Genomic DNA, 46,478 nt, shown 5'->3' with positions numbered 1-46,478 from the left:
CTCGTAGCCCAAGTTCAATACCATCATAAAAAAGAAGGCTTGATTTTGTTATCACAATCAGTTCAGGGAAAAGAAAAAAGCTATCGGAAGCACAACCGATAACCTCTGAAGAATACTTAAAAATAAAAAAGAGGAGGACTGACGCATCAGACCCTCCCAGACGTGACTAACACGCCCCAATTCGATACAACAATAATACCACTAATTTCGTTTTCCGTAAATAAACTTACTTATTTATTGAATTGACAACTTCTATCGTTATACTCTATTGCAAAACTAAAATGAAGCCATGACGTGAACACAAATCTACAAAATTAGTATTTCTAGACTTTTGGATTATACCTTTTTTAACAATTCTATACTATTAAATTATAGCGAAATACTTCATTTATGAATTCCTTATCCAAATTTCCGTGAGCAAAATTATTTCTTTGTTTACCTATTCGCTCTGCAATTTCAGAGTGATTATAAGAAATATTGTTTAATTTATACAAGTAACTACCGAATTTATCCAGTATAGTCACACCGTATTCTTCAAAAGTTTGACTAATTTTTTGAGAAAGAGAGAAATAGGATACAACTGATTTTTTTAAATCTTTGTAAATTTTTTTCAGCTTTCCTGTTGAGTTTTTTATCAAACGCTCTAATTCTTTACTAGCTTCTTCTTCCAGTATTTTTCGTTGCTCGCTTTTCCATTCATCTTCTGAAAATAGTCTACTAAACTCCCATTCAAATGCAGCGGTTCTTAATACAAAACTAGCAGCATCAATTATCCGACTATCCCTAAAACTCTTACCTAGATGTCTGAGATATAGATTATTTTCAGCTATGTCATCTAATATCTTTCCCTCATAACCAGCAATATATTTTTGTTGAATATATCTTCCGTCTTTCAATGGCTTCATCTCAATCTCAATACTTTCTTCAATCACATTGAATTCCCCAACCTTTCCTTGAGTATTTGATAATCGAATATCAGTAAAACTAACATTTCTTCGATTACAAAGAAATTGGATAAATTCCTTTGCGATACGATATAACTCTCGTACAAAAGAATAATCTTGAGTTTCTTCAAAATGAAAAACCATTGACGATGATAACGCTAGAGGTGGCTTTTCTATAGATAAACTTGTTGTTCTAGTGACGCCGAAATAAACTTGAACTTCTTTTCCAAAAACGTTAAATTTCTGTTCTTCTGTCGTTGTTGAATCAAAATCATAGGTACTAATATTGATTTTTCCATCGTGTTCTTCAGGTTTATACGAAATTTCAAAGGTACGATTAATTGGATGAATATAGTTTAGCTCTAGCCCGCTAAATGATATTCGACTAATCCTAGGTCTGTCAGAATAACTAACAAAATAGGCCAAAATCGGCACTGTAATGATACCGTTATTTTCCTGAAGTTGCGTGTGTTTATTTGTTAAAAATGTAATAACTCGATTTGTTTCATTTGCCCGTCCATAAAGAAAGTCTTCTTCTACGAATTTAGGCTTCCCTGGCCAAGAAAAGTTTCCTGTTCCTAATTTAGTATAGAACCAAGAATACCTAATTTCATCCTTTTCCCCTTCATTGGGAATCAAGAATAATCTTTCTTCATCGAACGTAAAAAAATTCATACCCCATCATCTGTAAAGTTCCTGTCAACATATAAAACTAAACCTCCAAATGATTTAAAATAATTGCTACTATGTCCACAGATTCCTCAAAACTCGTTTCACTGGCATATCTGAAAGATTTTTGATAACGAGACCAAAGCTGTTTCTGATAGTCAGATCTACGTAATGTCTCTAATTGCTCTTCCCAATTTATCAAAATATCTAAACTTTCTCTTTTTTTAGCAGTATTGTGCAAAGCAGTATTCAATATGTGTACATCAATCTCATCTTTTCGAAGGTGGTACAATGTATAGAGATCATAGCGGTCACGAGGTCTAGTTGAAGCAGCTCCTCGACTTATAATGGTTTCTAATTTTTCAGCAAGAACTGTTTCTAAATTATAAGTCCAAACTTCTAGCTTATCCTCTGAGAAAATGGATTGTAATTGGTATGTAATTTCTCGTGGCGTAATATGGTCACCTGTCGTTATATCAATAAAGACAACTTCACGTAAGGTGTCAAATGTCGCATTTAGTTTAAGGGAAAAACCACCATATTCGTCATCTTGTCGAATTGGCTCTAACTTATCAATTTCAAATTGGAAACTTTCAGAAGGTCGATTGATTATTTCTTTGAAGATTGATTGAATACTTTCTTCGTTAAGAGGTTTATCTTTCAGGGTAACATCTAAATCCATTGTTGTCCGTTTATCTAAGCCAATCATCTGTCCGATAAGAAATCCACCTTTCACAATGAAAGAATCTTTATACCTGCTCTCTGAGATGAGTTTTAAGACTTGTTCAATCAGAAAATTTTGCTGAACTTGTTGAGCAGGTATTCCTTTTTCTCTTGCAATATTCTTGACTTTTGCTTTGAAACTATTAGCATTTGAAAATTTCACGACAAGACCTCCACATATGATTGTAGTTTTTCAGTTACTTTAAATAGATGTGCATAGTGATACAACTTAGTGTAATCTACAACTCCTTTTTTGAAGTAAGCTTGAAAAGCTGGGGCAATAACTTGAATATCGACATGGTAAGCTGTTCTCAAACACTCCACTAATGTTCGTTCCATATCATATACTGAGATAAACTGTCCAGCCTGTCGCTCCAGTCTAATAATACCGATTTCATGATACTTTCTAGCAACAATCGGCTTGACCCCAGCTTCTTTCATTGGCCTCGTATTTGTCCCAAAAGGAAAAGTCATCACAGGCTCAAATGGAATGGTAAGGGACAGACCATGTAACCAAAGTGCTGTTTCTAAGGAATAAATTCCTTTTGGAAAACGGTACTGTAAACTAAAATAGTCATCGATATAGGTATCTGGCAGATGATAGATACCTCTTTCAATTGATTCTACTTTCCCTTTTGAGACTAATTGATTCAGTTGTTGATAAGAAAAGTTATGCTCTTCCATTTCACGAAAAGTTATTACTCCATGATTATTTTTAATATAATTATAAACGGGTTTCTCTAACAAATCCATATCACCACCTCCAAAACAATATGCTAACACTTTATAACAATGTTAGCACATTGTTTTAAAATAATCAACGATAAACAGAACAATATGCTAACAAATCAAGTTATTGTTAGCATATCCTTTTTTAATTCGTCGTATAAGCAAAACTCAAGCTACTATCCACTCCAGATAATTTACGGAAGGTATAGTTTGGATTGCCATTGTAGTTGGTTTCGGAGAAAAGGAATGAACCATTTGGACAGAATTTGCGAATATTGGCCGTTCATCAAACAAAAGTGCGTTCATACACACCTCTTACATCATTATTCAAAAAAGAAAAGCAACCTGAATATTCTAATTACTTTAAAGATATAATATTTTAAAATCAGACTACGTTGAACCCTGTTGGAGTTTGATTTGGATATACAAAATTGGATTTAATAATCGCTCTCCTTAGTAACTAATACTCATTTAAAATCAAACGGATATTCTTTCCAACAAAAAAACCGCTACTCCGAAGAATTGCGGTTTAATCATGTTATTAAGCTACTTGAGTAGTTACTTTATTATTTAAGAGTAACTGAAGCGCCTGCTTCTTCCAATTTAGCTTTGATTTCTTCAGCTTCTGCAGTTGCAACGCCTTCTTTAACCATAGCTGGTGCACCGTCAACAAGCTCTTTAGCTTCTTTAAGACCAAGACCAGTGATTTCACGTACAACTTTGATAACGCCAACTTTTTTGTCGCCAGCAGATGTCAATTCAACGTCGAATGAGTCTTTAGCTTCTTCAGCAGCACCACCAGCTGCAGCAACAGCTACAGGAGCAGCCGCAGTTACACCAAATTCTTCTTCGATAGCTTTAACAAGGTCGTTAAGCTCAAGGATAGTAGCTTCTTTAATTTCAGCAATAATGTTTTCAATGTTCAATGCCATTGTGATTTTCCTCCAATTTAGGTTTTTAAATAGTTTGTAGCACTAAGCAGCTACGCTCTGACGCATTAAGCTGCGTCTTCTTTTTCTGCAACAGCTTTGACAGCGTATGCAACGTTGCGAACTGGCGCTTGAAGTACAGAAAGCAACATAGAAAGCATGCCTTCGCGGTTTGGCAATGTAGCAAGTGCTTCGATTTCTTCTTTTGAAGAAACTTTACCTTCTACAGCTCCACCTTTGATTTCAAGAGCATCAGCAGTTTTCGCGAAATCGTAAATTGTTTTAGCTGGAGCAACTGCATCGTTTGAGAATGCAACTGCAGATGGACCTACAAACAATTCTGCAAGACCTTCAAGACCAGCTTGCTCAGCAGCACGACGCAAGATTGAGTTTTTGATAACTTTGTACTCAACTTCTGCACCACGCAAGTTACGACGAAGAACTGTATCTTGTTCTACTGTCAAACCACGAGCGTCTACAACAACGATAGAAGTTGCAGCTTTCATTTGCTCAGCAACGGCATTTACTAATTCCGCTTTTTTAGCGATAATAGCTTCACTCATTTTTTTACCTCCGTTTTTATTTTGGGCTAGGCACAAAAAAATCGTACCTAAACCTAGACACGAAAGTACAAATACGTTTATCTCAATAATCGTTTTGTGCCTCGGTAGGATGTTTATGAGTCCAGCTCCCCTACTGTCTTAGGTCAGTTTTTTCAAACCTCAATTATCATAACACAGTATTTTCAATAATGCAAGACTTTTCTCCTATTTTTTTAATTTTTTAATTTTTTAAACATTTTTTCAAACTGATATTGCCGTTTAGTTCGTTTTAGTTGTAGAGGTCAGACTTGGAATGTGAAACACGAATTGCTGTGATTTGCTTCGCAAATCTTATCTCCAACCTTTTTACCTCGATTTTTTCATTTCTATGCTCAGGCTGAAACAGTTCACTGAACAGTTTCACTCCACTGGCCTGTTAAACCCAATCAACCACTGCACTGAGAAGTGACTTTGAACTTTTTGACCAGCCTCGTTTAAAGTTGAAAATAAGGAAACGAAGTTTCCTCGCTTGTCGAAGTAAGCTAAGATAAACTAAACATGACTATAAAAAACAACTGCCATTCCCTTGAGAATAGCAGTTTAATCTTATTTAATTTTGTCTTCTTCGTAGTCGCCATTTGGGCAGACAACTTGTTTGCTACCACCACGAACTTTTTTCTCTACGAGATAGTGGTCACATTTTGGACAGGAACGTCCGACTGGCTTGTCCCAAGAAGTAAATTCACACTCTGGGTAACGATCGCAACCATAGAAAAGACGATTGCGTTTACTCTTGCGTTCAATCACCTGACCTTTTTGGCAAACCGGACAAGTCACACCGATTTCCTTGGTGATTTGTTTGGTATTGCGACAGTCTGGGAAATTGCTACAAGCGTAGAATTTTCCAAAACGACCTAGCTTGATGACCATTTCACGACCACAAACATCACAATCAAAACCAGCTGGCTCATCCTTAATTTGGATTTTCTCCATCTGCTCTTCAGCCTTAGATAGCTCAACCTTGAACGGTTGGTAGAAACCATCAATGACCTTCTGCCACTGCTCTTTCCCGATTTCTACATCATCCAATTTCTGTTCCATATCGGCTGTAAATTTGACATTAACGATATCTGGGAAGAACTCAACAATCAGCTTGTTGACAATTTCCCCGAGTTCAGTCGGCTCAAATCGTTTGGCAGCAAGCTTAACATAATAGCGTTTCTGAATGGTTTCAATGGTTGGTGCGTAGGTTGACGGACGACCAACACCGTTTTCCTCTAGGGTCTTGATTAAAGTTGCTTCTGAATAGCGAGCAGGCGGTTGAGTAAAATGCTGTTCAGGATTTGTTGTTGTTCTAACAACCGTATCTCCATGCTCCATGTCTGGCAACATCTTATTCTTATCAGAGTCATTATAGACTGCCATGTAACCATCAAACTTCACTTGGCTACCATTGGCAGCGAAAATGACACCATTTTGCCCTAGACGAACACTCATGGTATCAAAGACTGCCGCTGCCATCTGACTAGCTACAAATCGATTCCAAATCAAAGTATAAAGACGAAGTTGGTCCTTATCCAAATACTTGGCAATAGACTCTGGTGTCAAATGAACATTTGACGGACGAATGGCCTCATGGGCATCCTGTGCTCCTGTCGCATTCTTGACCTTGCTACCATGTTTTGAATAGGTAGCACCAAAACGCTCCGTGATAAAGTCAGCAGCTTGTGCTTGTGCAACAGGGCTAATACGTGTTGAATCCGTACGCATATAGGTAATCAAACCTTGGGTACCACCTGTGCCAAGACTGACACCCTCATAAAGTTGTTGAGCAACCATCATGGTTTTACGAGTACGGAAATTGATTTTATTAGCCGCATCCATCTGCATGGTAGAAGTTGTGTAAGGCAGAGGTGCATTTCGTTTGCGTTCCTTACGCTCAACCTGTTCTACTAAGAAATCATCCCCATCAAGTCGAGCGAGAATTTCTTTAACCTGCTCATTGTTTTCAATTTTAGTTTTCTTTCCATCTATACCGTAGAATGAAGCCTGGAATTTCTTGCTCCCCTTTTTGAAGGTTGCATCAATTGTCCAATATTCTTCTGGTTTGAAATTGCTGATTTCATTTTCACGGTCGATGATGAGCTTGAGGGCAACAGACTGCACACGGCCTGCAGACAAGCCTTTTTTGACTTTCTTCCAGAGAATGGGTGAAATCGAATATCCAACGATACGGTCTAAAACACGACGAGCCTGTTGGGCATCAACCAAATCATGATTGATGGCACGTGGCTCCTTAAAGGCATTTTTGACAGCATCCTTGGTGATCTCGTTGAAAACAACACGGTTTTTATCCTTTTCGTCTAGTCCCAAAATATGAGCCAGATGCCATGAAATAGCTTCTCCTTCACGGTCCGGGTCACTCGCGAGAAAGACTTGCTTAGCATTTTTTGCTTCTTTTTTCAAAGAATTGATGAGTGGTCCTTTTCCACGGATGTTGATGTACTCAGGTGCATAGTTGTTATCAAAGTCAATAGACATACTAGATTTCTTCAAATCTCGAATATGCCCGACTGAAGCAACGACCTTATAATTTTTACCAAGATATTTTTCGATTGTTTTTGCCTTAGCAGGCGACTCTACAATAACGAGATTTTTCTTGGTTGTTGTTTTTTTCTTACTAACTGTTTTTGTAGCCATTCTTATACCTTACAAATATTTTTAACCTCACAAAGAATATACTATTTTTCAGTCAGTGTCAAGATTTTTATTTTCCTATAGGAAAACTTATTTTAAAATTGATAGTCCGAAAGGATGTCCAAGCCTGATGTAATGCACTTTGCCCCCTCTTGAATCAAATGATGGCAACCATCTGATTTTCCGTCCATAATGGAACCTGGAATAGCATAGACTTCTCTTCCTTCTTCCAAGGCACGTTCACAAGTAATCAAGCTGCCAGACCGCATCTTAGCTTCACAGACTACCAATCCTTCCACCAAACCAGCTATAATGCGATTGCGTTCTGGAAAATGGTATTTGAGTGGCTGAGCACCAGCTTCATACTCTGTCAGCACCAAATGGTGTTTTCCGATGTAGGTCTGTAATTCTCTATTTTCTTTGGGATAAATCTTATCCAAACCAGTTCCAATAACTGCAATGGTTTGGCCTCCATTTTTCAAACTGGCGATGTGGGCTGCTGTATCAATTCCTCTTGCCAAACCACTGACAATGACAAAGCGATTATTGAGTTCTTTGATAATTTTCTGGACAGACTGAATGCCATTTTTGCTGGCATTTCGTGTACCAACAATTGCCAGCTTTGATTTTTCTAGCAATTCTAAATCCCCTTGATAAAACAAAAGTACAGGTGGATTGTAAATTTGCTTCAATGCTAGTGGATAGACATCATCCAAAATCGAAAAAGAAGGAAACTTGTTAAATTCTTCTCGACAGGCTTTGATATCCAAATTCTTATAGTTTTCCATAAATAACACTGGATTTTTACATTCGGATACGACAGCGACATTTCGCAAGGTCAATTTTTTTCCGTGTTTTTCTTGATAGGCCAAAACTTTATTCACATTAAGATTGGTCAAACCTGCTTTTTTCCATTTAAACAATTCAAAATTATTCATTTTCTTCACCTCACTTATACTATTCGCAAGGGAAAGAAAAAATGGGAGTGGGAAAGAACTCGACCCCAAAAAGAGTTCGTCTTCCCACCCCCGCACAGTTGATTAGGTCAGATTTGGAGTGTGAGACACGAACAAATCTGCCAATCAACCACTGCGCTGAGATGTTGACAAGAACTCTGAGAAGTGACGCTATCCCCTTAATTTTTGAGGTATTTCTTTGATAACACGCGCAGGATTGCCAGCCAAAACGACATTATCACCAAAAGACTTAGTCACGACAGAACCAGCACCAACAACAACATTGTTGCCCAAGGTCACACCAGGTAAGATTGTCACACCACCACCAGCCCAGAAATTATCACCAATGGTAATTGGAGAGCCATATTCCAAACCAGAATTTCGTTCATCAGGATCTAGTGGATGAAGTGGCGTTAGCAACTGTACATTGGGACCAAGCATGGCATTTTTCCCAATGGTAATGGGACAAACATCCAACATGGTACAGTTAAAATTTGCATAAAAATCCTCACCAACATGAATATTGCTACCGTAGTCACAGTAGAAATTTGGCTCCATGTAAATCCGCTCACCTGTAGCTCCAAACCAATTTTTCAATTGCTCCGAACGGGCTTGACCATCTAATTCTTCGTTAAATTTTTTCATCTGTTGGCGGGCAAAGGTTCGCATCTCTCTCAATTCAGCATCTGCCGCCATATAACATTGCCCAGCTATCATCTTTTCTTTTTCTGTAGGCATATATTTACTCCCTTTTTTATTCTTACTACTAATCATAGGATTTCTCATTCTAAAAGTCAATCCTTCTTGACAAGTCCAGCTAAGATTTGGTATTGTTCTTATTAATTTAAACCAACGAAAGAGGGAATCATGCAAGAAAAACATGAACAAACTATAACTTTGACTACTGCAGAATTGCTTGGGTTGATACAAACTGAATCGGTGCAATTACTAGACGTTCGTGACCCAGAAGAATATTCAGCTGGTCATATTGATGGTGCTATTAATTGTCCCATGGATCGGATTGCCACATTTGATGGACCAGTCGACCAACACTATCTCCTCATCTGTAAGAGCGGAAAACGTAGCAAGCTGGCCAGAGAAATCCTGTCATCTAAAGGATTTAAGGCAAATGATATTGCAGGTGGCATGGATGCTTGGGACGGATTGATTGTGAAATGAGGGTATTTCGGAAAGGAAGTACCCTTTTTCTTTACTTTATTTTTTAAAAATTATATAATCTAGTTATGGATACTAGATAAAAGAAAGTAGATAATCATGAAACAAACTATTCCCTACTGGCATGAATTACCTGATTTAGATTTATATTTGGACCAAGTTCTGCTGTATGTTAATCAGACGACCACTTCATCAGAGCTATTGGAACAAAAAAGTTTGACGGCCTCTATGATAAACAACTACGTCAAACATAAACAGCTTGAAAAACCTGTTAAGAAAAAATATCAAAAACAGCAAGTTGCCCGCTTGATTGCCTTGACTATCTTAAAAAATGTCTTTTCTATTCAAGAAATCAGTCAGACCTTAAATCTTCTTCTCCACTCGAACAACTCTGAAACCTTATACAATCATTTTGTTGACTGCATGCGAAATGAGGAGAGCGATGAAACGCCTGACATCATTCGTTATGCCTGCCAGTCTGTTAAACTATATTACAAAACCCGTCAACTCACCATGGAGTTAGAAAGGAGTCACCATGAATCCTAGTTTGAAATTAAGCCTGAAATTGTCTTTTGGCGAAGAAGTCGCAAATACTGTCACCCATGCAGTCGGTGCCTTGCTTATGTTGGTCTTACTCCCCATTACTGCTATCCATTCTTTTCAAGATTATAACGTGACCGCTGTGGTCGGCATGTCCATCTTTGTCATCAGCCTATTTCTCATGTTCCTATCCTCCTCCATCTACCACTCCATGCCTTATGCTTCTACTCACAAATACATCCTAAGGATTATCGACCACAGCATGATTTACATTGCTATCGCTGGAAGTTACACACCTGTAGCACTTTCCTTGGTCGGTGGCTGGTTGGGATATCTAATTGTTGGTTTGCAATGGGGATTGACCATTTTCGGTATTCTCTACAAAATATTTGCTAAAAAAATCAATGAAAAATTCAGCCTTTTCCTCTATCTCTTTATGGGATGGTTGGTTGTCTTTATCTTGCCAGCTATTCTGCAAAAGACTGGACTTGTTTTCGGAATTTTGATGCTAGCTGGTGGTTTATCTTATACTATTGGAGCCCTCTTCTACGCCAAGAAAAAGCCTTACTTCCACATGATTTGGCATCTCTTTATCCTACTGGCTTCAGCACTTCAGTATATCGCCATTGTCTACTTTATGTTGTGACCTATGTTACGAGTTCACAGATTATTGATACTTGGCTACTTTTGAAATTTCTTGAGCAGGTGATTCATACTCATTTAAAATCAAAAATAGCTATCTACCAATAAAAGTAGATGTAGATGGTTTCGATTTTGAATTTTTTCAAAAGAAAACAACATGCTTAAAATTAATGATTCGTAACTCGAACATAAATAGAACAGTTTTGCGTATTATAAATAATTTACGCTTGCTATTTTTGAACTTAACTGAGTATCAGTATAAACAAAAAATAAAACGCATAAAACCATCGTTATAAGTGAAACGTATAGTTTTATGCGTTTTTCTACTGCTATTAGAATACCTTAGTATACAAACTGAATTCGATTCATCATAATACTAACTATTCAAAAATAATATACACTACTTTTTTTACGTCATCCAATTGTATCCAACTTGTATTTGGATTGGTATAAAACGATATAGATTGTTGACTGATTTCTTGATTCTCTTCTATTGTTGAAGGAATATAGTTCACACCTTCTAACTTTAAAAAGTTATCACTTCGTCCTTGACTTGGTAAAGGATCCCACCAAAAGAAACTCTTACCAACTGGTTCTCCAGCAATAATAAATGGAATTCGATTTCCTTGATACTTACCAATAAATTGCACACGATAGTCAGAGTTTGGAATTGCTTTCTTAATTGTTTGAGCCAAGTTGCGATCGTCTTGATACTGACGGTAATTCTGATATACCAAAAAGACTGTAATCATTGTGAAAGTAATCAAGGATAATTCTATGAAATGTTTTAGCTTTTTCTTTTTACCATAATAAATTGACGAAAAGATAATACCTACTACAAATGGAAACGTAGGAAATAAAGCACGGTATTGCAAATTTCCTACAGCAGCTAAAGTTAAGAAAGGTGAACAATAAAATGCAGATTTAAGAAAAAAACTGCTCATATCTATCTTTTTCGAAAATAATTCAAATAAAAAATAAATAGTAACAAAAACTATGATAACAATCGCCAATAGAGATACTTTACTTAAAAACAAAATATGAAGGTAATCACTATTTCCATTTTGTTGATTGAATAAGTGGTTAAGTAACCAATACACCCCCAAACTAAAACAAGGTGCTAAAAAGAGTTTCAATATAACTAACCGTGGTTTCAATGTATCCTTATTTTGTAGTAAAAAATAAGAAGTGCTAGCGATTATAAAGTCCAGAAAAGATTGGTAAACACTAATGGCGAATCCAAATATTAAAATCGGAATCAACCAAGTATACCAGTTGGTTGATGTTGAAAAATAATAAGCAGATAAAACTACCAATAAACAGGTAAAAACCACTTCTGCATTTTGTAATTGAAAATAAATCTGAAAATAAGTAATCGGCAAGGATAAGAAAGTTAGAGAAAATATAATAAGATGAACTTTTAATTTTTTACTTACAAAGTACAAAAAGAAACCCAGCCCTATTATCATTATTAGGTTATTTAAAATTGGAGAATATCCTGTTGGAAAAAAGAGTTTTTTCAAACCAACTAGACCAATCCGTCCTATTGTTTCCCAAGAAAATAACAAATAGTCATAATGAAGAATTGCATTTTCTGTATCAATCCCAACAGTTGGAAAGATAATAAAGTGCCCCAAAAATAATATTGGAAGGAGATAGGCCCAAATCAAGTCTTTAAATCGTATAAAAAATCTCATTTTTCCTCCTAATGCATTAAACTGATAATCATTCCAATCAGATAAAGGACTGACACGATGCTCAAAAATACCAAATGCGTCTTTCGACTCATGACCACATAGCCAACAAATTCCCGAATAAAGGCATTTAGGCTAAAGTAAAATTTTGTCTTTGCTCCGTAGCCGATACACTTGATTTTCAATTGTCGTGCCAATAGCAGAGCTCTGAAAACGTGATAGTAATTGGTTACAAGGGCAAATCGACTGCCAGGTTTCATCAGGGCATAGGAAAATTTCAAGTTTTCCTCGGTATTAGTTGATTGATTTTCTATCACAATATCTTCCGCAGGAATGCCCTGCTCCATAGCATAATTTGCCATAGCTTGACCTTCTGCCAGGAGTTCATCAGGACCCTGTCCGCCTGACATGATGAGCTTGCTGCCAGGATGTTTCTTGTAGATCGCTATGCCTTTTTCAATCCGCGAAGCCAAAAGCGGCGTTACCTTGTCACCAATTAAGCCCGCACCTAAGACCACCACATAATCAAGCTTGCCTGGGAAAAGATTGACCAAATTGACAAAGCTAGACGTGGTATAGAGCATGCTGATGATAATAGCATAGGACACCAAAAAACCAACGTAGAGGAACAGCATGATGAAAAAGCTGATGCCTGAAAGGGATTGAACCACAAAGGGAGCGATGAAGAGATAGTAAGTCAGGGCAACCGCCAGTCCCATGGATAGGAAATTATGGAAGCGAACCCCTTCTCTCTTCAAAATCTGAAAGCCATTCAGATAAAGTGTGAAAAGCAAGACAAATGGACCACTTAACAAGGCTAAAAAGAGCACCATAGCCATGTTTATGGCCAGCAAACGTAAGATTTCATTGTTTTCGAGAATGCCTGTTGAGATAATCCATGCCAAAGCCCAGACGAGGATGTTCAAGGCAAACAGTGAGATAAAAATCGACCGCCGCTCCCAGAAATAGACGAGAGCAAACAGACCGATAGCAGCTAAAAATAGCCAGAAAAAGACTGTCACAACTAGTTTCCTCCTGTTACCATAGACTTAATGGGCTCAAAGGTTTTGCGGTGAATGGGCGTGATACCTAGCTTGTTCAAGCCTTCCAAGTGCTCTGCCGTTCCATAGCCAGCATTCTTGGCGAAGCCGTAGCCTGAGAACTCCTTGTCATAGTCTGTCATCATCTTGTCCCGCGTCACCTTGGCCACGATAGAGGCCGCTGCGATAGACAGGCTGTTGGCATCCCCCTTGATGATAGAGGTTTGCGGTATGGAGGTATCCAACTTCATAGCATCGATGAGCAGGTGGTCAGGTTTCTGGCCTAATTTCCCCAAAGCCTCCAGCATGGCTAACTTGGTCGCCTCGTAGATGTTGACCTGATCGATGACAGCTGCATCTTTTATTCCCACACCGACTGCCACCGCTCGCTCCATGACTTCTTGGTAGATTGCTTCATGCTTGGACTTAGGGATTTTCTTGGAGTCGTTGAGGTAGCGGATTTTGCACCCTTTGGGCAAGATAACCGCCGCTGCCACCACCGGACCTGCTAGAGGCCCTCGGCCGACTTCGTCGATACCAGCGATGAACTTCGCCCCATTTTCATAAAGGGCTTTTTCGTAGAATAGCATAGCTTCTAAGCGAGCGTCTTCTGCTGCTTCTTTTTCCAGATCCTTACGGCGTTTCTTAATGGCAGCCTGGACCCCTGCTCGATCATCCTGAGCCAGTTGGTCCCAGACTGGACTGTCCAGACTGTCTACCTGAGCCAGCAGAGCAGTCACTTCCTTAATCGTTGCCATCTAAGTCACTCACCCTGTCTAATGTATAAGTACCCAAGCGACCATCCCGAACGTCCTTGACAAAGAGGTTATAAAAACGGTCATAATCATCACGGAAGCCTAGTTTTTTTGTCCAGTCCATGATGAGTTCAGGTGTTTCCTGCTCCAAATCCATGCCCTTGAACCGCTCTTGTAGACGTTCTGGGTAGTTGGCTTTGAAGTAGTCCAAACCAAAAATGGTGACTTCGTCCATAGGCAAAAGTTGGTCCTTGATAGCCCCAGTCAGAGCCAACTTGAGACCAACTTCCTGGTCCTCAAATTTAGGCCAGAGAATACCTGGTGTATCAAGGATTTCAAGATTCTTGTTAGACTTGAGCCACTGTTGACCCTTGGTCACACCTGGTTTGTTGCCGACAACAGCGATTTTTTTACCAGCCAGACGGTTCATGAGAGTGGATTTTCCAGCGTTTGGAATACCGATAATCATGGTCCGCAAGGTTTCTTTTTGAATACCTCTTTGGCGTAGGCGTTCAATCTTCTCTTTCATAAGGCTCTTGGCTGCGTCGGTCACCTTTTTCACCGTCGCTTGCTCTTTTGAGTTAATAGCAAGGGTACGGATGCCTTGACCTTCAAAGTAGCTCTGCCATTCTTTGGTACAAACAGGGTCTGCCAAATCGACCTTGTTGAGAATCATGAGCTTGGGCTTATCACCAACAATTTTGGTCAACATGGGGTTTTGGCTGGATAAGGGCAGGCGGGCATCGACCAAAATGGTCACAAAATCAACGTGCTTGATGTTTTCTTGTACCTGCCGACGAGCCTTGGACATATGGCCCGGAAACCATTGAATAATTGCCATGTAGTAAAAATCCTTTCGTAGCAAGGGTTTAAGGCCCTTGACTTATTAATTTTTCATCTAGGCACCAAATAGGCACCAAAGTTTCGGTTACCAAGATATTTCATATGCCAATACTTTACCTTTTTTCTTAATAGTCAAAAGTTCAAAATTAGGATAAACTTTTGTAAGTTCTTTTTTATCTTAGGTAGAATATTTGCCGAAATATGTCGAGGTTGATAGCTATTCGATAAATGAAGTTTCTCTCTAAATTCCTGCACTGTTAGAACAATTTTTTCAGCTTTTGAGGTTTCAATCATTTCACTCGCCATTTTCGAATGCTTACTAGTAAAAAATTGATGTGTAGAAAAATCTATATTCTCTATCAATTGTTTGTTTTTTACAGACACAGACCAAGAATTGAACCAACTTTCTTTCAATTCTCCAAACGTTTTTATTTCGGAAACAGAAAAAGAAGATTTAGTTTTTTCCTACAATGTTTTAATTTTTTCAATCAATTCCAGCTCAGCCTGTTTACGTGCTCGACTCGAATTCTTGTAATATGAAACTATTGCGGTCTTCCATTTCCCGATTAGTGGATCTTTATATTTTTCAACTACTTCATATCGAATTTTTCCTTTTGAATTAGTTTTAGTTCTATAAAACATCGTTATTCTCTATATCAAAATAGAAAATCGATACAATTATAGAATTTAACCAATTCATATTATACCATGATTTATTCTGAATTACCGCTTTTGTTTCCATTCAAGAAACTCTTGAAAACCATCTAAATTAATAAATACGATTTTATGGGAGGGGTGCAATATATAGTAACGAAACCTTTTCATTTCTCTCATTTCCTTTAACCAGCGGTTAAGAGTATAGTATTCCTCCAAATGCTATATATTTTTTTGACAATTTGGAGGGCTTCGTGTCTTATTCATACTTGAAACTCTCTTTGTAAATTTATTTCCTACCCATTTAGTAAGTGAATAATTCCATTGCTGGTTTCACTTAAAAAAAGAGCAAAATTTCATGATTTACATCTTGAAATTTTGCTCAATTTTTATTACTTAACTATTATGTTTAACAGTTGATATTCAATTCTTCAAATTTCCTACTAGCATCTTTTATATTATTGGACTAGGAATGCAGAACCAATTATTCCGTTATTGCCGCCATCAATTTTTGAGATGATAATATTTTCTAAAATATGTTTTTGTTCATGATGTAAAGATAGTCTCAAAACTGTCTTTATGTCATCGATAAAATCTGGGTTATTTTGTGCTACACTACCACCCAAAACAATGATTTTTGGATCAAGTAAACAAATCATACTATGGATTGCTTGGACCAATCCATCTCTCGCATTAGCTATAATAGCCGATGCTGTAATATCACCTTGACGCCAATTATCAAACACTGCCTTGGTTGACAAATCTTCACCATACATTTGCTTCCCTTGGCGTTCAATAGCTGGTCCAGAGCAAGAGATTTCTAGACCACTTGTTCTTCCGAAACTTCTAACTGGCATAAATCCAATTTCACCCGCAAAGCCAGAACCCCTTAGAATTGTGTTGTTTATGATATTTGTAGCTGCGATACCAGTAGAAATTGTGATATAACCAAACATATCATTGGCTTCTAGAGACAGTAATCTATACTCAGCATACGCTGCTACTTTCACATCATTGTCAATTTTTATTGGAATATTTCCAAATTCTTCTTGAAGTCGCTTAACAACAGGAAAATTCTCCCATGGAATATTATTTTGAAAAACTGCGATTCCATTTTCAACATCAACTTTTCCCGGCAAGCCAACACCAATCCCTGAAACATCCTCAATATTCAGTTGCTGACTGTTTAGTAGTTCTCGAATAGCTGTACACACGCATTGAAATAAGGTTTCTGACGACTCTTTATTGCTTGGCACCTTTAGACTATAAGCCACATGACCTGTATCATTTACCAGTCCCACAGCAACTTTTGTACCGCCAATATCTACACCTAAAGCATATTTAACTGCCATATCACCCTCCTAGTTTCTCTGCGCAATCAGAATTGTATATGGAGCTAGTTCATACTCTGTTTCTGTCAGAGCTGTATAATCTCCTCTAACCAATTGATAGTCGGAAAGATTGATATTATCTAACTGAATAGTGGCTGAATGACTAGCTGGGTTCCGAAGCGAAAGAATTTCTTTCCCTGCTTCTTCATCAATACATCTGTAACCATAAATTTCAAACGCTGACGGTTTCCCACCAATCATTTGACTGTGTTTTAGGGTCGCGTAATTGTCCTCTATCCACTTGACTGCACGAGCATTGGCTTTCCATCGCTCCTCATCAAACATTGTATAGGAATAATGGAACTCCCAGAAAGCATTCCCACGAGTAGAAATAAACATCAGATAATCTTCAAACTCTTCTACACTTGCATACATTTGATGGTCCATGTACCAGGTATGAGCCGTACTCGCATAGACAGGCTCATGGTTATAAAGGCTCCAAAGAGGCAATTGAATATCTCGTTTGGTCAAAAATTCTTCGTATTGGCAATCACGGTAGGTAATCATCCGTTGAATATCATTCCCAGCATTTTCCGTAAAGCCAACATCCTGTGAAATTTGTATCCAAAGGCTGTTGACCCATTGTAAGAACCATGGGCTAGGATTAACATAGGAAGTCAAGTTCAACCAGCAATCTCTATCTCCTCGCTCTGCCCTTAAATCTTTTAAGAGGTCAATCAAGAATTCATAGACAGGAGTCATAGTGTGCATGGCAAACTCACCACTAGGGTCTGGCTTATCTGGCTTCAGCAACCAACCATCGATTTTCCAATAGCTGATATCATATTTTTTCTGGTAATCCAACATTTTTTGCTTCATGCCTTCCAAATAATTAAAATCACCAATATTGACATCATTTGACAAGGTATTCTTGCTACCGAATTCTGGATGGGCCTCCAACCAGTCACTCATGATAACTTCTGTTCCGTTATAGCCTCCACGTGGTCCGATCCAAAGACCAAGACTTGCACCTAAATTATTTACGAGAGCTTTTACCTTTGTTAGACCGTTAGGGAACTTTTCATTAAACTCCCAAACACTTTGGTAATCGCACCAGCCATCATCAACGACATAGGCATCCAACTTCACACCATTATCTTCAAAGCCATGTGAAATTTCTTCAAAACTTTTTACAATGATTCCTTCATCAATTGCAGTCATATGGTCATACCAAGAATTGTATTGTTTTCTGAAATAACTTGGTTGGGCTATACCACTAATGTAAGTAAAGAAGTCTTTTTGTATACTTGACTTATCAAACCCAGACGATGCACCAATAACAACCGGCCAGATTTTCTTAGGTTTTTTAATCTCGTGTCCAACATAATAGCGAGAAAAATAGGTCTGGTCTTCTATCCTATTCTCCCCCATTGGAAATTCCATGCCAAAAAAGAAAGACTTGGCATAAATTGGCTGTCCCAACTCTACATAATAACCAGAAAATCCAGCCATTTCTTTGATATCTTCTTGCTTTTTAGGTAGATAGACATGTTCTAAATTTGTAAAACTAAACCGTTCCACATCAATATAGTTGATTGTATTTATGGATGACAGAATCGTCACCTCTTTGACAAGAACGTCTTCACGAACTGAATATAGAATGGTCAATTGGATTTCAGAATGATGAAAACTTACCAGAATACTTTCATTGGTTTGCTCGACAACATGGGCCGTAAATTCTTCCGATTTGAGTTGGCTGCCATCACAGTAAGTAACAACAAATTCCGTACATTTTTCGTTCCCAATAGACTCGTTGACCTTTTTATTCAAGAGATGGGAAGTATAAAACTTCCCATCTTCTAATTTAAAATAGCGTGCTACATTTTTATTTTCAATCTTCACTATCATCACCTACTAATTCAATTTTTATCACACTATCAATGCTATCTGGCAATGGATAAGTAAAGTGAGGAATATCACCATACTGTGCAAAGCAAATCCCTTCATACGCATTAGTGGTCCAACTCTTAGAAATCTTCACTTCACTTCCATCATGGAGGAAACTTATTCTTTTGACTTTGCTTTCATCGATACCAATCAGGGCAAGAGGGCCAATTGGCTGTTCGAAGACATGAGCATACACCGTGTTCCCTTTTTGAGTATAGTAGCCCCATTCTGGTTTAGGTAATGAACTAACGCCACAACCATAAATAGACTCACCATTCTTATCTAACCATTTTCCAAAATCACTTAAAATATCTTGACTTTCTTGATTGAGAACACCTAGTGCATCTGGACCTACATTCAGAATCATATTCCCATTCTTACTTACACACTCAACCAACTTACGAATAAGTGTCTTGGACGATTTGTAGAAATGATCCGTAGGATTGTAGGCCCAGTTATTATTCATTGTTAAGCAAAGTTCCCAAGGAATTGGCTCGCCGTGGATATTTCTAATCCCTTTGTGCGGAACAAGCTGCTCAGGACTAACAAAGTCTCCAGAATAGATATTGATTTCATCTGTTACAATACTGCCAAATCCTTCTCCTGATGTTTCTAAACGATTGTCAACAACTACATCTGGTTGATGCTTGCGTACAAGCTTAATCAAATCTGTTGCACGCCACTTTTCACCGAACATTTCTCCATAAGAGTAGTCAAACCATAGAATATCCAGTTTTCCATACTTGGTGACGATTTCTTCCACTTGATTGTGTAAGAAAGTCAAGTAGTTGTCAAAGTCAACCTTCTCATCTTTAAAGGCTTCATTCTCACGCATAGGATGAATCATATCGCCATATTTCGGATAATCTGGATGATACCAGTCTATCAGACTGAAGTATAGACCTACTTTTAATCCTTCTTCTCGTACTGATTCAACAAATTCAGCTACTAAGTCTTTCCTGATTTGTGTATTTGTAGATTTGTAGTCAGTATAGGCTGAGTCAAACAAGCAAAATCCATCATGGTGCTTGGCGGTCAAGACCATATATTTCATACCTGCTGCTTTTGCTGCCTTCGCCCACTCTCTCGGATTGTACTTTACAGGATTAAATGCTTCAAAATATGGCTGATAGTCATCAATGGATAATTGTTGATGACTGCGGATCCACTCCCCTTTTCCAGGGATTGAATAGAGCCCCCAGTGAATGAACATTCCAAAGCGGTCTTTTTGGAACCACTCTGTACGTTTGTTAATTTCTTGTAAACTATTTTTTGTCATCCTTTTACTGCTCCTCCTCCAAGGGCTTCAATAAAGTATTTACTTGCAAATGCAAATAGTAAAATTGGTGGTAAGATAATCACAACAATTGCTGAAAAGAGACCATTATAGTTAGTATTAAAGCTAGTTGTGAATTGACCAAGCAAGGCTGGAACCGTCAGCTCATCTTTATTGATGATCAACATTGATGCCCAATAGTATTCATTCCAGTTATTTATAAAAGCTAAAATTGCTGCTGTTAAAATACCAGGTCTAGCAATAGGTAACATTACTTTCCAAAATGTCTGGGCATAGCTCGCTCCATCAATTTCAGCAGCTTCTTCCAACTCCTTAGGTATTATTGCAAAGTAATTCTTTATGATAAAGAAACTCATGGCAATACCGCTACAAGAGTAGACAAAAATCAGAGCTACTGGCGTATTATATATCCCCAAAACATTTACCAAACGATAGACAGGGAAAGTCATAGCTGTTGCAGGGATAAATAGAGTGGAGTACAACATTGCTGTTATCAGCTTTTTCCCACGGAAATCCATCCGAGCAATAACATAAGATGACATGGAAATCATGATAATACTGATAATCACAGATATGGAAACAACTTTAAAACTGTTCCAAAAATAGTCCAATACATGTAACTCAGTAAAAACCTTGATATAACCATCAAAACTTAAATCAGTTGGCAAACTAATGCCTGGATTTTTCATAGGATCCGCTTTTAATGAGGATAGAAATATCCATAAAATTGGAAACACTGAAATTAAACAAGTAATAGCCATATAGATGTAAATAATTAATTTCCCTGACTTAGAAAGGCCATTCAAACGATTGTCCATATGCTCTACCTCACTTTCTACGTTTACCTTCTTTGAATATCAGATTGATACACAAAATGATTAGCATTCCGCCTAAAATCTGAATCACACCTATAGTGTTAGCTCTGGCATATTGTGTACGAGAACTAGATACCGCTAACTCCCTTATGATAAAACTGATACTTTTTGTTCCAGCTGCACCATTTGTTAGGAAGAATACTTCGTTATACAATAGGAAACCCGAAGTTGCGGCCATAATCGAAACTGTCTTTAATGTTTCTTTTATCATTGGAATGGTGATATACCATTCTCTTCTCCACCCTGTAATGTTATCTAGTATTGCTGCTTCATGGATCTCTTGTGGAATGGCGAAGATTTGACCCAATATCATTATTGTCGATGTCCCTGCAAAGAAAATATAAGCACAAGTCATCGCAATAATATTCAAGCCAGGTGTCAATAAAATCGCATCCGAAAATTCAGGGTTAAAAAAGCGGATAACTTGGTTAACTACTCCATAATTTGGATTGTAGATTTGAAGAAAAATCAAACCCATTGCGGCACTAGAAATAATACTAGGTATGATATAAAGGTTTCGAGATAGTTTCCAACCAGCCAATTTTTTTGATAAGGCTATAGCAACTGATAAAGCTAATGGGACTTGAACTACTACACCTATAATTGCCCATGTAATTGAATTTTTCAGTGCTTCCAAAAAGAAAGGATATTCACTAAAAATGTACTTATAGTTGGCAAAAAGATTGCCAAAACCTAGAAATTCTGGGCTGGTTAAATTCGTATAATCCCACTTAGTAAAGGATGTTGCAAAAATAGTTACCACCGAATAAAAGTAGAAGAGAAAGAAACAAACTAATGTCGGGAGTAAAAATAGAAAAATAAATCGTTGTTTCTGTGCCTTCCTATTTTGTAAGGTCATGGTTTTCTTTGCCATAAAATACTCACTTTCTAAAAAAGGGCTAAGGAATACATCCTTAGCCCTGTTATTTTAGCCGATAAGGGCTTTCAAGATGTCTTGTGTTTCTTTTACTTTCTGATCGATATTGACACCGTCAGCAGCACTTTCGGTCAATGCGTTGATAATTGCAGTACGAACGTCACCACCCCAAACAGATACAACAGTAGGAACAGTTACATCTGCATTGTTTGCCATAGATGTCGCTTCACCTAAGAGTTTTACAGTAGCGTCGTCAGAACCGCTTGCAATTTGAGCAGTATCAATCGCTTGGCTAGCTGGGTTCGCTCCCACTTTTTCGAAAATTGTAGTTTGAACCTCGTCACTGGTCATGTATTTTACAAATTCCAATGCAAGTTTTTCTTCTTCCTCAGATAGTTTACTTGAAATTGTAATACCGCCACCAGCTGAACTAATCGCAACATTACCAGCGTACAATCCTGGTTTCAAAGCTGCATTATCTTTCAAACCACCTGCAGCCCATACACCGTTGAAGAAGACTGCTGATTTATTTTCAGTAAAATCAGTTGAATAAACGTTGGCATCGCCGCCTGCATTAGCTGAACCGTTTGCTTGCACTTCTGTCATAACCAATTTAAGTGCTTCTGCAAATTCTTTTGAATCAATTCCTTCAGAAGTTAGAGGACCTTCTAATAGTTTACGGCCAGCTTCAGATGAGCCAAGTACAGTGTTAAAGAGACGAATTGCCGGCTCTCCTGCACCAAAGGCATATACTCCTTGTTTACGAACCAAGGCCATAGCTTCAGTAAAATCACTCCACTTGGTCCATTGGTCAGGAGTTTTAGCCCCAGCTTTTGAGAAAATATCTGCATTGTACCAAAGACCTAAGGTTAATAATTGGTCGTGGACTGTATAGATTTTTCCGTTCACATCATTTTGTGTATAGTTTAGACCAACATTTTTTTCCAATCCATTATCATCGATATATGGTTTCAAATCCAGAACCAAACTTTGTTCAATAGCTGCTAGCGAAACATCGTTACCAGCCAAGTCAATCATATCTGGAAACTCGCCACTTGCAACCTTGTTATTCATAATGTCTGTCAAGCTTCCGTTCACAGGAGTTGGTTTAAATTCAACATCACCGGTTGCATGTTTTTTCGCAAATTCATCATAAAGATCACGCATAACTTTAGCAGCTGGCCATTCTTCTTCGCTATGGTGATAGCCATGATAGAACTCTAAAACTGTATCATCACCACTTGCTGCTTTTTCAGAACTTGAACTAGTTCCTGATGACGATCCGCAAGCAGCTAGAATCACTGAAGCAAATAAACACAATGCTCCGCATTTCAACAAACCTTTTTTCATTTTATGTTCCTCCGTCTTATTTCCTTTGTCCGTAAGTTTTAAATTTTTCAGCCATCAATTCCATTTCTTCATCTGGGAGGATGATTGGTTCTCCCATGCTTTTGGCAACACAATAAATTTTAGAACAGTATTCAATCTCCTCAATGATATTGAAGGCATTTAGTAAGTCTTGAGCACCAGCCAAGATACCGTGGTTGGCAAGAAAGACTGCACGTCTGTCTTTCATAGCCTCCGCAGCATTTTCAGCCAATTCCTTAGTCCCATATGTGGCATATTCTGCTACTCGGACATCTTTACCAGCTACCGCAATCATATAATGGCTAGCTGGTAACGGCTCTCTTAGTACTGCCAAAACAGTTCCATAAGTGGTATGGGCATGAATGACTGCATCAAGGTCTTCTCGTTGCTGGTATTGAATCAGGTGCATATACCACTCACTAGAAGGAAGCTTTTCACCTTCGACTACTTGTCCTTCCAAGTCCATGATGACAATATCTTCTTCCTTGATTTCAAAGAAATCAATTCCAGATGGAGTGATTGCCATTAGACCTTTTTCACGGTTAAATACGCTCAGATTCCCACCAGTACCCTTGGTTAAGCCTTCAGTAACTAACTTTTTGCCGTACTTTATAAGTTCCTTTCTTTCTTTTTCCATGAACATAAAGTGTTCTCCTTCTATTTACTATATAGCGGCCCTAAAACCTCACACATCTTGAAATCTGCCGCTTCCAAATCCTTAGTGCCGACACCGTCAAAAATGCTTGGACGGAAAATTCGTTCCCTTGGAATATTGTGGAGGGCTACAGGAATTCGCAACATACTAGCCAGAGTGATAACTTCTGCACCAATGTGTCCATGAACAAAGGCTCCATGGTTAGATCCCCAATGATTCATGACATCATAGACCGTTTCAAAACCAGGTTCTCCAAGATTCGGAGCAAACCAAGTTGTTGGCCATGTTTTATCTGTCCGCTCATCCAAGATACGGTGCACTTCATCATCCAATGGACAGGTGTAGCCTTCTGCAATTTGTAAACTTGGACCAACACCCTTGACTAGATTGACACGAATCAAGGTCACAGGAAGTTCCCCCTGAGTCTTGAAGTGAGAAGAATAGCCACCTCCTCGGAAATATTCATAGTTTGCTCGACACCAATCTGTCGCTTCCAGACAGGCTTTTATATCCTCCTCTGTCATATTCCAGAACTCTTTCATGGTTGGCTGACCAGCTTCATCTCGTGCTGCTGCACTTCCATCAAGAGCTGAAGCTCCTGAGTTAATAAGGTGGAGGATGCCATCCTTAGCCCTACCTGTTAGCTCTTGACCTGTCACCCGTTTGACCGCCTCTGGGCTCCAATAAGTCCGAACATCAGAGAAAATTGGAGCCTTATTGGTTAGGAGGGTTCCAAATAACATGGCGGTCGCATTCAAAGTATCATTTTCTGTTGCAAAGGCAGTCACAGGACGTGGACCATTCCAGTCAAAAGTGGAAGCCAGAATCGCTTCAGCAAAATCACCGTTTGGCAACCAGTCTGTCCACTGACGTTGACCTTGGAAACCACCTGAAATTGCATTTCTGCCACGAGCTTCCTCTTCCCAGCCAATCTCTGCTAAGCGAGGATTTCCAAAGAGAATATCTCGGATAATCAAGGTTTGCTTGGCAATAAATTCCCAATCCTTGTCTGCTGGAATCACCTTAGACTTGGTAATCACTTCTGGGAATTCCTTTCCTACATTGATGTCAACACCTTCTTTGCAATATTCCCTAATCCAAGCAAGAGCTTTTTCATATTCTTCTTTATCGTAGATTTCCAACTCCATACGGCGAAGAATCTCAGTCATGTCCACAAATTCGACCAACATTCCCAGATAGTCTTCAAAGAAGGAAGTGGTAACCTGAGAACCCGCAATTCCCATTGAAGAAGCTCCAATGTTGACATAGGACTTGCCTTTCATCTGACCAGCAGCAATGGCTCCCTTGGCAAATAGCAAGATTTTTTCAGCCACATCTGCAGGAATGCTATTGTCATCCAGATCCTGAACATCATGACCATAAATCTTGAATGCTGGGTAACCCTTTTGAGCGTAGCCACTCATGGCTGCGGCTAGATAAACTGCTCCAGGCCGCTCTGTCCCATTAAAGCCCCAAATAGCTTTAATCGTATGTGGATCCATATCCATGGTTTCTGTTCCATAGCACCAACTTGGTGTGACAGATAAGGTTGCAACTACATTGTCACGAGCAAACTCATCATAGACAATCCCTGCATCCCCTTGACCACCAATGGTTCGACTGGCCAGCAAACATTGAACAGGGGTTCCGTCTGCGTAACGCAAATTGGACTCAATCAAATCCTTAGCAGCCAGAGCCATTTGCATGGTTTTTTCTTCTAAGGATTCCCTTACACCGCCCTGTCGACCATCAATAGTCGGACGGATTCCAATTTTAGGATAAAGTGTCATTTTTTTCCTCCTTCTTTGGATAAAAATGGTTAAATGTTATAGACTCTTTTACAAGTTTCTTGGCTTCTTTCATATCTTCAACATAGCCAAGTGCCTTAAATTGAACGAGGGCATTACCGATTGAGGTTGCTTCATACAGACCAGTAACCACCGTCTTACCTGTAACATCTGCTACTAATTGTGAGAAATATTCTGACTTGGAACCACCGCCTATTAAGTCAATTCTCTTATAGATGTTCCCTGTTATCTCTTCCAATTGTATGATGACTTCTTTATATTTTTCAGCCAAACTTTGATAAACTATCTTAAATAGAATCGCTGGGTCTGTTGATACTTTTATCCCCTTATCTGAAAAATAACAGACAATTTTTTCAATCATGTTACCTGGACTTGCGAATGTCGAAGCATCTGTGTCAAATGTTGGAACACAACTTTCCACATTGTTCACCATCTCTGTAATTTCGTCGTATGAAAAATCTTTTCCTAATTTTAAGAACGATTTTTTTAATTCTTCAATAATCCAAAGTCCAGTACAATTTTTCAAAAATCTAGTAGTCCCATCATAGCCAGCTTCATTTGTGAAATTATACTTCAGTGCACTATCGGTAAGTATTGGGCCTTTCAGTTCTGTCCCGATAAGTGACCAAGTTCCACAAGAGACATAGAGTAAGTTTTCCTCTTCATGTGGAATCGCTGCTACCGCACTTGCTGTATCATGCTGACAGACATTGATTACTGTTATTTCATTATTCAATATTTCGTCCGATATACTACCAAGTATATTTCCTTCGGATACTAGTTTCGGTAAAAGTAATTCTGAAATTTCAAATGTTTTTAAAATTTCATGATTCCAGTCTTGTGTCAATGGGTTAATCATTTGCATTGTGGAAGCAATGCTTCTTTCAATTGCGACCTCACCTGTCAATACAAAATTTAAGTAATCTGAAATCATTAACAGTTTATCAGCTTTGAAATATTCTTCGGGGGTCTGAGATTTACAAGCTATCAATTGAAATAGTGTGTTAATCTCCATCAACTGATTACCCGTTTTAAAATACAAATCATTTAGAGAAGAATATCTTGCAATCTCATCTAATATTGATTCAGTTCGCCTATCTCGATAGGATACTGGTTGAGCAATCATTTCTCCATTTACATCCAATAATGCAAAATCAACACCCCATGTATCAATTCCAACAGAAGATAATTCTGACTGTTCTTGAGACATTCTGATACATTTTTTAACACTTTTTACCAAGCTTTCTATATCCCAACACAGTCTTCCCTTCACTTTTTGTATTGAATTGTTGAATCGATGAACTTCTCTCGAAATCAGTTTTCCATTTTCAATAGAATATAGGATTCCTCTTCCCGACGTAGCTCCGAGGTCAATAGCCAATACAGTTTTCATTTGAACCTCCTTTCTGTTACCGCTTTCATGATTTTATTTTAATATATACAAACTTCTATTACAATACTTGAACAGTATATTGAAAATTATTCAAAATATTGACATAAAATCGCCATTTTTGTTCAAAATATGTTATTATATACTCAAGAGGTGTTAGTATGAGTAGAGATAAACGATTAAAAGAAATTACAAATATTCTTCACAGTAAAAAGAGAATCGATATAAAACAACTTGAAAAATTAACTTTCTCAAGTACATCAACTCTTCGTAGAGATTTAATCTATCTTGAAGAACAAGGTCTCATCAAAAGAAAACATGGGGAAGTGGTGCTAAACGCATTTAATACCGTCGAGCTTGCTCATAGTATCAGAGAGACTGAAAATAGGTCAGAAAAGAAAATCATTGCTGAGCTTGCAAAAGATTTTGTTGGACCAGGGATGTGTATATACTTGGATTCAAGCACAACTGTTTATGAATTATGTCCGTTCCTTTCAACAATTGACAATCTAATTATCTTTACGAATGGACTTAATACTGCTCAGTTGCTTTCTGAACTTTCTAATCCAACAATGAAAATATTTGTCACTGGCGGTGAGGTCAAACACCATTCTGCCTCAGTCGTAAACCATAGTATGGAAAATAGTCTTCTTGAACATTTTAGTATAGACCTTGCTTTTTGTTCTGCAAGGGGAATTGATGAAGAATATGTTTATGAAGCTTCTTTCAGTCAAGCCATTGCAAAAAAATCTATTATTGACAAGGCTAAAGAGACAATATTACTGATTGATAGTTCGAAATTTCGGATGTCCGGATTTTTCAAAATTAACAATCTAAAACAATATAAAACCATAATCTCAGACAAGCTACCTGATGAATCCTTATTAACTTCTGCCGAAAAATATGAAGTTGAATGGATTGCCGACTAATAATACAAACTATATATCAGCTTACCGCTCTACAACTTTAAACTCTTGTAGCAAGCACAGTAAGTGGGTACCCACTTACGATAAAATTAACGAAGCAGACGCCTTTGGCCCTGCTTTTTTCGTTACATTTTATAGTCGAATGAATTAGCTTTCAGACAAGGAACTGAGGTGCAGGCTATACTAGAGTATGGCAAGCCGAAAGTGACGATGTATCAAAGTTAATTCAAATGGCTATACTTGTTAGGGAGAACCCTAAGACCCCAATAGAAAGGCATAGATTATGGAAAAACGTACTAGACCAAACCAGTTAAAAATTCGACTTTCGGATAAAGAACTCTCTCAAGTGCGACAAAAATATGGACAATCTCGGTCAAAATCAATGCGGCATTTCGTCCTCAAGTGTATCCTTCAAACATCGATTTATGAAGTCGATATGCAACCATTTAGAGAGTTACAACATCTCCTTTCAAAGACCTCCACTAATGTCAACCAAATTGCCAAGAAGGTCAATACTTACTCCCTTGTTTATAAAGAGGACATTAAGACAATCCAAAACGAAATACTTCTCTTTAATGTTATAGTAAAATGTAACAAAAAACAGTACATTTGTGATATAATGTACTGATTTTATTTCATTTAACTATAATTCAACCATTGAATAATTGCCATGGGGTCCTCCTAAATATGATTCATTGAAAAAAGCCGTAAAAACGGCTTTAGATTGAAGAAAAAGCCCATTTTGGACAATTTTTTTCAATCTTTTTTCTTTATGTTGAAAATTAAAAACTCTCAGAAACGCCGAAATATCAATGTTTCTAAGAGTTTAATAACTTGCTATCTTTCGCAAACTTCTTCAAATTTTTATATTTTTAGGAGTTTGTCTACGTTCTGGCTGTAAAAACGGCTTATTTTTTTATTATTATAGCAGAAAATCAATATTTTGTCTTACTTGTTCCTCTTAAATTCTCTCCCGTAACTTTTCGACAAAGAGATAGGCTGCGGGACAAATTAGAGTATTTTTTATTGTTAAATTATTGATTTGATAAATCTTCTTGCGGTCGGTATGCGGAAATTCTCGACAGGCTTTAGGACGAGCATCATAGATACTACATAGATTATCGCCTCCAAGGAAAGGACAGGGCATGGATTGAAATACCTTATCTCCGTCCTCATCCACACGCAAATACATATCCTCAAAAACTGGAAGTTTCATGCGTAAATGCTTGGCAATTCGGGTAATATCTGCTTCTGTAAAGAGCGGTCCCAACGTTTTGCAACAGTTGGCACACTCTGTACAGTCGATTTCAGAAAATACTTCGGCATGAATATCTTGAACAATTCTATCCAAATTTTTAGGTGCTTTTTTCTTCAAATTTACTAGAAATTTTCGATGTTCTCCTTGCTTCTGCTGGGCCAATTGCTTGTATCTTTCAATGTCGACGGTCATAAACTCTCCTTTTCGACCACTATTATACCACAAACTAGCTATTGAGCTCTGCTATTTTTCAAAACCTTCTTCAGAAAAAATCCTGCGGGAAACTTCGGCTACAGGCAGACCAATAATGGTGTGAACATCCCCAGAAATACCTGCTACAAAGCGTGGGTCAAGCTCCTGAATACCGTATGCACCGGCCTTATCCAGTGGCTGCTTTTCACGGATATATGATTGAATAACCTCTTCAAGGGCTGGATAATAGTCGACAAAATCAATCTGTGCAACCGTATAAAAAACTTCCAATGAATCACTTGTCCGTAGGCAAACAGATGTTACTACGTGATGGCTCTTTCCAAAATAGGAACGTAACATGGTTTCAGCTTCTGTCAAATCTTGAGGCTTGTTAAAAATTTGCCCATCTGACACGACGATTGTATCCGCAGAAATGTAGAGATGACCAGTTACCAAATCCATGTCCGATTTAGCTTTGGAAATTTCACAACAAGTTTTTGCAGCTCGAGTGAGAAAATCATCTGTAGCGAATTGTTTCATAAAATGTTCTTCGATACCACGCTCATCCACTTCAACTGATGCGATTTGTGGTTGTAAAAATCCCAATAATTGTTTACGACGTGGGGAGTTGCTAAGCAGAACGTAAGAACTAATCTGCTCACGATCCCCCTCTTTTTGATATTGAAATACAGTTTGCATGTTTCCTCCAGTCAAAAACAGAGTCCGAAGACCCTGTTTTCAGATGATTGATTAATTTTCTTTTCTACGACCTACTGCCATGGCCAGTCCTGCAAGACCTAAACCAAACAGGCTGAGCGTCAGATTCATCTGATCACCAGTATTTGGCAAGACTCCTGCTTTTGTAGTTTTTACTGGACTTGCTACTTCTGGTTTTTTATCTCCTACTTTCGGAGAATCAACTGGGGCCTTCTTGTCCGTTGCTGAAGTATTTTGTACTTGATTAGATGGTGAATCCGTATTTTCGGCTGGAACAGTTTCTGGATTTGAGGCTGGATTTTCTGGATCAGTATCCAATAAAATCTCGATAAAGTCTGGGTAGCCATCTTCATCCGTATCAATGCTTGAATTTACAGGAATGATACGTGAATATGGGTTGACAACCTCATAAGCTGATAAGTCAGCTGTCTTTAGGTATTCAGCAAAGACGCTGTCCATTGAAGGACCTTCTTCACGTGCTCCGCCAAGCATTGTGTAGCCATCACCACCAGCAGCAAGGAAGTCATTTGTTGCTAAATAGTACGTTTTTTCAAGATCCAAGGCATCATATTCGCCAGTCTCTGGATTAAGAATACCGATAAGAAGAACACGTTCTTCTACAGGAAGAGTTGGATCGTAGAATACGTTTGCTCCTGAAATGTGTAGGAATCCACCACTAGCTTCAAAGAGTGGCATACCATTTTCATCTAAAAGCATCTCGCCAGTTTCTGGATTCACTTGCAATGTAGATGATAAAGACTTGGTAAACATATCATAAATTTGCTGACCAGTCACAGTGATTTGAGAAACAATGTTACCAAATGGCAAGACTGCAATAATATCACCTTTTGTAACAGGCTGATCTTTAGCAATTGTTGCACGTAGACCACCACCGTTAGTCACAGCAAGGCTAGTTTTGTTTGAAAATCCTGTTTGACCATAGGCATAAATCGCATCCGTCACTGCATTCCCCAAGTTGGTTTCACGAACACGCACGTTTGAGCGGTCTCCGTTTAATTCCACTGGGTTATTTTCAATAACTACTTGAGCATTTTCAGCTTCATATTTTGCTTTAATTTCATCAACCAAGGCTGCGATTTTAGCATTTGGCGTCACGTTTTTAGTATCCGCGGCAGAAATCAAACCAGCTTCACCCAATAATTTATCGGATTTCAAGGTTACTTTACCGATATTGTTCAAGTAAGAGCCTGTTTGATTATAAGTAACGTTATCTCCATAGGTAGTCGCTTCTACCGTGTGGGAATGACCGTCGATAACAATAACACGTTTACCAGCTAATTTGCTATTTTTAGAAAGTGCTTCAGCAAGAGTTGAACCTCTCCATTCAACAGGTGTTGTAGAATCGACACCTAGGTGAGCTAGAATGATATAGTTCTTGTAAACACGATTATCTGCTAGAGCACGTGCTTCCACTTCGTCAATCACTTTATTGACTTCTGTGACTGGGTCGGTAAATATTACTCCCTCAACATTTTTAGGATGGGTTTTTGTAGCAGTCTCAGGTGTTGTTACACCGATAACTACAAATTCATCGCCTACAACAGTTGGAGTTTTATCGACGATAGTCGAAGCTTCAAAAACACGAGCACCATTAACGTAAGTGTTAGCACTCAATAGCGGGAAGTTCAAGGTTTCCTTGTACTTGATTGCTTGATCCATCCCAAAGTCAAATTCATGGTTACCAACAGCCATTGCATCATAGCCGACTTGGTTCATGATATTGGCGCGGTCTTCACCTTTTGTAGAGTTGGAAATTGGAAGTCCTTGGAAGGCATCACCAGCATCTACTACAATTGTATTTTCTACTTTGGCACGTTCTTCTTCAATGACTGCCGCAGCCTTAGCGTCACCGATGACATTTTTTTCTTCAAGAATGCGACCGTGAACGTCGTTTGTGTGGATAATAACTGCCTCTACCGTTTCTTCCGCAGCAGGGACAACAGTTTCCTCCGTTGCTACGTTTTCAACTGACGTTGCTGGCTGATTGGTTGTGGTAGCTGCAGTCGTCGTCTCAGCAGCTTGTACTTGTTGAGCTAAAACAAATGGCGCCAACAAGAGTGTGGACATTACAGGCAACAAGATTTTTTTCTTTTTCATAAATAGACCTTTCTTCGGCATTTTTTATATCTCTATTATACACTTTTTATCAAAAAACAAAAACATTAAAATCGCTTACATGTTAAAAAGGTTCGAAATAAGGGAGCGGGAAAGAACTCGACTGGTCAAAAAAGAGTTCGTCAACAATTTTTCGTTTTAAGTTGTTGAGCTGAAACAGTCTATCCCCAGACTGTTTCACTCCCACCCCCGCATAGCTCCAACAGTCAGAGTAGTGACTGTTGGAGGTTGGAAATGAAGCGAACTCTGTTCGCATCAGTCGTAATGGTCAGATTTGGAGTGTAAAACACGAACAAATCTTCCAATCAACCACTGCGCTGAGATGTTGACACGAACCCTGAGAAGCGAGGTTAAGCTTTTTGCCCAGCCTCCATTTCCTATTTACCAAATACTATTTGTCCATTTGCAATGGTGTAAAGGACCTGTCCTTTCAGACTATCACCAACAAACGGAGAATTAGCAGACTTCGAGGCAAAATCCGCTGTGACCAACCGATTTGCATTTGGGTCAAAAATAACAAGATCAGCTGGGCCATTTTCAGCAAGATAGCCAGCATCAAGACCATAGAGCTTGGCTGGATTAATAGTCATTTTCTCCAACAATTGCACGAGTGTCAGATGCCCTTCTTCCACCAGATGCGTCAAACCAAGTGAAAGTGAGGTTTCCAAGCCTGTCATTCCTGAAGGAGCTTGCGTAAGATCCTCTACATTTTTCTCATCTGCATGATGAGGTGCATGGTCCGTCGCAATGACAGAGATAACACCAGATTTCAATCCCTCAATAACCGATAATCTGTCACTTTCCAAGCGTAATGGCGGATTCATTTTAGCATTGGCACCTTTTGTTAGAAGTAATTCTTCTGTTCGTGAAAAATGTTGGGGTGCGACTTCTGCCGTGACGTTTGCTCCGAGACCTTGAACAAATTCAACCACCTTGACCGACTCGGCTTTGGATAGATGCTGGATATGAACACGCGCACCTGTTTCATAGGCAATCATGACATCGCGAGCGACCATGCTGTATTCTGCTACGCCTGTTGCTCCACAAACATGAAAATGTTTTTCAGCTACTTGCTCGTTGAGTCCCAAGACACCATTCAGGTCAGGGTCTTCTTCATGCAGACTGATGAGACAGCCCTGCTCTTTGGCTAATTTCATAGCTTTTCTAACCACGCCAGCATTTGTCAAAGGAATACCGTCGTCCGAAAAGGCCACCGCTCCAGCTTCTAGCAAAGCAGGAAAATCGGTCAGGTTTTGCCCATCGAAATGATCTGTAATGGTTGCCACACTATAAATGTGAATAGCTTCTTTTTTAGCAGAATCCAATACTTCTTTTAAGGTTTCAACATTTGAAATCGTCGGATTAGTGTTAGCCATCATGACAACAGAAGTAAAACCACCCGCTGCTGCAGAAAGAGCTCCTGTATGAATATCTTCTTTATGGGTCTGACCAGGCTCCCGAAAATGCACATGAACATCGACCAAACCAGGAGCAACGACTAATCCTGTCGCATCAATCACTTCTTGCTCAACATCTTCTGAAATCGACTCCGCAATCTTAACAATCTTACTTCCGTCCATCAAGATGTCGCAAACCTTGTCTAAACCGGATTGCGGATCCAATACACGACCATTTTTCACTAATAACATTCATATTCTCCTTTGTAGTACCAAAGCCATTACCATCTACTATCGCAGCCAATCAATTCCTGTTCTGCCTTGTGAAGTCAAGTAGGTATTTGCCTGTGAGAAGGGCTTGCTTCCGAAGAAACCTCGATAGGCTGAAAGAGGGCTTGGATGAGCAGATTCGATAACCAGATGTTTTGGATTGGTTATCAACGCCTTTTTCTTGCGAGCATAAGCACCCCAAAGAATATAGACAACAGGCTGGTCTAAGCTATTGACCACCTTAATAACAGCGTCCGTAAAAGACTCCCAGATTTGCCCTGCATGTCCATTTGCCTGACCTGCTGGAACAGTTAAACAAGCATTGAGCAAAAGCACACCTTGTTCCGCCCATGCTGTCAAATCATGATCTTGTTTGACGCCAATATCATCCGTCAATTCTTTTAAGATGTTTTGAAGAGATGGCGGAGCTGGTACCGAGTTCGGAACAGAAAATGACAAGCCCTGTGCCTGACCAGGTCCGTGATAGGGATCCTGTCCCAAAATAACTACTTTAACCTCTTCCAAATCTGTTGTTTGAATGGCAGCAAATACCTTCTCACGAGGCGGATAAATGGTTCCACTAGCATAAACATGATCTAAAAACTGATTGATTTTACCAAAATAATGTTCTGGCAACTGTGCCTTTATCAATTCGTGCCAAGCTGAATGTTCCATAAACTGCTCCTAGTTTGAACTTTTCTCTTTAACAATATAAATCGGACGTTTCTTCGTTTCCAAGAAAACTTTTGCCAAATATTTACCGAGAATACCAATGGTCATCAACTGCAGACCTCCCAAAAATAGGATGATGCAAATAGTCGACGGCCAGCCAATTGTAGGATCTCCGAACACCAAGGTTTTGAAAACCACAAAAACCATTAGAACTAGCGACAATAGGAAGGTGAAGAAACCTGTATAGGAGGCAATATTCAAAGGTGTATCTGAAAAATTGATGATTCCTTCAATAGAATAAGAAAGCAATTTCCAGAAAGACCAACTAGTTTCGCCAGCGACCCTCTCAACATTTTCATAGGGCAAGTATTCTGTTTCGAATCCTACCCAAGCAAAAATTCCTTTTGAAAAGCGATTGTATTCAGACACAGCTAGAATGGCATCTACCATGTGACGACGCATGAGACGGAAATCACGGGCACCGTCTACTACCTCGACCTGGCTGATTTTATTCATCAATTTGTAGAATAATTTTGCAAAAAAGCTACGAATCGGTGGCTCACCATCTCGACTGACACGACGGGTTCCAACGCAATCTAAATCTGGATTTCCATCCAACATAGCCTTCATTTCCATCAACATTTCAGGTGGATCTTGTAAATCAACATCCATGACAGTCACTAGCTCACCTTGCGCAGCTTGTAGACCTGCATAGAGAGCAGCTTCTTTCCCGAAATTCCTTGAAAAAGAAAGATAGCGAACAGCTCGGTCTTGACCAGACAATTGGCGTAAAACCGTTAATGTCCTATCCTTTGAACCATCATTGACAAAAATATACTCAAATTGTTCCCCCATCTCCTTACGAACTTTCTCCATAGCATCGTAAAAATAGGGAATTGCCTCTTCTTCATTAAAACAAGGCACGATAACTGAAATCATGTTCTTCTCCTCATACGGTCAATTATTGTATTCTCAAAATACGTTAGAGACTATTATACCATTTTACAGGATAAGTTCCCAGAAATCGTGCGTGGGCTCGTTTTAAATCTAGTCTTCCTGCCAAGTTTCTTGATTTTGACGGAACTTTTTAAGCAGATTCAAACCATCTGCATTGATATATCCCTGTACTTTTGCGACCTTGATTAACTCTGAATAATTGCTAAGCGTCACCAATTTCACGCCAGCATTATCAAAATTACGATCTGCCTTTGGCAATTCATAGGTAAAGATTGCCACAACACCAATAACGTCAGCGCCTTCACGCTCAGCTGCTGCTACGGCATCTAGAACAGACCCTCCAGTAGAAATCAGGTCTTCAACGACAACCATTTTTTGTCCCTTGACGATGCGACCCTCTAATTGATTCCCTGCACCATGGTCTTTTGGTTTGCTACGGATATATGCAAATGGCAAATTCATCCTATCTGCAATGATAGCACCATGAGGAATACCTGCTGTGGCAGTTCCGGCAATCACCTCAACCTCAGGAAATTCTTCTTCGATACGCTGAACAAAGCCATCTTCAATCAAATTTCGAGTTTCAGGATAAGATAGTGTAATACGATTATCTGTATAGATAGGTGATTTGATCCCTGATGTCCATGTAAATGGCTTTTCTGGACGCAGATGAACTGCCTTAATATCCAATAAGTGTGATGCGATTTCTGTTGCTAATGTCATAATAGACCTCCTTCTAAATGCGTACCATTCCAACATGACCATCCCGCCGAATAGCCTGTCACTCCTAAAGTACTGGTTCAATCTATGAACCCTATAAAAAACTATATTTATCCCTGTTGAATTCTTACAGACTTCTCCTAGTCCACCATTTCAATCCATGAATCAAAATACTGTTCAATGAAATTGGTTTTCTCTTTTATTTCTGTCACGGTAAGTTTTTCATCAAGACCTGTCAGAATCCATTTATCCTCGACATCATCTCTGCGATGGATAATCGCGACCAATTTCCCCTCGAAAGCTGTCAAGGGCTTCCGAACAGCTTTGGAAATGATGTAAACATCTTGCTCTTCACCATCTCCAGCCAATAGATTTGGAACATAGCCGTAATTGATTGGATACTGGTTGCCAAATTTATCAATATACCCGATAGGTCTATCAATTATAATCTGATAAATCTTATCCACGATTCCACTCCTCTTTAATAGACAAATAGGTCTGGTAAGGATGTTCTGATTTTGTAATCGGGCGACCTACCACAATGTAATCACTACCGATTCGAGCAGCATCTGCTGGTGTCATAACTCGTTTCTGATCGCCTACTTCACCCCCAGTCGGACGAATTCCTGGCGTCAGGCACACAAAATCAGAACTCGTAGCATCTTTAATCAAAGCCACCTCATGCGCTGAACAAACCACCCCATCAAGACCAGCTTCTTGTGCTCTTTGAGCATAATGAACAACCGCTTCCTGCAAACTAGTCTGTATATTCTGGTCTGTTCTCATCTGCTCCTCTGAGGTAGAGGTCAACTGAGTGACCGCTATTAAAACAGCATCCTTACCCAATCCCCTTCGTGCTGCCCGCATCATCTCAACACCACCAGCAGCGTGAACGTTGGTCATATCCACACCGAGTTTTGCCAAGACTTTCATAGCAAACTCGACGGTATTAGGAATATCATGCAGTTTCAAATCTAGAAAAATACTGTGACCGCAGCCTTTCAAATAATTGATAATACCTGGTCCCTCCGCATAATACAACTCCATTCCAACCTTTACATAGAGTTTCTCATCTGGTGGGAACTGTTCCAGAAAAGACTGAACTTCTTCTTTACCTGCAAAGTCAAGGGCAATAATTGGTCTTGTTTCTTTCATAAAATCCTTTCATTTACACAAAAATCCCTGCCAAATCGGTCAGGGATGTGCACGAATTCAGCTTGAAAATCACCTTTCAAGCATATTACATGACACCTTCCTAGCCTCTCTGGACTTAATTAAAGGAGATATTTTCTTTATATTACTCTTTTATTTTATCTTTGTCAACGCTTACCCAAGCTTTCTCTAACTTCTTGGCGTAAATTTTCTATGGTGTCAATACCATAAACTTCCATGCGTTCGGGTAAATCCTTGATAATAGTTGGACAGGCAAATGGGTCTGTAAAATTGGCCGTTCCAACTCCAATCGCTGAAGCTCCTGCAATCATCATCTCTAAAGCCTTGTCAGCCGAATCCACACCACCCATGCCAATGATAGGAAGGTTGGTCATCTGAGCTACCTGACGAATGAGTTTGAGAGCAATCGGAAAAACTGCTGGGCCTGACATTCCTCCTGTACCATTTGCCAAGATTGGCTGGCGATTTTTAAGATTGAATCGCATACCAACCAAAGTATTTATCATCGTCAAGCCAGTCGCTCCAGCATCCTCAGCAGCCTTGGCCAACAGGGTTATGTCTGCCACACTTGGTGTCAACTTAACGTAAACAGGTACAGATGAGGCTTCGACTGCTGCTTTTACTGCTTGATAGGCTAATTCTGGCACCTGTCCAATCAAGAGACCATTATTTCCGTGGTCCACATTGGGACAGGAAATGTTCAGCTCGATAGCTTTTACGTTCGGAGCCTTTGAAATTTTCCCTGACACATAGGCATATTCTTCATTGGAAAAACCAGCCACATTAGCAATGATAGGCAAGTCTGGAAAATGCTGTTCCAACCAGGGGAGTTTTTCGGATAAGACTACATCAACACCCGGATTTTGAAGTCCAATGGCATTGAGCATACCTGCTGGTGTCTCGGCTACACGGGGAGTCGCATTGCCATAACGAGGATGACGGGTAGTCGCCTTAATCATAATGGAACCAAGCTGGTTGAGATCATAGTAATCCGCATACTCCTGACCAAAACCGAAGCAGCCAGAGGCTGGAATGATGGGATTTTTCAAGTCCAAGCCTGGTAAGGAAATCGCTAATCGTTTTGTCATTTCAACCTCCTACAAAATTAGACTACCAGTCGCAAAGACTGGACCTTCCTTGCAGACACGCTTGTTCTCGTGTTCTTGTCCCTCTTTGGGTTTGACAACACAGGCATAGCACGCCCCCATCCCGCAAGCCATCCTAGCCTCCAGTGAAATGTAGGCATGAGGATGTTCCTGAAAGCGTTGGTCAACATAGTTCATCATAGCTGGCGCCCCACATGAGTAAATGGCTGCAAACTCGTCTGTCAGCTCTTCAACGACCGTTGCGACATTCCCCTTACGCCCATAGGAACTATCATCCGTTGTGACATAAACTTGACCATACTTGGCTAGTTCCTCTTCCAAAATGACGACCTCTTTGGTGGCAAAGCCAATGACTGACGTGACATTGACACCACGGTTCGCCGCCTGTTTCGCCACTTCCACCAAGGGAGGAACACCGATTCCTCCGCCAATGATGAGAATGCGGTCTCCTTCTTTGAGAAAGTCTACTTCAAACCCTTTCCCAAGCGGTCCCATGACATCTAAATGCTGTCCGACCGTCATCTCAGAAAAGACTTCCGTCCCTTGACCTTCCACTCGATAAATAATCCGACATTGAGACTTATTCCGATCAATCTCGGAAATAGATATTGGTCTCCGCAAGAGCATGGAATCATCTGGAACACGAATATGGATAAATTGCCCCATTTTCATATCTTGGACCATATCACCCTGCAAGGTCATAGCAAAAATTCGTGGTGCTAGTTGGACTTGGTCCACCAGTAACATCTGTTCTTTTAAAATCATCTTTTCTCCTATTCTATATAACAATGACACAGAAAACAAGAAAGTCGATATAGAGAAAAAACCTTGCTGGCTAGCAAGGTTACACGAAAAGAAGGCAGTATTTGCCCTATTTATCACGTTCCCTTCTTCGCCTCTCTGGACTCAGTTAAAGGATATATTTTCAGCATTATACATTTTTTAGAATAATTTGTCAAATCATGTTACAATAGAGGTATGAGAATCCAACAATTATACTATATTATCAAAATTGCAGAAACAGGCAGTATGAATGAGGCTGCCAAACAACTCTTCATTACCCAACCAAGCCTTTCCAACGCTGTACGAGACCTGGAAAAAGAAATGAAAATTAAAATCTTTTTCCGTAATTCTAAGGGCATTACCCTAACAAAGGATGGCATGGAGTTTCTTTCCTATGCTCGTCAAATTGTTGAACAGACCGAACTATTGGAAGACCGCTATAAAAATCCGAATGCAAAACGCCAACTCTTCAGCGTCTCTTCTCAACACTATGCCTTTGTCGTCAACGCCTTTGTCTCACTTTTGAAAGAAACTGAAATGGAAGATTATGAACTCTTCCTACGTGAAACACGGACCTGGGAAATCATCGATGACGTCAAGAATTTTCGCTCAGAAATCGGTGTGCTATTTCTTAACAATTTCAACCGTGATGTCTTGTTGAAGCTCTTGGATGATAATCGACTAACCTATACCCATCTATTTACAGCCAAGCCGCACGTCTTTGTCAGCAAGACAAATCCTCTTGCACAGAAAACAACAATAACTTTGGAAGATCTGGTCGATTTCCCGTATCTTAGCTACGAGCAAGGTATTCACAACTCCTTCTACTTTGCCGAAGAGATTTTGGCACAGGAACACCATAAAAAATCGATCGTTGTTTCCGACCGAGCCACCCTCTTTAATCTCTTAATTGGTCTGGATGGCTATACAATTGCGACTGGTATCTTAAATTCAAATCTTAATGGGGATAATATCGTATCTATTCCACTTGAATTTGATGATGAGATTGAATTGGTCTATATCCAACATGAAAAGGCATTGCTGTCCGACATGGGAGAAAAATTTATCAATTACCTACTTGAAGAGGTAAAATTCGACCAAAAATAAATACCATTTTATATAGACAAACAAAATACAATATGTTATGATACATTTATGAAAGACGTTGAAAAGAAAAATGAAAATAATTCATTTTTCTTTAAGGAAACGCTTTCATTTTTTTATAGTTTATGCTATAATACACATATCATATATATTAAGGAGTGGTTAGATGGCTCAAAATAAAATGTTAGCTATGATTCTTGCTGGTGGACGTGGTACTCGTCTTGAAGGTTTGACAAAGAAAGTCGCTAAACCAGCGGTCGCATTTGGAGGAAAATACCGTATTATTGATTTTCCCCTCAGTAACTGTGCCAACTCTGGTATCGATATTGTCGGTGTATTGACCCAGTATGAACCTGTATTATTAAACTCTTATGTTGCACAATCTCAACGTTGGGGCTTGGACGTACAAGGTTCTGGTATCTTTGTCCTGCCACCAAGTGAGAAGATTGAAGGTTTTGGTCTTTACAAGGGCACAGCTGATGCAATCACTCAAAATATTGACTTCATCGATCTTCATGACCCTGAATACGTCCTCATTCTTTCAGGAGATCATATCTACAAGATGAACTACGACAAACTCCTTGATACGCATATTCAGAAAAAAGCTGATGCGACAATTGCTGTTATCGAAGTACCAATCAAAGAAGCCTCTCGCTTCGGTATTATGAATACGGATGAAGATTATCGCATTGAAGAATTCGAAGAAAAACCAGAAAATCCAAAGAGTAACTTGGCCTCAATGGGTATCTATATCTTCACATGGAAGACCTTGAAAAAATATCTCCAGGAAGATGACAAATTAGATACTTCTTCACACGATTTTGGACATGATATCATTCCAAAATACCTTGAAGATGGCCGTACTTTGATTGCACATCCATTCCGTGGCTATTGGAAAGACGTCGGTACTGTCAATAGCCTCTGGGAGTCTAATATGGACTTGATTGACCATGCAGGTGACTTAGACTTGTCCGACCGTTCTTGGAGAATCTATTCCGAAGACAAGGGCTCACCAGCTCAAGTCATTGGTGCAACTGCAACAGTAAAATCAGCCTATATTGATAAGGGGGCTGTCATTGACGGAACGATTGAACACTCTGTAATTTCTACAGATGTGCAAGTAAACCATGATGCTGTTGTAAGAAATTCAGTTCTTCTACCAGGTGCAATCATCGGCGAAGGAGTTGAATTGGATTATGTCATCGTTGCTGAGAACGTTAAAATTGCGGATGGAATCAAACTTTCAGGTGAAGCCGACAACATCCTCTTAATTGATAAGAATGTAACCAAATAAGAAAGGACTGCTATGCTAAGAAATACTCTAGGAATTGTAAATATTGAAGGAAACAACGTACATTTTGGTGATGTGATGAAGCACCGTGGCGTACAAGCTTTCGGTTTCTTAGGTCGTTATCGCCTAATTGACTTTGCTCTATCCAATATGTCAAACTCTGGAATTACAGAATTCCAAGTGTACATGCCTGCCGAAATGCGTTCAACAATTCAGCACGTTGGTACAGGAAAACACTATAATATCAACAGTAAACGCGGTACCCTTCGCTTGCTCAATAGCGCAACAGACCCAAATAGTGTCTATCGTCATGATATTAACGCCTTCACAGAAAACATCCACTACATCGAAAATTCTACAAAAGATTATGTGCTAGTTGCTCCATCTTACTTCATCTATAGCCAGGATTTTTCAAAAGTCATGGATGACCATATAGCAACGGATGCTGATATTACCGTTCTTTATAAAAACGTTTCAGATGCTAAAGAAAATTTCATCGGCTGCCAAACTCTCAAATTTGGTGAAGACCGTCGTGTCGTAGCTTTTGAGGAAAACCATGGTAAATATAAAAACCGTTCCGTTTCCCTTGAAGCGTACATTATGAAGCGGACTACCTTTATCGACTTAATTAAACGTGCCAATAAGGTTTCATCACTCTACTGGTTGAAAGATATTTTACGTGATACAGTCAATCAATATAAAATCATGGGCTATGCGCATCGTGATTATGTTGCATGTATCAATACTACCGCTTCATACTTCAATACTCAAATTGAATTGATTGACCAAGATACCCGCAAACTCCTCTTCAAACATGATTGGCCAATCCATACCCAAACAAGTGATAGCTCACCATGTTTGTATGGTCCATTGGCAGAGGTCAAACGTAGCCTAATTTCAAACGGGGCAAACATCAATGGTCAAGTCGAAAATTCAGTCATTGACCGCGATGTTATCATCGAAGAAGGCGTTGTTATCAAAAACTCAATCATTCTCAATGGCGTGACAATCAAGAGTGGGGCAAATATTGAAAATGCAATTATCGATAAAGCAACTAAAATTATTCACCCAATTGACATCAAGGGAAGCGAAACTTCGCCTTCATACTTGAAACCACACCAAATCATTTAGGAGCTAACATGACAAAAAAATCTGTTCTCTTTGTAGCATCCGAGGGACTTCCGTTCATCAAGACTGGCGGATTGGCTGATGTTATTGGCTCTTTGCCAAAAGAATTGGTAAAACAGGGTTTAGATGTCCGAGTCGTTCTACCACTCTACAAAAAAATTGCAGTAAATAATCACTCTGATTTCGATTACGTATCAAGTTTTGATGTGCGAGCTGGCGACATCCAATCTATGGCAAATGTTTACAGTCAGGTTGTTGATGGAGTAACATTCTATTTTATTGAGCACCGCGATTTCTTTGAACGCGATGAACTATATGGATATGACGATGATGCCATGCGTTTTGGCTATTTCCAACATGCTACATGTCGTCTGTTAGAAGCACTTCATTTCTTCCCGGATGTCATGCACACACATGACTGGCACACTGCTGCCCTTCCATTCCTTTGCCGTACTTTCTATAGCTACCGCGAAGAATTCCGCAATATCAAGCATGTATTCACTATTCATAACTTGGCTTTTCAGGGAATTTTCCATAAACAAGCGCTTTGGTCAGCGCTTGGCATGGACTATAGCTACTATTTGGATGGTATTGCACGTTTTCATGATGAATGTATCAGCTTCATGAAGCTTGGTATCCTATACGCTGACAAGGTTACTACAGTTTCTGAAACTTATGCTCGCGAAATCCTAACGGAAGAATTCGGCGAAAACATGCAACATGTACTAGAGTTGCGCAAATATGACTTGGTTGGCATTGTCAATGGTATCGACTATGATAGTTGGGATAGTCAAACAGACCAATACCTTGTGAGAAATTATAGTCTTGAAACGATTGAAAGTAAAAAGGCTAATAAACTGGCCCTGCAAGCACAATTTGCCCTTCCACAAGATGAGAATGTCCTATTGATAGGTATCGTCTCTCGCTTGACATGGCAAAAAGGGTTCTATCTCTTGACCGAGGTACTTGGTCATCTTCTTCAAGCCCATGTCCAATTTGTTATCTTAGGCAATGGTGAGGAAGACATTGAAAATGCCTTTAATCACTTTAAACACGCCTATCCTGATAAATTTGCATTCTACCGTGGTTACAATGAACCACTTGCCCACCAAATTTATGCAGCAAGCGATCTCTTCCTCATGCCTTCTATGTTTGAACCATGCGGCATTAGCCAGTTGATTTCAATGCATTACGGAACACTCCCTCTAGTGCGTGAAACAGGTGGCTTGGTTGATACTGTAGCACCATACAATATGTCTACCAAAGAAGGAACTGGTTTTAGCTTTGGAGGGCGTGACGCTTACAATATGCGACAAGTCTATGATTTAGCCCTTCAAACCTACTATGATCGTCCAGATGACTGGCATGCCATGGTTGAACAAGCTATGAAGCGTGATTTTAGTTGGACAGCTTCGGCAGAGAAATACATCTGGCTCTACCGTGAAATTAGTGGTTAGGAAATAAGATGAAAAAATAAACTGAATCGGAGTGGGACCCTAGTCCACTCCTTTTCAACAAGGAGATTGCTATGACAGAATTTACTGACCTAGATTTATATTATATGAATGCTGGTGAGCATACCACTCTTTACGAAAAAATGGGTGCTCACATTATAAAAGAACGAAACAAAATTATCGGAACCCAATTTCGTGTCTATGCCCCAAATGCCAGAGAAGTATTCTTAGTTGGCAACTTTAACGAGTGGCAACGCAGTCACTCTATGGAGCGTGAAATTGATGGAGTGTTTCAACTTTATGTAGACGGATTAAAATCCCTTGAAGATTATAAATACCTGATTATCACACACGATGGGCGTGAAATATATAAGGCTGACCCTTATGCATTTTTCAGCCAAGTTCGTCCAGACACTGCCTCTACAACCTACAATTCGCGTTATAAATTCAAAGATGACCTCTGGATGTATAATCGTGTTAACTATGATTTTAAAGAACAGCCAGTATCCATCTACGAGGTACACTTAGGTTCGTGGAAGCAAAAATTTGCTAATAAAAATGAAGGAGGAGCTCCTGTAGAAGCTTTCAATAGTTATAAGGAAATTACTCCACTTCTCATCGAACATATCAAGGAAAATAACTACACACATATTGAATTATTGCCAATTACCGAGCATCCTCTCGATGCGTCTTGGGGCTATCAGGTAACAGGCTACTACAGTCCAACTAGTCGCTATGGCAAGCCAGATGAACTTAAGTATTTGGTTGACCAATGTCACCAAGCAGGAATCGGAGTGATTCTTGACTGGGTACCACTTCATTTCTGTAAAGATGCTCATGGGCTCTACCAGTTTGATGGTAGTTGGCTATACGAATACTCCTACGAACAAGACCGTGAAAACCACCAGTGGGGGACTGCTAATTTTGACCTTGGAAAAGGACTGACTCGTTCTTTCCTTCTTTCTAATTTAAAATACTGGTTGGAATATTTCCATTTTGATGGCATCCGTGTTGATGCACTATCTTATCTCCTCTATTGGCGTGGTGAAACAGATGAGGATAAGATAAATCATGCCGCAATTGACTTTATCAAACGTGTCAATGCCATGGTCCATACCGACTATAAGGGAGTCTTGATGATTGCTGAAGACTCTTCAAGCTTCCCTAAAGTCACACATTCTCTAGAAGATGGCGGTATTGGATTTGACATGAAATGGGATCTGGGCTGGATGAATGATACACTAAAATTCGTGGAACGCCCTGCTATTTATAGAAAATATCACTCAAATGAAATCACTTTTGGTATGTACTATAACCAAAACGAGCAATTCTTACTACCACTTTCGCACGACGAAGTTGTTCATGGGAAGCACTCCATTATCGAGAAGATGAATGGCGACTACGAAGATAAGTTCCATCTGGCTCGAGTCTACTACAGCTTTTACTTTGCCCATCCTGGAAAGAAATTACTCTTCATGGGAAATGAATGGGGTCATATCCGTGAATGGCACGAATATACAGAAATGGACTGGGGACTGCTACAATTTCCAATCCACCATTCTTTCTATCAAATGATGAAAACATTATCTACTTTCTATAAAGAACATGATGCTTTCTGGAAATATGACTACCAAGCCTATGAAAAAGGATTTAATTGGGTAAAAATAGATGAAGAAGCAAGCCTGTATGCTTTTTCTCGCACTAGTGATGAGCAAGAAATCTTGACTATTCATAACTTTAATGATCAAGAACTATTTGACGTACACTTGGATTTGCCAGCTGACAGCGAATATAAACTTGTCTTCTCATCTAATGCTATTCCAATAGACACATTTAGCCTCTATCCCGATGAAAATGGAGCCAGAATTACTGTACCACGTTTGACCAGTTTCTATCTAGAGCGTGTGAAATAATTATCTGTAAAAAAATGGAGTATTGAACCGACCCCAATTTTCTGTCTAACTTTTGGGGTGTGGCTCACTTACTCCATTCTTTTTTGCATGCAAAAGGGAGTGGGAAAGAACTCAACTAGTCAAAAACATACTAAGATTAGTAGTGAGGAAATCTCCGACGGGAGAGAGTAGTCACTACTTTTTCTTTATGTTAAAGTAGA

Annotated in this window: 41 protein-coding genes, 4 pseudogenes and 1 other annotated feature; of the genes and pseudogenes, 10 read left to right on the top strand and 35 right to left on the bottom strand. The window is 39.2% G+C overall.

Features of this window, described 5'->3' with window-relative positions:
- Positions 1–356 precede the first annotated feature (356 nt).
- From P7J58_RS06190 to P7J58_RS06150, 9 genes and pseudogenes are all read right to left on the bottom strand, one after another.
- Positions 357–1,650: pseudogene (locus tag P7J58_RS06190) on the bottom strand (hypothetical protein).
- 6 nt (positions 1,651–1,656) lie between these two features.
- Positions 1,657–2,499 carry a nucleotidyl transferase AbiEii/AbiGii toxin family protein gene (locus P7J58_RS06185; protein WP_000672731.1) on the bottom strand — a complete coding sequence of 281 codons (843 nt, stop codon included), beginning with the start codon at positions 2,497–2,499 and terminating at the stop codon, positions 1,657–1,659.
- Positions 2,496–3,089, bottom strand: coding sequence for a type IV toxin-antitoxin system AbiEi family antitoxin domain-containing protein (locus P7J58_RS06180; RefSeq protein WP_408555891.1), 594 nt, complete (start codon positions 3,087–3,089; stop codon positions 2,496–2,498). The genes P7J58_RS06185 and P7J58_RS06180 overlap by 4 nt, the downstream gene beginning before the upstream one ends.
- Positions 3,090–3,210: 121 nt before the next feature.
- A pseudogene (locus P7J58_RS06175) lies at positions 3,211–3,327 on the bottom strand (CHAP domain-containing protein); the annotation flags it as partial.
- A 304-nt stretch (positions 3,328–3,631) separates the two neighbouring features.
- The gene (rplL, locus tag P7J58_RS06170) at positions 3,632–3,997 is read right to left on the bottom strand and encodes a 50S ribosomal protein L7/L12 (protein WP_002936483.1); all 366 of its coding nucleotides are present in this window, start codon (positions 3,995–3,997) and stop codon (positions 3,632–3,634) included.
- 65 nt (positions 3,998–4,062) lie between these two features.
- Positions 4,063–4,557, bottom strand: a complete 495-nt coding sequence (rplJ, locus tag P7J58_RS06165) for a 50S ribosomal protein L10 (RefSeq protein ID WP_002936486.1) — start codon at positions 4,555–4,557, stop codon at positions 4,063–4,065.
- A gap of 26 nt (positions 4,558–4,583) precedes the next feature.
- Positions 4,584–4,718, bottom strand: a sequence feature (ribosomal protein L10 leader region).
- 424 nt (positions 4,719–5,142) lie between these two features.
- Entirely contained in the window at positions 5,143–7,236 is a 2,094-nt protein-coding gene (gene topA, locus P7J58_RS06160; protein WP_408555890.1) for a type I DNA topoisomerase, read from the bottom strand.
- 92 nt (positions 7,237–7,328) lie between these two features.
- Complete coding sequence (gene dprA / locus P7J58_RS06155; RefSeq protein ID WP_408540380.1) at positions 7,329–8,171, bottom strand: DNA-processing protein DprA; 843 nt, start codon at positions 8,169–8,171, stop codon at positions 7,329–7,331.
- Between the two features lie 189 nt (positions 8,172–8,360).
- On the bottom strand, positions 8,361–8,927 hold the full coding sequence (locus P7J58_RS06150; protein WP_408555889.1) for a sugar O-acetyltransferase: 567 nt from the start codon (positions 8,925–8,927) through the stop codon (positions 8,361–8,363).
- Between the two features lie 129 nt (positions 8,928–9,056).
- On the opposite strand from P7J58_RS06150, the gene P7J58_RS06145 reads away from it, so the two are divergent.
- The 3 genes from P7J58_RS06145 (at position 9,057) to trhA (ending at position 10,551) form a co-directional block, all read left to right on the top strand.
- Positions 9,057–9,368: a rhodanese-like domain-containing protein gene (locus P7J58_RS06145; RefSeq protein WP_029187273.1), complete on the top strand. Its 312-nt coding sequence runs from the start codon at positions 9,057–9,059 to the stop codon at positions 9,366–9,368.
- A 96-nt stretch (positions 9,369–9,464) separates the two neighbouring features.
- Positions 9,465–9,911 carry a DUF1836 domain-containing protein gene (locus P7J58_RS06140; protein ID WP_029187274.1) on the top strand — a complete coding sequence of 149 codons (447 nt, stop codon included), beginning with the start codon at positions 9,465–9,467 and terminating at the stop codon, positions 9,909–9,911.
- Complete coding sequence (gene trhA, locus P7J58_RS06135) at positions 9,901–10,551, top strand: PAQR family membrane homeostasis protein TrhA (protein ID WP_398581664.1); 651 nt, start codon at positions 9,901–9,903, stop codon at positions 10,549–10,551. The genes P7J58_RS06140 and trhA overlap by 11 nt, the downstream gene beginning before the upstream one ends.
- A gap of 376 nt (positions 10,552–10,927) precedes the next feature.
- Here trhA and P7J58_RS06130 read toward each other — a convergent pair whose 3' ends face one another.
- From P7J58_RS06130 to P7J58_RS06060, 15 genes and pseudogenes are all read right to left on the bottom strand, one after another.
- Complete coding sequence (locus tag P7J58_RS06130) at positions 10,928–12,244, bottom strand: glucosyltransferase domain-containing protein (protein WP_029187276.1); 1,317 nt, start codon at positions 12,242–12,244, stop codon at positions 10,928–10,930.
- Positions 12,245–12,252: 8 nt separating this feature from the next.
- Positions 12,253–13,263 carry a YdcF family protein gene (locus P7J58_RS06125; RefSeq protein ID WP_408555888.1) on the bottom strand — a complete coding sequence of 337 codons (1,011 nt, stop codon included), beginning with the start codon at positions 13,261–13,263 and terminating at the stop codon, positions 12,253–12,255.
- Positions 13,264–13,265: 2 nt separating this feature from the next.
- A complete protein-coding gene (locus P7J58_RS06120) occupies positions 13,266–14,039 on the bottom strand; it encodes a ribonuclease HII (RefSeq protein ID WP_408555887.1) in 774 nt (257 codons plus the stop codon).
- Positions 14,026–14,877 carry a ribosome biogenesis GTPase YlqF gene (gene ylqF / locus P7J58_RS06115; protein ID WP_100881409.1) on the bottom strand — a complete coding sequence of 284 codons (852 nt, stop codon included), beginning with the start codon at positions 14,875–14,877 and terminating at the stop codon, positions 14,026–14,028. The genes P7J58_RS06120 and ylqF overlap by 14 nt, the downstream gene beginning before the upstream one ends.
- A gap of 368 nt (positions 14,878–15,245) precedes the next feature.
- A pseudogene (locus tag P7J58_RS06110) lies at positions 15,246–15,521 on the bottom strand (site-specific integrase); the annotation flags it as partial.
- An 81-nt stretch (positions 15,522–15,602) separates the two neighbouring features.
- A pseudogene (locus P7J58_RS06105) lies at positions 15,603–15,740 on the bottom strand (DNA-binding protein); the annotation flags it as partial.
- Positions 15,741–15,991: 251 nt separating this feature from the next.
- Positions 15,992–16,885 (bottom strand): ROK family protein, encoded by an 894-nt coding sequence (locus tag P7J58_RS06100; protein ID WP_004195675.1) that lies wholly within the window; start codon positions 16,883–16,885, stop codon positions 15,992–15,994.
- 9 nt (positions 16,886–16,894) lie between these two features.
- On the bottom strand, positions 16,895–18,766 hold the full coding sequence (locus P7J58_RS06095) for an alpha-N-acetylgalactosaminidase (RefSeq protein ID WP_408555886.1): 1,872 nt from the start codon (positions 18,764–18,766) through the stop codon (positions 16,895–16,897).
- The gene (locus tag P7J58_RS06090) at positions 18,756–20,090 is read right to left on the bottom strand and encodes an alpha-L-fucosidase (RefSeq protein WP_408555885.1); all 1,335 of its coding nucleotides are present in this window, start codon (positions 20,088–20,090) and stop codon (positions 18,756–18,758) included. The genes P7J58_RS06095 and P7J58_RS06090 overlap by 11 nt, the downstream gene beginning before the upstream one ends.
- Positions 20,087–20,926 carry a carbohydrate ABC transporter permease gene (locus P7J58_RS06085; protein WP_004195668.1) on the bottom strand — a complete coding sequence of 280 codons (840 nt, stop codon included), beginning with the start codon at positions 20,924–20,926 and terminating at the stop codon, positions 20,087–20,089. Before P7J58_RS06085 ends, P7J58_RS06090 begins: the two co-directional genes overlap by 4 nt.
- Positions 20,927–20,936: 10 nt before the next feature.
- On the bottom strand, positions 20,937–21,857 hold the full coding sequence (locus P7J58_RS06080) for a carbohydrate ABC transporter permease (RefSeq protein ID WP_004195666.1): 921 nt from the start codon (positions 21,855–21,857) through the stop codon (positions 20,937–20,939).
- A 54-nt stretch (positions 21,858–21,911) separates the two neighbouring features.
- A complete protein-coding gene (locus P7J58_RS06075; protein ID WP_004195663.1) occupies positions 21,912–23,210 on the bottom strand; it encodes an ABC transporter substrate-binding protein in 1,299 nt (432 codons plus the stop codon).
- Between the two features lie 16 nt (positions 23,211–23,226).
- Positions 23,227–23,871 (bottom strand): L-fuculose-phosphate aldolase, encoded by a 645-nt coding sequence (locus tag P7J58_RS06070; protein WP_408555884.1) that lies wholly within the window; start codon positions 23,869–23,871, stop codon positions 23,227–23,229.
- Between the two features lie 14 nt (positions 23,872–23,885).
- Positions 23,886–25,673 (bottom strand): L-fucose isomerase, encoded by a 1,788-nt coding sequence (locus P7J58_RS06065; protein WP_029173302.1) that lies wholly within the window; start codon positions 25,671–25,673, stop codon positions 23,886–23,888.
- A complete protein-coding gene (locus P7J58_RS06060) occupies positions 25,657–27,084 on the bottom strand; it encodes a rhamnulokinase (protein ID WP_105100905.1) in 1,428 nt (475 codons plus the stop codon). The genes P7J58_RS06065 and P7J58_RS06060 overlap by 17 nt, the downstream gene beginning before the upstream one ends.
- A 158-nt stretch (positions 27,085–27,242) precedes the next feature.
- Here P7J58_RS06060 and P7J58_RS06055 point away from each other — a divergent pair, with 158 nt between their 5' ends.
- Both P7J58_RS06055 and P7J58_RS06050 read left to right on the top strand, forming a co-directional pair.
- Entirely contained in the window at positions 27,243–28,010 is a 768-nt protein-coding gene (locus P7J58_RS06055) for a DeoR/GlpR family DNA-binding transcription regulator (RefSeq protein WP_029180286.1), read from the top strand.
- 280 nt (positions 28,011–28,290) lie between these two features.
- A complete protein-coding gene (locus P7J58_RS06050) occupies positions 28,291–28,635 on the top strand; it encodes a plasmid mobilization protein (protein ID WP_408555883.1) in 345 nt (114 codons plus the stop codon).
- Between the two features lie 333 nt (positions 28,636–28,968).
- Here P7J58_RS06050 and P7J58_RS06045 read toward each other — a convergent pair whose 3' ends face one another.
- The 11 genes from P7J58_RS06045 to P7J58_RS05995 all read right to left on the bottom strand — a co-directional run bounded on the left by P7J58_RS06045 (position 28,969) and on the right by P7J58_RS05995 (position 39,370).
- Positions 28,969–29,457 (bottom strand): YkgJ family cysteine cluster protein, encoded by a 489-nt coding sequence (locus P7J58_RS06045; protein ID WP_024399419.1) that lies wholly within the window; start codon positions 29,455–29,457, stop codon positions 28,969–28,971.
- Positions 29,458–29,508: 51 nt separating this feature from the next.
- Positions 29,509–30,156, bottom strand: coding sequence for a Maf family protein (locus P7J58_RS06040; RefSeq protein WP_408555882.1), 648 nt, complete (start codon positions 30,154–30,156; stop codon positions 29,509–29,511).
- A gap of 51 nt (positions 30,157–30,207) precedes the next feature.
- Positions 30,208–32,292, bottom strand: a complete 2,085-nt coding sequence (nt5e, locus tag P7J58_RS06035) for a cell surface ecto-5'-nucleotidase Nt5e (RefSeq protein ID WP_408555881.1) — start codon at positions 32,290–32,292, stop codon at positions 30,208–30,210.
- A 395-nt stretch (positions 32,293–32,687) separates the two neighbouring features.
- On the bottom strand, positions 32,688–33,959 hold the full coding sequence (locus P7J58_RS06030; RefSeq protein ID WP_100881341.1) for a dihydroorotase: 1,272 nt from the start codon (positions 33,957–33,959) through the stop codon (positions 32,688–32,690).
- A 39-nt stretch (positions 33,960–33,998) separates the two neighbouring features.
- A complete protein-coding gene (locus P7J58_RS06025) occupies positions 33,999–34,652 on the bottom strand; it encodes a uracil-DNA glycosylase (protein ID WP_257060314.1) in 654 nt (217 codons plus the stop codon).
- A 9-nt stretch (positions 34,653–34,661) separates the two neighbouring features.
- Positions 34,662–35,588: a glycosyltransferase family 2 protein gene (locus P7J58_RS06020; protein ID WP_024376228.1), complete on the bottom strand. Its 927-nt coding sequence runs from the start codon at positions 35,586–35,588 to the stop codon at positions 34,662–34,664.
- A gap of 108 nt (positions 35,589–35,696) precedes the next feature.
- A complete protein-coding gene (pyrE, locus tag P7J58_RS06015) occupies positions 35,697–36,329 on the bottom strand; it encodes an orotate phosphoribosyltransferase (protein WP_099832722.1) in 633 nt (210 codons plus the stop codon).
- Between the two features lie 137 nt (positions 36,330–36,466).
- On the bottom strand, positions 36,467–36,793 hold the full coding sequence (locus tag P7J58_RS06010; RefSeq protein ID WP_024398833.1) for an inorganic diphosphatase: 327 nt from the start codon (positions 36,791–36,793) through the stop codon (positions 36,467–36,469).
- Positions 36,786–37,481, bottom strand: a complete 696-nt coding sequence (gene pyrF / locus P7J58_RS06005; RefSeq protein WP_044690934.1) for an orotidine-5'-phosphate decarboxylase — start codon at positions 37,479–37,481, stop codon at positions 36,786–36,788. Before pyrF ends, P7J58_RS06010 begins: the two co-directional genes overlap by 8 nt.
- A gap of 164 nt (positions 37,482–37,645) precedes the next feature.
- Positions 37,646–38,587 carry a dihydroorotate dehydrogenase gene (locus tag P7J58_RS06000; protein ID WP_408555880.1) on the bottom strand — a complete coding sequence of 314 codons (942 nt, stop codon included), beginning with the start codon at positions 38,585–38,587 and terminating at the stop codon, positions 37,646–37,648.
- 9 nt (positions 38,588–38,596) lie between these two features.
- Positions 38,597–39,370, bottom strand: a complete 774-nt coding sequence (locus P7J58_RS05995; protein ID WP_024398831.1) for a dihydroorotate dehydrogenase electron transfer subunit — start codon at positions 39,368–39,370, stop codon at positions 38,597–38,599.
- A 213-nt stretch (positions 39,371–39,583) separates the two neighbouring features.
- Here P7J58_RS05995 and P7J58_RS05990 point away from each other — a divergent pair, with 213 nt between their 5' ends.
- The 5 genes from P7J58_RS05990 to glgB all read left to right on the top strand — a co-directional run bounded on the left by P7J58_RS05990 (position 39,584) and on the right by glgB (position 46,278).
- Positions 39,584–40,495, top strand: coding sequence for a LysR family transcriptional regulator (locus P7J58_RS05990; RefSeq protein ID WP_248051196.1), 912 nt, complete (start codon positions 39,584–39,586; stop codon positions 40,493–40,495).
- Positions 40,496–40,658: 163 nt separating this feature from the next.
- Entirely contained in the window at positions 40,659–41,786 is a 1,128-nt protein-coding gene (locus P7J58_RS05985; RefSeq protein WP_408555879.1) for a glucose-1-phosphate adenylyltransferase, read from the top strand.
- A gap of 12 nt (positions 41,787–41,798) precedes the next feature.
- On the top strand, positions 41,799–42,914 hold the full coding sequence (gene glgD, locus P7J58_RS05980) for a glucose-1-phosphate adenylyltransferase subunit GlgD (RefSeq protein WP_408555878.1): 1,116 nt from the start codon (positions 41,799–41,801) through the stop codon (positions 42,912–42,914).
- An 8-nt stretch (positions 42,915–42,922) separates the two neighbouring features.
- Positions 42,923–44,368, top strand: coding sequence for a glycogen synthase GlgA (glgA, locus tag P7J58_RS05975; protein ID WP_024385259.1), 1,446 nt, complete (start codon positions 42,923–42,925; stop codon positions 44,366–44,368).
- A 71-nt stretch (positions 44,369–44,439) separates the two neighbouring features.
- Positions 44,440–46,278, top strand: a complete 1,839-nt coding sequence (gene glgB / locus P7J58_RS05970; protein ID WP_172025742.1) for a 1,4-alpha-glucan branching protein GlgB — start codon at positions 44,440–44,442, stop codon at positions 46,276–46,278.
- The last annotated feature ends 200 nt before the right edge of the window (positions 46,279–46,478 follow it).

This window comes from Streptococcus suis (genome assembly GCF_046032535.1).
In the GTDB taxonomy this organism is placed as follows: Bacteria; Bacillota; Bacilli; order Lactobacillales; family Streptococcaceae; genus Streptococcus; species Streptococcus suis_AK.
The sequence above is the reverse complement of the archived record's forward strand: the minus strand, read 5'-3'. Positions and strand labels throughout refer to the sequence as shown.

Bases quoted from the DNA above. Each gene is read 5' to 3' on its own strand.
- P7J58_RS06000 (WP_408555880.1), bottom strand. From the start codon at position 38,587: ATGACAAAACGATTAGCGATTTCCTTACCAGGCTTGGACTTGAAAAAT.
- nt5e (WP_408555881.1), bottom strand. From the start codon at position 32,292: ATGAAAAAGAAAAAAATCTTGTTGCCTGTAATGTCCACACTCTTGTTG.
- P7J58_RS06075 (WP_004195663.1), bottom strand. From the start codon at position 23,210: ATGAAAAAAGGTTTGTTGAAATGCGGAGCATTGTGTTTATTTGCTTCA.
- P7J58_RS06025 (WP_257060314.1), bottom strand. From the start codon at position 34,652: ATGGAACATTCAGCTTGGCACGAATTGATAAAGGCACAGTTGCCAGAA.
- P7J58_RS06040 (WP_408555882.1), bottom strand. From the start codon at position 30,156: ATGCAAACTGTATTTCAATATCAAAAAGAGGGGGATCGTGAGCAGATT.
- P7J58_RS06140 (WP_029187274.1), top strand. From the start codon at position 9,465: ATGAAACAAACTATTCCCTACTGGCATGAATTACCTGATTTAGATTTA.
- P7J58_RS06020 (WP_024376228.1), bottom strand. From the start codon at position 35,588: ATGATTTCAGTTATCGTGCCTTGTTTTAATGAAGAAGAGGCAATTCCC.
- P7J58_RS06090 (WP_408555885.1), bottom strand. From the start codon at position 20,090: ATGACAAAAAATAGTTTACAAGAAATTAACAAACGTACAGAGTGGTTC.
- P7J58_RS05995 (WP_024398831.1), bottom strand. From the start codon at position 39,370: ATGATTTTAAAAGAACAGATGTTACTGGTGGACCAAGTCCAACTAGCA.
- P7J58_RS06120 (WP_408555887.1), bottom strand. From the start codon at position 14,039: ATGGCAACGATTAAGGAAGTGACTGCTCTGCTGGCTCAGGTAGACAGT.
- pyrF (WP_044690934.1), bottom strand. From the start codon at position 37,481: ATGAAAGAAACAAGACCAATTATTGCCCTTGACTTTGCAGGTAAAGAA.
- topA (WP_408555890.1), bottom strand. From the start codon at position 7,236: ATGGCTACAAAAACAGTTAGTAAGAAAAAAACAACAACCAAGAAAAAT.
- P7J58_RS06065 (WP_029173302.1), bottom strand. From the start codon at position 25,673: ATGACACTTTATCCTAAAATTGGAATCCGTCCGACTATTGATGGTCGA.
- P7J58_RS06055 (WP_029180286.1), top strand. From the start codon at position 27,243: ATGAGTAGAGATAAACGATTAAAAGAAATTACAAATATTCTTCACAGT.
- trhA (WP_398581664.1), top strand. From the start codon at position 9,901: ATGAATCCTAGTTTGAAATTAAGCCTGAAATTGTCTTTTGGCGAAGAA.
- dprA (WP_408540380.1), bottom strand. From the start codon at position 8,171: ATGAATAATTTTGAATTGTTTAAATGGAAAAAAGCAGGTTTGACCAAT.
- P7J58_RS06030 (WP_100881341.1), bottom strand. From the start codon at position 33,959: ATGTTATTAGTGAAAAATGGTCGTGTATTGGATCCGCAATCCGGTTTA.
- rplL (WP_002936483.1), bottom strand. From the start codon at position 3,997: ATGGCATTGAACATTGAAAACATTATTGCTGAAATTAAAGAAGCTACT.
- P7J58_RS06080 (WP_004195666.1), bottom strand. From the start codon at position 21,857: ATGGCAAAGAAAACCATGACCTTACAAAATAGGAAGGCACAGAAACAA.
- glgA (WP_024385259.1), top strand. From the start codon at position 42,923: ATGACAAAAAAATCTGTTCTCTTTGTAGCATCCGAGGGACTTCCGTTC.
- P7J58_RS06045 (WP_024399419.1), bottom strand. From the start codon at position 29,457: ATGACCGTCGACATTGAAAGATACAAGCAATTGGCCCAGCAGAAGCAA.
- glgD (WP_408555878.1), top strand. From the start codon at position 41,799: ATGCTAAGAAATACTCTAGGAATTGTAAATATTGAAGGAAACAACGTA.
- glgB (WP_172025742.1), top strand. From the start codon at position 44,440: ATGACAGAATTTACTGACCTAGATTTATATTATATGAATGCTGGTGAG.
- pyrE (WP_099832722.1), bottom strand. From the start codon at position 36,329: ATGACATTAGCAACAGAAATCGCATCACACTTATTGGATATTAAGGCA.
- P7J58_RS06150 (WP_408555889.1), bottom strand. From the start codon at position 8,927: ATGCCTACAGAAAAAGAAAAGATGATAGCTGGGCAATGTTATATGGCG.
- P7J58_RS06050 (WP_408555883.1), top strand. From the start codon at position 28,291: ATGGAAAAACGTACTAGACCAAACCAGTTAAAAATTCGACTTTCGGAT.
- P7J58_RS06180 (WP_408555891.1), bottom strand. From the start codon at position 3,089: ATGGATTTGTTAGAGAAACCCGTTTATAATTATATTAAAAATAATCAT.
- rplJ (WP_002936486.1), bottom strand. From the start codon at position 4,557: ATGAGTGAAGCTATTATCGCTAAAAAAGCGGAATTAGTAAATGCCGTT.
- P7J58_RS06100 (WP_004195675.1), bottom strand. From the start codon at position 16,885: ATGGCAGTTAAATATGCTTTAGGTGTAGATATTGGCGGTACAAAAGTT.
- P7J58_RS06060 (WP_105100905.1), bottom strand. From the start codon at position 27,084: ATGAAAACTGTATTGGCTATTGACCTCGGAGCTACGTCGGGAAGAGGA.
- P7J58_RS06070 (WP_408555884.1), bottom strand. From the start codon at position 23,871: ATGTTCATGGAAAAAGAAAGAAAGGAACTTATAAAGTACGGCAAAAAG.
- P7J58_RS06085 (WP_004195668.1), bottom strand. From the start codon at position 20,926: ATGGACAATCGTTTGAATGGCCTTTCTAAGTCAGGGAAATTAATTATT.
- P7J58_RS06130 (WP_029187276.1), bottom strand. From the start codon at position 12,244: ATGAGATTTTTTATACGATTTAAAGACTTGATTTGGGCCTATCTCCTT.
- P7J58_RS05985 (WP_408555879.1), top strand. From the start codon at position 40,659: ATGGCTCAAAATAAAATGTTAGCTATGATTCTTGCTGGTGGACGTGGT.
- P7J58_RS06145 (WP_029187273.1), top strand. From the start codon at position 9,057: ATGCAAGAAAAACATGAACAAACTATAACTTTGACTACTGCAGAATTG.
- ylqF (WP_100881409.1), bottom strand. From the start codon at position 14,877: ATGGCAATTATTCAATGGTTTCCGGGCCATATGTCCAAGGCTCGTCGG.
- P7J58_RS05990 (WP_248051196.1), top strand. From the start codon at position 39,584: ATGAGAATCCAACAATTATACTATATTATCAAAATTGCAGAAACAGGC.